Source organism: Pirellulales bacterium, assembly GCA_019636335.1.
Lineage (GTDB): Bacteria > Planctomycetota > Planctomycetia > Pirellulales > JAEUIK01 > JAHBXR01.
This window is the reverse complement of sequence record JAHBXR010000029.1, coordinates 1-57,671: the sequence shown is the minus strand read 5'-3', so window position 1 is coordinate 57,671 and position 57,671 is coordinate 1. Positions and strand designations below refer to the sequence as shown.

At 63.9% G+C, this 57,671-nt stretch carries 46 protein-coding genes, 1 tRNA gene and 1 other RNA gene; 24 read left to right on the top strand and 24 right to left on the bottom strand.

Annotated features, from left to right (window positions below):
• Nucleotides 1–258: 258 nt before the first annotated feature.
• From KF708_21860 to coxB, 10 genes are read right to left on the bottom strand one after another with little or no spacing between them, the layout of a single operon-like run.
• The gene (locus tag KF708_21860; GenBank protein MBX3415345.1) at nucleotides 259–504 is read right to left on the bottom strand and encodes a hypothetical protein; all 246 of its coding nucleotides are present in this window, start codon (nucleotides 502–504) and stop codon (nucleotides 259–261) included.
• A gap of 15 nt (nucleotides 505–519) precedes the next feature.
• Nucleotides 520–1,110: a hypothetical protein gene (locus tag KF708_21855; GenBank protein MBX3415344.1), complete on the bottom strand. Its 591-nt coding sequence runs from the start codon at nucleotides 1,108–1,110 to the stop codon at nucleotides 520–522.
• A 40-nt stretch (nucleotides 1,111–1,150) separates the two neighbouring features.
• A complete protein-coding gene (locus KF708_21850) occupies nucleotides 1,151–3,451 on the bottom strand; it encodes a cytochrome c oxidase assembly protein (GenBank protein ID MBX3415343.1) in 2,301 nt (766 codons plus the stop codon).
• A gap of 5 nt (nucleotides 3,452–3,456) precedes the next feature.
• Complete coding sequence (locus KF708_21845) at nucleotides 3,457–4,917, bottom strand: cytochrome b N-terminal domain-containing protein (protein ID MBX3415342.1); 1,461 nt, start codon at nucleotides 4,915–4,917, stop codon at nucleotides 3,457–3,459.
• A 24-nt stretch (nucleotides 4,918–4,941) separates the two neighbouring features.
• Nucleotides 4,942–5,499: a Rieske 2Fe-2S domain-containing protein gene (locus KF708_21840; GenBank protein MBX3415341.1), complete on the bottom strand. Its 558-nt coding sequence runs from the start codon at nucleotides 5,497–5,499 to the stop codon at nucleotides 4,942–4,944.
• Nucleotides 5,483–6,301 carry a c-type cytochrome gene (locus KF708_21835; protein MBX3415340.1) on the bottom strand — a complete coding sequence of 273 codons (819 nt, stop codon included), beginning with the start codon at nucleotides 6,299–6,301 and terminating at the stop codon, nucleotides 5,483–5,485. Before KF708_21835 ends, KF708_21840 begins: the two co-directional genes overlap by 17 nt.
• Before the next feature lie 8 nt (nucleotides 6,302–6,309).
• Nucleotides 6,310–7,161 carry a hypothetical protein gene (locus KF708_21830; protein MBX3415339.1) on the bottom strand — a complete coding sequence of 284 codons (852 nt, stop codon included), beginning with the start codon at nucleotides 7,159–7,161 and terminating at the stop codon, nucleotides 6,310–6,312.
• 9 nt (nucleotides 7,162–7,170) lie between these two features.
• On the bottom strand, nucleotides 7,171–7,782 hold the full coding sequence (locus KF708_21825; GenBank protein ID MBX3415338.1) for a heme-copper oxidase subunit III: 612 nt from the start codon (nucleotides 7,780–7,782) through the stop codon (nucleotides 7,171–7,173).
• Nucleotides 7,783–7,789: 7 nt separating this feature from the next.
• Entirely contained in the window at nucleotides 7,790–9,430 is a 1,641-nt protein-coding gene (gene ctaD, locus KF708_21820) for a cytochrome c oxidase subunit I (GenBank protein ID MBX3415337.1), read from the bottom strand.
• A gap of 21 nt (nucleotides 9,431–9,451) precedes the next feature.
• Nucleotides 9,452–10,534 (bottom strand): cytochrome c oxidase subunit II, encoded by a 1,083-nt coding sequence (coxB, locus tag KF708_21815; protein MBX3415336.1) that lies wholly within the window; start codon nucleotides 10,532–10,534, stop codon nucleotides 9,452–9,454.
• Between the two features lie 228 nt (nucleotides 10,535–10,762).
• Here coxB and KF708_21810 point away from each other — a divergent pair, with 228 nt between their 5' ends.
• Together KF708_21810 and KF708_21805 are read left to right on the top strand one after the other, a co-directional pair.
• Nucleotides 10,763–11,212, top strand: a complete 450-nt coding sequence (locus KF708_21810) for an arsenate reductase ArsC (protein ID MBX3415335.1) — start codon at nucleotides 10,763–10,765, stop codon at nucleotides 11,210–11,212.
• 81 nt (nucleotides 11,213–11,293) lie between these two features.
• A complete protein-coding gene (locus tag KF708_21805; protein MBX3415334.1) occupies nucleotides 11,294–11,614 on the top strand; it encodes a DMT family protein in 321 nt (106 codons plus the stop codon).
• Between the two features lie 115 nt (nucleotides 11,615–11,729).
• Here the strand turns inward: KF708_21805 and KF708_21800 are convergent, their stop codons facing one another.
• Both KF708_21800 and KF708_21795 read right to left on the bottom strand, forming a co-directional pair.
• On the bottom strand, nucleotides 11,730–12,359 hold the full coding sequence (locus tag KF708_21800) for a hypothetical protein (GenBank protein MBX3415333.1): 630 nt from the start codon (nucleotides 12,357–12,359) through the stop codon (nucleotides 11,730–11,732).
• Between the two features lie 27 nt (nucleotides 12,360–12,386).
• The gene (locus KF708_21795) at nucleotides 12,387–12,989 is read right to left on the bottom strand and encodes a sigma-70 family RNA polymerase sigma factor (protein ID MBX3415332.1); all 603 of its coding nucleotides are present in this window, start codon (nucleotides 12,987–12,989) and stop codon (nucleotides 12,387–12,389) included.
• Between the two features lie 347 nt (nucleotides 12,990–13,336).
• Between KF708_21795 and KF708_21790 the strand changes: the two genes are divergently transcribed.
• A complete protein-coding gene (locus KF708_21790; GenBank protein ID MBX3415331.1) occupies nucleotides 13,337–13,810 on the top strand; it encodes a HEAT repeat domain-containing protein in 474 nt (157 codons plus the stop codon).
• Between the two features lie 37 nt (nucleotides 13,811–13,847).
• Here KF708_21790 and ccsA read toward each other — a convergent pair whose 3' ends face one another.
• The 5 genes from ccsA to KF708_21765 all read right to left on the bottom strand — a co-directional run bounded on the left by ccsA (nucleotide 13,848) and on the right by KF708_21765 (nucleotide 21,911).
• The gene (ccsA, locus tag KF708_21785; GenBank protein MBX3415330.1) at nucleotides 13,848–16,754 is read right to left on the bottom strand and encodes a cytochrome c biogenesis protein CcsA; all 2,907 of its coding nucleotides are present in this window, start codon (nucleotides 16,752–16,754) and stop codon (nucleotides 13,848–13,850) included.
• Nucleotides 16,755–16,756: 2 nt separating this feature from the next.
• Nucleotides 16,757–19,006 carry a hypothetical protein gene (locus tag KF708_21780; GenBank protein ID MBX3415329.1) on the bottom strand — a complete coding sequence of 750 codons (2,250 nt, stop codon included), beginning with the start codon at nucleotides 19,004–19,006 and terminating at the stop codon, nucleotides 16,757–16,759.
• A gap of 300 nt (nucleotides 19,007–19,306) precedes the next feature.
• Nucleotides 19,307–20,119, bottom strand: coding sequence for an OmpA family protein (locus tag KF708_21775; GenBank protein ID MBX3415328.1), 813 nt, complete (start codon nucleotides 20,117–20,119; stop codon nucleotides 19,307–19,309).
• A 70-nt stretch (nucleotides 20,120–20,189) separates the two neighbouring features.
• Complete coding sequence (locus KF708_21770) at nucleotides 20,190–21,503, bottom strand: helix-turn-helix domain-containing protein (GenBank protein ID MBX3415327.1); 1,314 nt, start codon at nucleotides 21,501–21,503, stop codon at nucleotides 20,190–20,192.
• Between the two features lie 66 nt (nucleotides 21,504–21,569).
• Nucleotides 21,570–21,911 (bottom strand): hypothetical protein, encoded by a 342-nt coding sequence (locus tag KF708_21765; protein ID MBX3415326.1) that lies wholly within the window; start codon nucleotides 21,909–21,911, stop codon nucleotides 21,570–21,572.
• A 524-nt stretch (nucleotides 21,912–22,435) separates the two neighbouring features.
• Between KF708_21765 and KF708_21760 the strand changes: the two genes are divergently transcribed.
• The 6 genes from KF708_21760 to KF708_21735 all read left to right on the top strand — a co-directional run bounded on the left by KF708_21760 (nucleotide 22,436) and on the right by KF708_21735 (nucleotide 30,756).
• Entirely contained in the window at nucleotides 22,436–23,113 is a 678-nt protein-coding gene (locus tag KF708_21760) for a 7-cyano-7-deazaguanine synthase (protein ID MBX3415325.1), read from the top strand.
• Nucleotides 23,114–23,168: 55 nt separating this feature from the next.
• On the top strand, nucleotides 23,169–23,570 hold the full coding sequence (locus tag KF708_21755; protein MBX3415324.1) for a 6-carboxytetrahydropterin synthase: 402 nt from the start codon (nucleotides 23,169–23,171) through the stop codon (nucleotides 23,568–23,570).
• Nucleotides 23,571–24,140: 570 nt separating this feature from the next.
• Entirely contained in the window at nucleotides 24,141–24,428 is a 288-nt protein-coding gene (locus KF708_21750) for a hypothetical protein (protein ID MBX3415323.1), read from the top strand.
• Nucleotides 24,429–24,721: 293 nt separating this feature from the next.
• Nucleotides 24,722–26,863, top strand: coding sequence for an acetylxylan esterase (locus tag KF708_21745; GenBank protein MBX3415322.1), 2,142 nt, complete (start codon nucleotides 24,722–24,724; stop codon nucleotides 26,861–26,863).
• A gap of 612 nt (nucleotides 26,864–27,475) precedes the next feature.
• A complete protein-coding gene (locus KF708_21740; protein MBX3415321.1) occupies nucleotides 27,476–29,731 on the top strand; it encodes a hypothetical protein in 2,256 nt (751 codons plus the stop codon).
• A 41-nt stretch (nucleotides 29,732–29,772) separates the two neighbouring features.
• Nucleotides 29,773–30,756: a hypothetical protein gene (locus KF708_21735; GenBank protein MBX3415320.1), complete on the top strand. Its 984-nt coding sequence runs from the start codon at nucleotides 29,773–29,775 to the stop codon at nucleotides 30,754–30,756.
• 12 nt (nucleotides 30,757–30,768) lie between these two features.
• Here KF708_21735 and bioA read toward each other — a convergent pair whose 3' ends face one another.
• A complete protein-coding gene (gene bioA / locus KF708_21730) occupies nucleotides 30,769–32,124 on the bottom strand; it encodes an adenosylmethionine--8-amino-7-oxononanoate transaminase (protein MBX3415319.1) in 1,356 nt (451 codons plus the stop codon).
• A gap of 19 nt (nucleotides 32,125–32,143) precedes the next feature.
• Nucleotides 32,144–32,932: an SAM-dependent chlorinase/fluorinase gene (locus KF708_21725; GenBank protein MBX3415318.1), complete on the bottom strand. Its 789-nt coding sequence runs from the start codon at nucleotides 32,930–32,932 to the stop codon at nucleotides 32,144–32,146.
• Nucleotides 32,933–33,237: 305 nt separating this feature from the next.
• Between KF708_21725 and ffs the strand changes: the two genes are divergently transcribed.
• The 5 genes from ffs to rpoN all read left to right on the top strand — a co-directional run bounded on the left by ffs (nucleotide 33,238) and on the right by rpoN (nucleotide 38,465).
• Nucleotides 33,238–33,336, top strand: an RNA gene (gene ffs, locus KF708_21720) — signal recognition particle sRNA small type.
• Nucleotides 33,337–33,420: 84 nt separating this feature from the next.
• Nucleotides 33,421–35,367 carry a DNA polymerase III subunit gamma/tau gene (dnaX, locus tag KF708_21715; GenBank protein MBX3415317.1) on the top strand — a complete coding sequence of 649 codons (1,947 nt, stop codon included), beginning with the start codon at nucleotides 33,421–33,423 and terminating at the stop codon, nucleotides 35,365–35,367.
• Between the two features lie 52 nt (nucleotides 35,368–35,419).
• Nucleotides 35,420–35,791, top strand: coding sequence for a YbaB/EbfC family nucleoid-associated protein (locus KF708_21710; protein MBX3415316.1), 372 nt, complete (start codon nucleotides 35,420–35,422; stop codon nucleotides 35,789–35,791).
• Nucleotides 35,792–35,902: 111 nt separating this feature from the next.
• On the top strand, nucleotides 35,903–36,496 hold the full coding sequence (recR, locus tag KF708_21705) for a recombination mediator RecR (GenBank protein MBX3415315.1): 594 nt from the start codon (nucleotides 35,903–35,905) through the stop codon (nucleotides 36,494–36,496).
• A 181-nt stretch (nucleotides 36,497–36,677) separates the two neighbouring features.
• Nucleotides 36,678–38,465 (top strand): RNA polymerase factor sigma-54, encoded by a 1,788-nt coding sequence (gene rpoN, locus KF708_21700; GenBank protein ID MBX3415314.1) that lies wholly within the window; start codon nucleotides 36,678–36,680, stop codon nucleotides 38,463–38,465.
• A 75-nt stretch (nucleotides 38,466–38,540) separates the two neighbouring features.
• Here the strand turns inward: rpoN and KF708_21695 are convergent, their stop codons facing one another.
• Nucleotides 38,541–39,188, bottom strand: coding sequence for a PH domain-containing protein (locus tag KF708_21695; protein MBX3415313.1), 648 nt, complete (start codon nucleotides 39,186–39,188; stop codon nucleotides 38,541–38,543).
• Between the two features lie 234 nt (nucleotides 39,189–39,422).
• Here KF708_21695 and nrdR point away from each other — a divergent pair, with 234 nt between their 5' ends.
• Complete coding sequence (nrdR, locus tag KF708_21690; GenBank protein MBX3415312.1) at nucleotides 39,423–39,905, top strand: transcriptional regulator NrdR; 483 nt, start codon at nucleotides 39,423–39,425, stop codon at nucleotides 39,903–39,905.
• 73 nt (nucleotides 39,906–39,978) lie between these two features.
• Nucleotides 39,979–41,100, top strand: coding sequence for a glycoside hydrolase family 88 protein (locus KF708_21685; GenBank protein MBX3415311.1), 1,122 nt, complete (start codon nucleotides 39,979–39,981; stop codon nucleotides 41,098–41,100).
• Here KF708_21685 and KF708_21680 read toward each other — a convergent pair.
• Together KF708_21680 and topA are read right to left on the bottom strand one after the other, a co-directional pair.
• Nucleotides 41,097–42,371 carry a beta-propeller fold lactonase family protein gene (locus tag KF708_21680; protein MBX3415310.1) on the bottom strand — a complete coding sequence of 425 codons (1,275 nt, stop codon included), beginning with the start codon at nucleotides 42,369–42,371 and terminating at the stop codon, nucleotides 41,097–41,099. The two genes, KF708_21685 and KF708_21680, sit on opposite strands and share 4 nt — an antisense overlap.
• A gap of 371 nt (nucleotides 42,372–42,742) precedes the next feature.
• Complete coding sequence (topA, locus tag KF708_21675; GenBank protein MBX3415309.1) at nucleotides 42,743–45,433, bottom strand: type I DNA topoisomerase; 2,691 nt, start codon at nucleotides 45,431–45,433, stop codon at nucleotides 42,743–42,745.
• Nucleotides 45,434–45,835: 402 nt separating this feature from the next.
• Here topA and KF708_21670 point away from each other — a divergent pair, with 402 nt between their 5' ends.
• Nucleotides 45,836–48,097, top strand: a complete 2,262-nt coding sequence (locus tag KF708_21670; protein MBX3415308.1) for a hypothetical protein — start codon at nucleotides 45,836–45,838, stop codon at nucleotides 48,095–48,097.
• A 37-nt stretch (nucleotides 48,098–48,134) separates the two neighbouring features.
• Here the strand turns inward: KF708_21670 and KF708_21665 are convergent, their stop codons facing one another.
• Together KF708_21665 and KF708_21660 are read right to left on the bottom strand one after the other, a co-directional pair.
• Nucleotides 48,135–49,445: an ATP-dependent 6-phosphofructokinase gene (locus KF708_21665; GenBank protein ID MBX3415307.1), complete on the bottom strand. Its 1,311-nt coding sequence runs from the start codon at nucleotides 49,443–49,445 to the stop codon at nucleotides 48,135–48,137.
• Between the two features lie 31 nt (nucleotides 49,446–49,476).
• Nucleotides 49,477–50,424, bottom strand: a complete 948-nt coding sequence (locus KF708_21660; GenBank protein ID MBX3415306.1) for an L-lactate dehydrogenase — start codon at nucleotides 50,422–50,424, stop codon at nucleotides 49,477–49,479.
• A 217-nt stretch (nucleotides 50,425–50,641) separates the two neighbouring features.
• On the opposite strand from KF708_21660, the gene KF708_21655 reads away from it, so the two are divergent.
• From KF708_21655 to KF708_21625, 7 genes are all read left to right on the top strand, one after another.
• Entirely contained in the window at nucleotides 50,642–51,697 is a 1,056-nt protein-coding gene (locus KF708_21655) for a class I fructose-bisphosphate aldolase (protein ID MBX3415305.1), read from the top strand.
• 245 nt (nucleotides 51,698–51,942) lie between these two features.
• Nucleotides 51,943–52,278 carry an RNA-binding protein gene (locus KF708_21650; GenBank protein ID MBX3415304.1) on the top strand — a complete coding sequence of 112 codons (336 nt, stop codon included), beginning with the start codon at nucleotides 51,943–51,945 and terminating at the stop codon, nucleotides 52,276–52,278.
• Nucleotides 52,279–52,655: 377 nt separating this feature from the next.
• Nucleotides 52,656–53,831 (top strand): hypothetical protein, encoded by a 1,176-nt coding sequence (locus tag KF708_21645; GenBank protein MBX3415303.1) that lies wholly within the window; start codon nucleotides 52,656–52,658, stop codon nucleotides 53,829–53,831.
• Nucleotides 53,832–54,100: 269 nt separating this feature from the next.
• Nucleotides 54,101–54,174, top strand: a tRNA-Arg gene (locus KF708_21640).
• Between the two features lie 228 nt (nucleotides 54,175–54,402).
• A complete protein-coding gene (locus KF708_21635; GenBank protein ID MBX3415302.1) occupies nucleotides 54,403–55,371 on the top strand; it encodes a DUF481 domain-containing protein in 969 nt (322 codons plus the stop codon).
• A 1,234-nt stretch (nucleotides 55,372–56,605) separates the two neighbouring features.
• Nucleotides 56,606–56,926 carry a hypothetical protein gene (locus KF708_21630; GenBank protein ID MBX3415301.1) on the top strand — a complete coding sequence of 107 codons (321 nt, stop codon included), beginning with the start codon at nucleotides 56,606–56,608 and terminating at the stop codon, nucleotides 56,924–56,926.
• A gap of 326 nt (nucleotides 56,927–57,252) precedes the next feature.
• A partial coding sequence (locus KF708_21625) for a hypothetical protein (protein MBX3415300.1) occupies nucleotides 57,253–57,671 on the top strand: 419 nt, incomplete at its 3' end.

Genomic DNA, 57,671 nt, shown 5'->3' with positions numbered 1-57,671 from the left:
GCGCCGCCTCGCCACAATGTCGGCCTGGTTGAAACGAACCTCTTGTCGCTGCGCGACACCGACGAGCTTCCGACTTCCGCGAGAAAAGTTTCACGCCTGCTGCGGAAACTCGTCGGTGCTACCCCCCCCTCGTCCAGCGTCGAACCCTGTTTTTTGGGTTCCCAGGTTTCACGCGCTCACGATGCGAGGGCCAATTTAGCAAGGGCAACCCGAACTTTTGACTCTGACAAGGCACGAGAGTGTCGGCGTTTTTCTTCCTCAGGCGTCCTCGCCAGGCCGCTGCTTGGTCCAGAGCGCGAAGAGAAAGACCAGCAGTCCGACGTAGGCCAGCAGATCCGTGACGAAGTGCAATACGGTCTGTGCGAGGATCGAAAAGGGGAGATCCGTCATGCCTCTGCTGGGGCTGGCAAATTGCACGAGCGTCGTCAGCAGCAGCACGAAGCGCAGGCCCAGCGCCAGGCCAATGCCGAGCATGGCGATCATCGTCGCGGTTTTCAGGTTCATCGTGGTTGGCCATCCTCACGGAGAAGAGTGCGTGGTTTGCCGAGGTGATCTTCCGCGCGAGCGCGTGTACTCGCGTAAAGCAAACAGCAGGATGACCACCGGTGGCCAGGAAATCCAGGGCCAGAGCGTTTGCCACCGGGGGGGCGTGGAGGCCACGTTGCAGACAAAGGAGACAGTCTGCCGCTCCGTAGCGCCGGTGATCTCGACGTCGATTTGCCACTCGCCGGGTTCGATGAGGAAGGGGCGCGCCACATGGTGTGGTCCGGCGATGTCTTGATCGCGAGTGGCGCTTACGATCGTGGTGGGACCGGAGTTGGATTCATCGGTCTGCCGCCGGGCCGAGACTTCGACCGTCGCGTCGTCGATCGGTGTCAGCGTCGTGGCGTCCTGGACGAAGACGCTGATCACCGCCGTACCCTGGTAGAGTGGCGCCGGCGTCAGCACGGTGACGTGGTAGCTGCCGGCCGTTTGCGATAGTCGTACCTGGCCGAGATCGGCCCGAGCCACGTTCGTCGAGAGCAGCACGACGAGGACGGTAAAGATAAAGGTTGTCCGATTTATTCTTGACGGGCCATTCACTTTCGCCACTTCGTGGCTGCATGACACTCGCGTTTTGCGTCTGATCGGGAGAGGACTCATCATTTCGTTACCCCGTGGCCAGCATCGTGCCACGCATCTGCATTGGTTGAAAGATGATCCACAGGCCGAGCAGGTAAAATGCCACAACGAGCGTGCCCCACGGCAACATGGTCGCGATTCGTTGCCGAAGCGTCGTTCGGTTGCCCAGTCGATAGAGCGTGTGCAGCGACAAGAGCAGTCCCAGGCCGAGGACGAGCATCTCGGACTTCAAGAGCCAACCGGGCGGCGCCGCGCAGCAGCCACATTGCCAGTCGGGCGCAGCAAAGGTAGCGAGATGCAGATCCGTGAGAAATCGCTGCGTCACCGGAATCACCGTTCCCACGCTCGTGGCCAGGTGAAAGCCGAAATGGACGATCCACATCGCCACGCCGATCGGCACGAGGCACATCGCATCGCGGCAGAACACTTCGCGCGCGGAGCGATATGCGGCGCCGCCGAAACGCGTCAGAGTGGTCACGCCGGCAAAGAGCAGCAGCGGCAAGAAGATCACTTCGATGGCGAACACGATCGCCACGAAGATCGCCGCGGGAATGCCGAGCCGAGCCGCGACGCGATCTTGCCACTCGAGCACGGGACCTACCATTCCAGCGGCATTGGCGAACGCCCCGAATGCCAGCACGACCACCAGCGCGGCGATATCGGGCCGGAGACTCCAGCGACCGACGCCCGAGCGCGGCTCGTCGCGCGTGAGATCGCTGGCGGGCAAGATCGGCAGCAAGCCGATATTGTTCGCCGGGCACGCGCGCACGCAATCGAGACAAAGCGTGCAATCGAGATTGCCCTGCTTCTGCGGCAGGAAGAGATTCATCTGGCAGCCCGACTGCTGCGAAGTGCCTTGCAGACAGGCGTGCGATGCACAGGATTGGCAGGTGGCCATCTCGCGCGGACGCAGTTCGAAGGGCGAAACGAGCGACTGCACAAAATGAAACTGCCCGATCGGGCAGACGTATTTGCAGAACGAGCCGCGACGAAACGCGGTCTCGACCGTGAGCGCCGCCCCGAAGTAACCAACCACCAGCCAGGCGGTCCAGAAGGGACTCGACCAAAGTCCAAAGACCTCGTAGCAGCCGAGGTAGATTATCACCAGCGCGACGGCGATCCATTTCGATCGCAAGGGACGCGGCAAGTTACGTCCCGCGGGCAGCCACCGGCCGAGCAGTTGTCGCGGCAGCGTGAAAGGACAGGCAAAGCAGAAGAGATTTCCCACCGCGAGCAACGCGAGCACGGTGAAGCCGCGCCAGTGCGTCCATGGCAGCACGCCCGCCAGGTTCGTCGGCGCCAGGGACGGACCGGTGAAACCGTCGAAGACCACGGCCGCGGCCAGCAGCAACATCGCCACTTGCACGAGGGTTCTCGTGTGCCGCCATCTTGCTACCCGGTTGAGGAACCTGGGCCGCAGCAAGTCGAGGGGGGCACGGCGCCAGGTTTTTTTTGGCGAGCTGTTAAGATCGCTCACTGTGGCGCCCACTGTCAGAACGGTGGCGCGAGCGTGCGAAGCGCCGCGCAGCAACGACATCAACAGCCAGGCGACCGGAAGTAGAAACAGCACGGAGCCGGGAATCCACATGATCGCGCCGGCGATCGCCTGATCGGTCAAAGGATTGCTGCCTGCGTCGTGCGGCAACTGCGCGTAGTGCGCGTAGATCACGGTGGGCGAAAAGCAGAAGATTGCCGAGAAGATCGTATTCTGTACGTCGGCCAGCAGCAGGTAGGGGATCATCGCCCAGCGCGACCAGCGGGCCACGCTGGGGTAGGGCTGCACGACCGGCCACCAGAAGAGCAGGCCGGCCATCAGAAACGAGGCGTGCTCCGCCTCGTGCCAGGCCGCTTGCGCCAGCGCTTTTTCGTAGAGCGCCGGCACGTGCCACAACCAGATGGTCAACACCGGCACGCCCCAGCAGATCACCGGATGCGCGAACAGGTGCAGCACGGTTTGCACGGGACCGGGTCGCAGAAACGGGCCGATCCACTCTCGCTGCATGTACCCCGGCAGCCCGCGCAACAGCGGGAGCGCCGGCGCACCCAGCCAGATCAGCGGCGGCGCCACCATCATCAGCAAGAGATGCTGCAGCATGTGCAGCGACAGACGCCACTCGCCCAGCGCGTCGAGGGGCGAGACCAGCGCCAACAGAATCGCCGCGAGACCGCTGCAAAAACAAGTCAGCCGCAGCCCAGTGAACTCGCCGGGATTCGTCCGCCGCAGCAACCGCCAGCCGCGAAGGTAAAGGAGCGCCGTCGTACCCAGCGAGAAAAAGAGCCACGGTTCCCAATTCCAGGTGCGCAGCGGGGCGTCGAGGAGCGGGGACATGGCGCTTACTCGCCGCCGGAGCCGGCCGACGTCTCGGGGATGGCCGCGTCGCGCGCGGCGGCTTCACGATCGGGCCGCAAACGCTCGAGAAACGCGACCAGCGTCGTAATCTCGGCCGACGAGAGCTGCCGACCGTAGGCGGGCATGTCCCCTCCGCCTTGCACGACTTGCCGCACGAGCTCGTCATGATCCAACCGCACGGCCACGCCGTCGAGGTCGGGTCCGCGATGACCTCCCAGGCCGCCAATGGCGTGGCAATTGCGACAATTCTTGTTCTGCATCACGAGCGCGCCCTGCAACTCGACCGGCGAGAGGGTTTTCACCAGTGACACGGGCGTGGGATCGGCGCTCCAGCCCGTCATGTCGGGAGACCAAGGGGCCGTCGCGCCGAGATAACTCAGCACGCCAAGCGTCGTAAAGACCAACAGCACGACCGCCACGGCCAGTGGTCGCCGCCGCGGACTGCGTTCTCCCCGACCGCCGATGATCGGCACGAGCACCAGCAGGGTGATTCCCAGCGGCACGATACCCAGGAGCATCGGTCCTTCGAGACTCGGGGGACAAAGGGCCGCCAGGGCAAAGACCCACAAGAAGGGCCAGTCGGGGCGCGGATCGGCCTCGATCAACGTGGGATCGGGGGGACCGTTCGGTCCATACGGTCCGACCCAGGCGGAAAGCACCACGACCACAATCACCGCCAGCGCGCAGGTGACCATGTCGCGGAAAACGCCGTCGGGATAGAACGGCTCGCCACGTTTGATCTCTTCGTGGTACTCGGCGTCGTACTGTTCGGCCGACTTGCCGGGCACGGGAGGTGTCGACACTCCCTGCCGCACGACGAGGTAGAGATGGACCGCCAGAAACGTCAGCAGCAGACCCGGCAGCACGAAAACGTGCATCGCGAAGAAACGGCTCAGCGTTTCCGCGGCGATCGTGGGCCCGCCCAGCATCAATTGCACAACTTGCGGCCCAATGCCGGGAGTACGGCCGGCGATGGCCGCTCCCACGCCGACGCCCCAATAGGCATCTTGATCCCAGCGCAGTACCTGCCCGGTAAAGGCCATGCCGAGCGTGAAGACGAGCAGTCCGACGCCGACGATCCAGGTGGCCTCGCGCGGATACTTGTAGGCCCCCATCAGAAAGACCTGCGTCATGTGGACCAGCAGCATGATGACCATGCCGCTCGAGCCGTAGAAGTGCATCGCGCGCAGGAACCAGCCCAGCGGCTGCTCGTAATTGAGATACTCGAGGCTCGTGTAGGCCTCGTTCGCCGACGGGACGTAGGTCATCGCCAGCAGGATGCCGGTGAGGATCTGCAGGAGGAGCAGCGTCATCGTGGCGCTGCCGAACGAATAGAGCCACGTCGCGCCGCGCGGGATCGGATGCTGCGCCAGCGGCACGATCGATTCGCGGATGCCGAACCGCAGGTCGAGCCACTCGTACAGTTTCACGATGAGCGAACGCATGATGGCGGTAGTTCTTTCTCGCGCTTAGATCGGGTCTTGCAGGGTGGGCAGGTGGCCGCCGAGCACCTCGAGCCGGCCGTTACGAATGCGGTACTTGTATTCGTACAAGCCGCGTGGCGGGGGCCCCGATGCTCGTGCGCCGTCGGAGTAATAAACGCCGCCGTGACAAGGGCAGAGAAACAAACCCGATTCGGGAAACCAGTTCACCGGGCAGCCCAGGTGAGTGCAGTTCACCGCCAGCACGCGGAACGTCTCGTCGCTCAAACGCTGCACGTAGGCAGCCACCTTGTCGACGTTGCCATCCCAGGGCACGCCTCCCGCGTTGCGGTAGGTGGCCAGCCGCGTTTGATTCAGCGGAAAGTCATCGACCGCACCCAGGTCGAGCCAGGTGTCCTTGCGCGGACGCAACACGGGCGAAAGCAAGTAGCCCAAGACCGGTGTCGCGACCAGCACGGCCGCGAGGCCGTTCAGCACCAACGCCACCAGCGTCAAACGCCGCGAGGCCGGGAAAAGTCCGCCGCAGCAGGATGTGCAGTCCGCCGGCTGGGCGGAATCGGGAGTGGTTTCAGTCGATTCGTGCATGACGACTCCCCGGGAGGTCGCTGGCTTCGGGCTGGCCGGCGATCGAACGATCGGCCTCGCGCCGCTCGCTGGCAGCCAGGCTCAGTGCTTGCTTGCGCCAGGCGAGCAGTAGGGCCACCACATCATCGATATCTTGCGGCGACAAGGTCGAATCGGGGGGGCCCTGCAAGCGGCGATAGTCGGGCATCCCCAGTTCCGGGCGGCCCGTGATTACGATGCGCCGTAAAAACTGCTGGCTCGTCAGCGCGAGAAAGGCACTCGCGCGAATATCGCCCGCGTTCTCGCCTCCGCGCCCATCCTCGCCGTGACAGTTTGCGCACGCGCGGCTGAAAACCTGCTCTCCGCGCAAGGCGTCGCCCGCGGGGCCGTCTACCGCCGCGGCGTACGCGGGCAGGTCGGGCGGAAGGGAGTGGTCCGGCGCGGCGCTCCAGTGCTGCTTGATCCCGTCGATGAGCACGTTGATCTGTTCGGGGGTGAGCGTCCCCCCTTGTTCGATCGCGAAGGCCGGCATCAGCGTGCCGGAGCGACCTTGCGAGATGGTGTCGTGGAGCGACTCTTTCGATGCGATCGCCAGGAACAAGGGATCGGCCAGCGGCGGCGCTGCCCCCAGAGTGCCACCGGCGCCGTGGCAACCGGCGCAATTCATGGCGAAGAGCTTGTCGAACTCGAGCACGTCGCGCGGCCGCACGGGACGATCGGCAGGATTCGGACGTCCGCAGCCGGCGAAGCCCACGAAGAACCCCAGCGCCACGATTGCGGCGAGCTGGCGGATCGATCGTCGATAGCGGGTGGCGCGCTGCACGTGCTTCTCTAGTGGGGCTTGTGCGGATGAAGGGGATCGACGGGAGCGTCGGCAGACCAAAGCTTGCTCGTGTAGACCTTCTCGGAGCGCACGACGACCAGACCCGCGACGATGCCAAAGGCGAACTGCGAACCGATGAACCAGGGCCAGCTCACGAGCTCTTCCATCGCGGGATTTAACACGCCGAGCGCCGCGTGCAACGCGCCGGTCCAGATCAGCGGGGCGATCAAGCCCCCCCAGAGCACGGGCCGGCTGGGGAGCATCGGCAGGAGCATGCCGTAGATCAGGCCCACGAATAGCGACAACATCAGGTGAATGAACGTGGCCAGCAAGAGCCGCGTCTGGCTGAACTGTTCGAGTTCGGCGAGCGTGCCCAGGTCGAAGCCGGGAATCGCCATCGCCGCGGCCAGGTTGATCGGATACCAGATGCCACGTCCGGAGATCGCCCCGTAGGCCAGGGCGATCACGGCCATCGCCACGCCGCCGGCCAGGCCTCCCAGGACACCGGCCCGATAGGGGTGAACTTTCTCGGGCAGTTGCATGCGATGGCCCGACATGCCGGGACGCAAATATTCGATTTTGTGGGGGGTGGCGACGATGGGCGAGGCGCGTCGGGCCGGCTCGACGAGCGGTTCTTCGACGTGCGCCCGGCCGGGAGAAAGATCGAGCACCCAACCGCGCACGCCGGCGATGGCGAGCATCAGCCCCAGCAGCGAGAACGCCAGGTTCGTCACCACGCCGGCAGCCAGCAGGCAGATGCCCAGGGCCAGCACGATGGGCCAGGCCGTGGGAGCCGGTAGTTCGAACGAAGCGGCCGGCTCGCCCGAGGGATTCGTGTTGGCATGGTGCTCGTTCGACATCGGTGCGACCTACTTGAGCGCCAGGAAATAGACGACAAACAACAGCACGATCCACACGCCATCGACGAAGTGCCAGTACCAGCCAACCAACTCGACGGAACCGAAGCCCGCCGGCCCGAGCGTGCCGCGGCGGATCAGCTCGATCACGACGAGCATCGTCATGGCCCCCATCGTCACGTGTCCGGCGTGAAAGCCGATCAACGTGAAATAGGTCGAGCCGAAGAGATTCGTGGTGATGGTGACGTGGTGATCGTAGATCAAGCCCTTCCACTCGATTCCCGTCACGATGAGGAACCCGATGGCCAGCGTCACCGTGACCAGTAGCCAGCGGGTGACGCCATCGCGCTGTCCCCGTGAGGCGGCACGCGCGGCGAGCGCAATCGTGAGGCTGCTCGTTACCAGACAGACGGTGCCGATGGCCGGCAGCTTGAAGTCGAGCACCTCGGCGGCGGTCGGCCCAGGGCCGGGGTTTCGATAGTAGAAGAGATACGACACGATCAACGTGCTGAAGAACGCCGCTTCGGTCGTCAGGAAGCAGACCATCGCCACCTTGCCGCGCGCGCTGGGACCCAACTCGGCGTGCGACGTCGACGCGGCGGTCGTGGCGGTGGCTGCATTCATGCGGCAGTTACTCGTAGCGCCAGTCGGGATCGTCGGGATGTTTCAGATCCCATAGAGGGCGGCGGCTGCGCACCTCGGGCACGACCTCGAAGTTGTACGGGGCCGGGGGCGAGGCCGTGGCCCATTCCAGCGTCCACGCATCCCAGGGATCATCGCCAGCCGGCTTGCCGCTGCGCAGCGAGCGGCCGATGTTCACGAACAGCACGAGGAACGCGGCCCCCTGCACGATCACGCCCAGCGTGCTCAGTTGATTCCAGACTTCCCAGCCGTTCCCCTCGGCATAGGTATAGATGCGGCGGGGCATGCCCAGCAGGCCGGCAAAGTGCATCGGCCCGAACGTCAGATTGAAGCCGGCCAGCAGCAGCCAGAAGTTCCACCGCGCGAGCCGCTCGTCGAGCAGTCGGCCGCTCATCTTGGGAAACCAGTAGTAGAGCCCCGCCATGACGGCGAAGATCGTGCCGCCGAACAGCACGTAGTGGAAGTGGGCCACGACAAAGTAGGTGTCGGTCACCTGCCAGTCGATCGGCACGGTGGCGAGCATGATGCCCGTCAGCCCGCCGAGGAGGAACATCGAAAGAAAGCCGAGCGAGAAGAGCATGGGCGAATCGAGTCGCAACTTGCCGCCATAGAGGGTGGCGACCCAGTTGAACACCTTGATCCCCGTCGGCACGGCGATGAGAAACGTCGCTCCGGCAAAAATGGCGTCGAGCGTGGAGCTCATCCCCACGGCAAACATGTGATGCGCCCAGACGCCCAGGCTGATAAAGCCGATGCCCACGGTGGCGGCGGCGACCGACTCGTATCCGAAGATCACCTTGCGCGAGAAGACCGGCACGATCTCCGAGATCATGCCGAAGGCCGGCAGCACGAGGATATAGACCTCCGGATGGCCGAAGAACCAGAACAGGTGCTGCCACAGCAGGGCCGAGCCCCCTTCTTGGGTATCGAAGAAGTGGGCCCCCAGCGAGCGGTCCAACAGCAGCATGATCTGCGCTGCCGTCAGTGGCGGAAAAGCCACGATGATGAGCACCGCGTCAACCAGCATCATCCAGACGAATAAGGGGAGCTTGCCGAGCGTCATGCCCGGCGCGCGCATGGTGACAATTGTCGTCACGAAATTGATGCCCGCCGCCACGGTGCCGATGCCGCTCACCAGCAGGCCGAGAATCCAGTAGTCGGTGCTCGTATCGCGCGAAAAGGCGTAGGCCGTCAGTGGTGCGTAGCCGAACCAGCCGATGTCGGGCGCTCCGCCGGCGAAAAAGCTGTAATAGGTCAGCAGCCCGCCGAAGAAAAACAGCCAGAATCCCAGCGCATTCAAACGCGGGAAGGCCATGTCGCGGGCGCCGATCATCAGCGGCACGAGGTAGTTGCCGAAGCCGACGAGCACCGGCATGCCGACGAAGAAGACCATCGTCGTGCCATGCATGGTGAATAGTTCGTTGAACGTATCGGGATCGAGCTTGCCCGCGTGCGGCTGCATCAACTGCCAGCGCATCAGGGCCGCTTCGAGACCGGCCGCGAGAAAGAACAGACCGCTCGCCAGCAGGTAGAGGATGCCCAGCACCTTGTGGTCGACCGTCGTCACGCACTGCTCGAAGAGCGACGGGCGCGCGGCCGGGACGACGTTGGTGGATTCGAGCGTGGACATGCGGGAAGGCGGCGGGCGCCCTTATTGGAGGGTCAGCAGGTAATCGGCGATCGTCGTGGCCTCTGCGCGCGAGATCTTCATGCCCGGCATCTCGCAGCCCGGCTTGAGCGTTTGCGCGTCGTAGACCCATTCGATCAGGTTGTCGCGGTCGTTGGGTACGCTGCCCGAGGCGATCGTGGCGCGGCTCATCAGGTGCGTGAGATCGGGCCCCACGGTGCCGCGCGCCACCGTGCCGCGAATCGTGTGGCAGTTGAGACAGGCCAGATCGCGAAACAATTGCCAACCAGCCTGCGCCGATTCGGGCGTAGCCGCGGGACGGCGCTGCTCCTCGACCCAGGCATCGAAATCGGCGGGCGATTCGGCCACCACGCGAAAGAGCATGTTCGCGTGCTGCGTGCCGCAGTACTCGGCGCACTGCCCGAGATACACCTCGGGCGTGCGGGCCTCGAACCACATCATGTTCACGTGGTTCGGAATGACGTCGGTCTTGCCCGCCAGACGAGGCAGCCAGAAGCTGTGGATCACGTCGGCCGATTCGAGCTCGAGCACGATCGGACGCGGGGTTTCGTCGTCTCCCACCGGCACGTGCAATTCGTTCGCCGTGGTGACGCCGTGATCGGGATAGCGGAATTCCCACCACCATTGGTGCCCCACCACGGTGACGCGCAGCGCGTTTTCGGACGGCGGCGCGGCGCGGATCTCGCTCACCGTGCGCACCACCACGAGGAATAACACGAACACGGTCAAGAGGGGCGCCACGGTCCAGGCCAGCTCGATGGGCCGGCTGCCATAGAGCTGCGGCGGTTCGGTCTTGTCGTCCGGATCGCGACGCCGGAAGCGATAGACGAAGTAGAGCAAGGCCCCCTGCACCAGGATGAAGATCACCCCCGTGATGCCGATCACGAGGAGAAAGATCGAATGTATAGATTCGGCCGTGGGAGAGGCGGGGTTCCAGATCGAGCGATCGCCGGCGTGGACCACCGGCAGTGCCAGGAGCAGCCCGGCACAGAAGCAGGCCGCCCCCAGGGCGAGACGAACCCGGCGCGCACGCTGCTTGCGCGTGGCCGACTTCGTGTGCGAGCCCGCTCTCGACCTTCCTGGCACGATGCGACTCCGTCGCGCGGTGTTCCTCGATTCCCCTTGGCTCACTCGCCGTGATCCAACCGGCGGCGATTATCGCCCCTCAAATGTCGATCCGTCAACCGCCGGGCATACGTTTCGTGGTGCGGAGTCGATCTGGCGTGGCACCAAGGCGAGCTGAGATAGGCCACGACGACGAGTTGTAGTACAACAGCGGCGCGGGCGAGTTTCTGTTTCACAATGCGTGCGCGCATGTCGAGCAAGCGGCGAGTTTTGATCGTATGCACCGGCAATGCGTGCCGCTCGCAGATGGCCGAGGCCCTGTGGCGGCTCGCGGCGGGCGATCGTTGGGAATGCTATTCGGCCGGGGCGCATCCCGCCGGTTTCGTACATCCGCTGGCGGTGCGGGCCGTGGAAGAAGTCGGGGGCGATCTCTCGCAAGCCCGCAGCAAACACGTCTCGGAGTTTCGCGACGTGCCGCTCGATCTCGTCGTGACCCTTTGTGACGACGCGCGTGCCGCCTGCCCCAGCTATCCGCACGCGCGGCGGCACCTGCACTGGCCGTTCGACGATCCTTATTTCGCCACGGGGGGCGAGGCGGAACGCTGGGCCGCCTTCTGCCGCGTACGGGACGAGATCGACGCGGCCATCCGCGATTATCTGCAACACAACGAGCCCGCCCCAGCGCCATCCGACGCCTGACGAGGCACGCGCCGCGTGGGCTCATCAGACAAGGAGACCTGTGTGAAGACGGTCCTGCTCCTCATCGCCTCGAACACGTTCATGACGATCGCCTGGTATGGCCATCTCAAGTTCAAGGCGGCGCCACTCCTGGTGGTGATTCTGGTGAGCTGGCTCATCGCCCTGCCCGAGTACGCTCTGCAGGTGCCGGCCAATCGCTGGGGGCACAACGGGGGCTTTTCTGCCCCGCAACTCAAGATCTTGCAGGAAGTGATCTCGATCTCGGTCTTCGTCGTCTTCAGCGCGTGGTATCTGCGCGAATTGCCACGTTGGAACGATTGGCTGGCCTTCGGGCTCGTCTTGGGGGCCGTGGTGGTGATGATGCTGCCCAGCCTGACGGGCAGCGCTTCGCCAGATCATTGACGACACGCCAAGTTCGCGGCAAAGCTGCTCGCGGCGCGCAAAAACACGACGGACGTCGCGATTTTGGGATCGCATCCTGCGATCCGCGCCAGCCGAGAAATGCTTCCCCGGCCTGCTAGACGGCTTCAAGCCAGCCGTCGTGCGAAAAGACCGCTTCGTGGATTCCGTCGGAGCTCGCGGGAGAAAACGCCGTGGCAAAGCCACCCAGCACAAGCTGTGTGTCGATTTCGAGCGTGTCCTGCCATTCGACGGTGTGCGCCGCGATGCCCGTATCGGCCGAGGCCTCGTGCTGCGGCGTCCAGTCGTGCGTGCCCTGCCAGGAAGCTCGTTCGACCAGATGCCGTTCAAATGGCCAGGATGCTTCCGCAGCAGCAGCGCCGGCCGCGGGCGTGAACTGCGTGCTCATCTCGGTCACCTCGGCCGGCCAGGCGAACATGGTCAACGAGGTCGGCATCTCGCGACGGTCAAGTCGCTCGTGCAGCAGCCCGTGATGCGGCCCCGAGCGATGGGAGCCACTCGTTGCGTTTGGGTTCGCCTCGCGCTCGAGGCTCTCGCCATAGATCGCCACTCCAGCGTGGCAGATGGCCTCGAGCTCGCTGTCGTCGAGCTCGCTCGGCGAGGCCGCGTCGAAAGCGGCCTGCGCATCGGCGAGCGACAGGGGCCCGCGTGCCAGCGCCCGACCGGCTCGGGCCGACCAGGCCTCCCAGGTACCGTGGGGTCCGTTGGATTCGCGTCGTGGTTTCATGGTCGGATAAGACCTCGTCGAAGTTACCTACGGCCTCTCGAAGTGTTTTTTCAGCACGGGCGATTGCAGCAGCTTGGCCCGGGCACGTCCGCGTGCGGCATAGATCGATTGCTCGCTCGTTTCCAAGGCCTCGGCCAATTGCGTGGCGCTGGCCGTGTCCGCGGCGTCGAGATCGGCCTCGATCACGCGGCGTTCGAGCTCGGTCAACAGCCGGGTCATGGCGTCACGCAGGACGTCGGCCAGTTCGGCGTCGGCCACCAGTTGCTCGGGCGAAGGTTGCCCATCGGCCGGCTCCAACTCGTTCCATTCGACCCGACGTTCGCGATGTCGGCGTTCGCCGCGCAAGAGGTTCACCGCCTCGCGATCGGCCAGGAACAGCAGCCAGGGGCCGAGCTGCGAGCGTCGCGGGTCGAAGCGTTCCAGGGCGCGCCCCGCGGCCGCATACAAGGCGGCATCGGTGAGTTGCGTGTCGAGCGTAGGCCGGTAACGGCGCCGGAGGATTGTCCGCACCCGACCGCCATGTCGCGCCAGCAGACCGCGGATCCCGTCGTTGCGGTCGGACCGAAACCTGCGCAGCAGTTCGGCATCGCCCGATTCGGTAGCGACCGTTGCGGTCATGGGATGAGACATGCGGCTTTGGTACGGCTGGATGGGCTCCGCCGGGGACCTTCGCGACGAGCGCACGGAGCCTCGTCTATTGCTGATACGGCCCAGGGACGAAGATTTCAACTAGAAATCGGGTCCGCCGCCGGAAATGACGCCAGCAGCGAGGAGGCCGTCAGGCCACTCATGCGGCCCAGCGGCCCTACTTCTCTTGACTTAAGCGAGCCGACGATTTAATGATATCGGCGCGTTGGCTGGCCCCCGATTGCGGTCGTGGGGCCGGCGATTTGCCCCTTTGGCTTACCAGCTCGGTCACAGGCGGCCGCTGGTTTTTTGCGATTGATTTTGCAATGTCTGGAGCGGTCGATCAGTTGATGTCAGCCTTGGCCTCGGCGGACGCCGCCGAGCGCCGTCGCGCCGCGGAAGAACTGGCTCGCTTGGGCCCGACCGCCAAAGTGGCGGCACTGGATCTCGCCCGGGCCTGCGCCGACGAAGATCGCGAGGTTCGCGAATGGGCCACGGCGGCGCTGGAAGAAATTGGTCCCCCGCCGGCGGCCGACCTGAATGACCTGGTCGAGTTGCTCCCCGCGGGTTCCCCCGACGTCAGTTACTGGGCGGCCACGCTGCTCGGTCGCCTGGGGGCCGAAGGGGCTCGCGCCGTGCCGCCGCTGATCGCCACCCTCGAAGGCAATGGCGATATCATTGTCCGCCAGCGGGCGGCCTGGGCCTTGGGAAAAATCGGCCGCTCGGCCGCAGCGGGGCTGCCCGCGCTCAAGGCGGCCATGGCGAGCGGTCAGCCGCGTCTGGTGAAGCTCGCCGAAGAAGCGATCAAAAAAATCGGCGGCTGACGCCGATCGCTGCGGCTCGGCATCTTGCGCTACGTTCTTAGTCGCGCGTCGACGAGACCAGTTCCGCTTCGTTCCGCGCGGCTCCGGCGTTCGTGGGGGGCGGGAACCGACCGTGCTCGCTCGTTTTCAGGCGATAGCGAACGGCCGCGGGGAGCACGAGCGCCAGCCAGTAGGCCATCATCGCGCCGAAGACTTCGAGCTGTCCGCCGCTGCCGAAGCCATACGAGTGCAGGCCCACGCCCAGCACGAAGTTCACGCCGTACCACGACATGACGATGGCCGAGGCTCCAAGCGCCGAGCCGACGACGAGCCCGAAGTTGCCGAACATGCCGGCATAGCGGCCGTGCAAGATGGCCAGGTAGACGAGGAAGGAGATCAGGGCCCAGACCTCCTTGGGATCCCAGCCCCAGAAGCGCCCCCAGGCCACGTCGGCCCATAGCGCCCCCAGAATCGTGCCGGCCGCGAGCAGCACGACCGCGACCTGAATCGATTTATAGACGTAGCCGGCCAGGGCGTCGCACTCGGCGGGTGCGCGATAACGGACGGCGCGTGCGACTGTTTCGCCGCCGGCCGGACGATGCGTGGCCGAAAGAGCGGTCGAGGTCGGCTCGCGATACTTGCCGAACAAGTAGTAGAACAGCGCAATCGTGCCGAGGCCCCAGGCCAGCGCACCGGCCGCGTAGCTGGCCACGATCGTCAACACGTGGATCAACAGCCAGAAGTTGTCGCGCAGCACCGGCTGCAGCGGTTCGATATCCTCGCCCGGAATGTCGGCGAACGAGGCCGTGCAGGCGCCGAGGAACGCCACCGCCGTCGCCGCCAGACCGAAGGGCCAGCGGGCATAGACCTGATCCATCGCTTGCTGGGCGCCAGCCTGCTTGAGCGTGAGTGGGATCATGACCACGCTGACCAGCGCCGCCAGAATCACGCGCGGCACGTACCACACGGTCGGCGCAAGAACGCACCAGCCGACAAACCAGGTAAGCAGGTCGTTGCCGTCGGGGAAGGTTGCGCCCGCATCGACGTTGGGTAGCAGGTTGATGACCGTGCGGCCTCCGGCGGCGTAGGGCAACACCGCGAGCATGGCAAAGACGACCACCGACAAGGCGATGCGCGGCAGCAACAAGACGAGCGACGCCCACTGCCAAGTGCTGGGCGCGAAGAGCTCTGCCTGCTCTTTTTCCAAAGGAGTCGCCTCCCAGGTACCCGGCACGGCGGTCATGCGCCAGGCATCTTGCAGGCCGCGCCAGTTCATCGGCAGCAGCAGGAACCAGACGCCCAGGAGCGAGACGACGAACGGCACGTAGATCACCGTTTCGTACATGTTCGTGACCGGCGCCCAACCGGTGATCATCACCCGCATGGCAAAGCCGTAACTGGCCCAGCCCAGCCCGGCGGCCAGAATGGCCACTCCCGTCCAGAAGAGCCATTTCCAGCGCAGGCCGATCAGGTAGACCACAAAGCAGCAGGTCGCCAGCAGGCTGACGATCCAGGAATACTGGAACGGATTCTGCTTCGCGTAGCGGACTTCGGTCGCGGTGTAGCCTTCCGCCGGATAGGCGGTGTAGCGGATCATGTCCTCGTCGCGTCCCTTGATGGGCAGCTTGTCGCGCAGCGGCTCGATGGCGTAGCCGAGCCTGGCCAGCGAGTCGGCGAAACCGTTGAGTGCGACGTTGAAATCGTTGGGGCGGCCGACGCGCTCGGGAAACACGCTGGCCAGCTTCGTGAAGGCGCTGCGTACCGCTTGCACCTCCCCCTGCGGATAGGCCGTCAGGGCCGTGGACGAACCGAAGACCAGTGTCTTCAGATCGAGCCAGGGCTGCGATTGGTCCTCGGTGTCGCGGTCTTTTTCGAGCGCCTGGGCGTTGAGCGCCGGCACGACGCGCAGCGACTGATCGTTCTTGTGGAGCGACTCGGCGACCAGCGCGGCCTGTTGCGCCAGGCGACGTGTGTCGCGCGCCAGCCCCCCCATGGCGTCTTCGAGCTGCTTGCGGCGATCTTCTTCCCAATCGGGCGGAGGGCTGCTAGTAATGCGCTGCTGTAGCGCGGCCGTGCCGCGACTGATCGACTCGGCCGCCGCGCGGAAGGCGACGACTTGTGCCTCGAATTCAGCCAGCGAGGGGGTCGGCTGCTCGTAGACCTCGCCCATTTTCAATAAGGCTTCGTTGGCCTGGGTGACCGCCTTGCCGAGGCCGGTATCCTTGCCCATCTCGAGGAAGAGACCCAAGCTGGGCTCGATCTTCTGCCAACTGGCGATCATCTCCTTCAAGGGAGTGGCGAGTTGTCGCCGCACGCCGTCGTTCAACGAGCCACCCTGCCCCAGATCTTGAAACTGGCGGAACAGGGCGTAGGCGCGGAACAACTCATCGGCCTTGGCGTCGACGCCCGTGAAAGCGAAACGTTCTCCCTTCGAACGGGCTTCGATCTGCTTGTTGCGCATCTCGTCCAGCCGCTCGGCGAATCCGGCCGAGGCCGCCACCTGCGCCGGCGAGACGAATTTCAAATGCTCGCCCGCCTCGTTCGTGACGGGGACGTCCAGGATCTCGGACCGCAGCTCGTCGTGCTCGGCGATAAGGAAGGGGACGTTCTCCCACTTGGCCGGCTCGAGAATCCAGCTCAGCACCAGTTCCGAGTCGCGGAACTTGCGCGGCTGGTCCTCGGGAAACAAGGTCTTGGCGGAGGCGAGCTCGGGCGAGTTGAATTCGGTCTCGCTGACGGCCCCCTTCAGACGCAACGTGGGCGAGGTACGGCCGCAGACGACCCCCACCGCCTCGTCGGCGTAGGTGTTGATCGGCATGATGCGGCCGTTGTGGTAGACCGGCAGGTGTTCCCACTTGCTCCAATCAAACGCCTCGGCGGCTCGCGCGGCGGGTGCCGGCGATGCCAACACGACAACGAGCGCTGTCAGAATCGGGAACGCGGCGGGGCGTAGCAACGTCCGCATGGTCAATTCCTTACAGGGACAGGGCGTGGTTCTGCGGCCGGCGGCGCTTCGTTCGTGTGCGCCTGCGGTTTAAAGAAGTACGCACGCATGTAGAACATCGTGACGATGCCCGCCACGACCAGCATGCTGCCCAGGTACTTCACCCCGCGGCCGGGATCGTAATTCACCGTCAGAATCGAAAGATACAAATGCTCGCGGTCGCTCGAGCGCGCCACGTTCGATTCGTACGTCGGGTCGCCCGGATGGAACGGCCCGCGAAAGGCCTCTTGGAACAGGCGATATGACTTGCCCGTCTCAGGGTCGGAAAAGTCGACCGGCGCGTTCATCGTGATCAACACGTCGTTCGGCATCGTCGTCCGGCGCACGGACTCGGGAGCGCCGGGCAGGGGGAGAAAATCGACGATGCTCGAAAAATGCGACGCCTGGCTCGTGCCCGGATCGAGCTTGCGCTCGAAATCGACGAGGCGCACGTTGAAGCCGATGTCAATCTCGTCGAGCGGCGCACGGATGGTGACCGAGCGTTTGGGGCTGGTCACGGTGTGCTTCTGCAGCACGAGCGAATTCATGGCGAAGATGCCCGGCGGTCCGCCGTCGAGCCAGAATTCCTCGCTGACGTCGTCGACCGTCAGTCGCAGCTTCATGGCACGCAGGGCATTGGCCGCGATCATTTCCTTCTCGAACAGGACCGGCAGCACCTTGGTCTCGGGCTTAGGCGATGCGATCTGGCGCTCGACGTACATCTCGAGCTGTGCGATCGGCATCTTGAAGGCGTTGACCCGGGTGCCATCCACAGGCAACTCGGCGACGGTCACCAACTCGCGACCATTCCAGTAGCGGTAGAAGAGCTCGCCCCCAGGGGCCTGGATGATATCGATGCGCGAGCCACCTTCGCCGCGAAGGCGCTCTTCGGTGCTCTTCTCCCCCTTATCGAACCAGAACGTGCCGAAGACCTCGTGGGCGTAGTCTTGCAGGCTCAACTCGGGGAGATCGGCGAACAGCACGACGCGGCCCACCGTCTCTTCGCCCTGGTGCAGTTTGATCTCGACCGTGGGCTGGTCGGGTTTCTCTTCCGGCGCGGCGTCGATGAAGGCGAGCTCGTCGGGGGGCGTGCCGGGTTTCGGCATGGGGGAGCCAAAGAAGCCGACGATCTCGGCCTCGACGCCTGAGTCTCCCAGGGCGAAACGCTCGCCCGGCGGGTGCGCGGCGACGTCGATCGTGTGCATCGCCCCCTTGGCGAAGAGGCGGACCTGTCCTTTCTCGCCGATCGTGCCCTCGGGCTTGCTTTCGACGAACGAGCGGCGCTCGGCATCGCTGCCCGTGAGCCAATAAACGAACGAGCCCCCGCCCATCGCCTTGCGCTGGCCGAGGCCGAAAGGACGCGAGCCGGCCAAGGGGCCTTTGCCCCGTCCGACCGCCAGTCGCACGGGTACCCAGTTCTCGGGCGAGAGCTTTTCGCGGCCTTCGTCGTCGAAACCGGCAGGCATGCGCGGCGTGCTGACCCGGAGATCGACGAGCGGCGCATCGGCTTCCGTCGCGTTGCTGTAGTAGTCGAGCACCTCGAGGCGGATGCCATCCTGGTCGTAGAGCACGCCTTTGTCGCGGACCGCCATCAGCCAGACAGGCGCCATCACGGCGCGGCCCAGCCAGGAGGAAGTTCCGGCATTCATGCCAAGCTTCTCGGTCGATTCTCGCCAGTCGGCCAGCGTGGGAAACCGCCTCAACTTGTCGAGCTCGTCCCAGTTGAAGGGACCGCCGCGGAAGCCCTCGGCCTTGGGGGCATATACCGTTTTGACGGCGGACGGGTCAGCATGCGAGGCCTCACCCGGCCCGTCGTGAATCGTCATTTCGAAGTGGCTCGAATCCTCGAAGGCCAGGTGATTCGTCTGATCCTCGAAGATCGGCATCTGGGCGTCGATGCCGCCGACGCGCGACAGCAGGCAGCCGAACAGCAGCGTCAACAGGCCGATGTGGGTGATGACGAAGCCGGTCTGGTAACGCTTCCAGGGGTAGCGAATGGCCGCCGCGGCAAAGATGTTCACCGCCAGGAGCAGGCCGAGCAGGGTGAACCACCAAGACCCGTAGACGGCAAAGTGGACCGCCCGCAGGCCGTAGGCACTCTCGACGAACGTGGCGATCGCCAGTACGAGCGCCAGGGCGAAGATCAGGGTGACGGCCAGCTTGAGCGACGCGCAGAAGCGAAACACCCCCCAGGCGAGCCGCACGTACAAAGGCGATTTGGCAGGACGTAGCATGTGGCCATATAGGGAGTTACGAAGGGCGAAAACGACGCCGAGCGGGCACCATCAGGCAGGATACGAAGGTGCCCGGTCTAGGATGCTAGCGCTCCCCACAACTCGATTATAGCGCGGCTGCGCGGCGGAAGTATAGATACCGGACGCCCTCGAGCCCTCTTTCTTCGCAGAGGGGGGCAGAAGCGTTCGACCTTCCGGCCAGAATGCCCAAAGATGCCCTGTTTCGAACACCGGGCGGGTGGCGCCGCTGGCTTGTCCCAGCCGTGGTTTTCGGGGGCGTTCTCCGCCCGCTTGGCCCGCTTAGTAGACCGAGGGAATCGTCTCGGTCCAGCCGACGACCGGGGTCTCGGGCCCGACGACGAAGATTTCCACCCGGCGATTCTTGCGACGGCTGTCGGCGGTCGTGTTGGGGGCGATCGGCTGATGCTCGCCGAAGCCGGCGATCCCTAACTGTTCGTCGGGGACCCCCAACTGCTTCATGTGCTCGGCCACGGCCAGGGCACGACCAGTGCTGAGATGCCAGTTCGAGGGGTAATTCTCGCGCGTGTTCTTCTTGCCGACACGGCGATCGTCGGTGTGCCCCACGACCATGACGCGAAGCTGGGCCGCCTCGGGCGAAGCCAGCACCTCGGCCAAATCGTCGAGCAAGTGGGTAGCCTCGGGCTTGAGCGCGGCATCGCCCGTGTCGAAGAGTACATCGGTGTCGAGCTTGCTGATGCCGGTCCGCGGATCGAACTGCAGGCTCGGGTAACGGTCGGACAGGGCGGTCAGGCGGCGTGCCAGCGCCTCGGGCATGGCGTTGCGGCCCCGCAACTGCCTGGAGAGGTCGCCTCGCTCGCGCTCGAGGCTCGACCAGTGTTTGCCCTCGTTGCGCATTTGCTCGTCGAGCAGGGCGAGCTCTTCCTCGGCCATGGCGAGCTGATCTTCGACTTGCCGCGAACGCGCCTTGAGATTGGCGATCTCGGCCAGTTGAGCGCGGGTCTGTTCAGACAGCGCGCGGTTCTGGCTTTCCGACGCGGCGTACTGCGCGCGGGGAACAAATCCACAACCCGGCGCGAGCAGCAAGAGGACGGGCACTGCGAAGAGGGCCATCCGATGCGCGGGCAGTACCATGGATTCGACTCCTTTCGAATCTTCGACTACGGCGAAATAAGTTGTCGTCTCGGTTACTGGTTCGCGGCGGTTAGCCTTCGAACAGGCCGAGAATGGTATCCATCATGCCGCTGTTGACGGTGTAGGGGGTATCCCAACTCCACATGTTCCGCAGCAAGTCGGCCATCATCATCCCGGTGAGCGTGAGGAACAGCACGCAGACCCCCAGGCTGATGACGTTCAAAGTCGTGTAGGGGGCTTCGCGCGAGGACGCCGCCGCGACCGGCGCTCCGGCCGTCAAGGGAGCACCCGTCAGGCCGGCGCCTACCAGCGTGCCCCCCCCAAGATCAGGTCCGAAGTCTTCTTCGAGCAATCCGGCCTGGCCGGCGTCTTCGAGCAACGAGGCCTCGCCAAAGTCGCTCTCGGAATCGAGCGCGATGACTTGCGATCCGCTCGAGCTGTCTTCGCTCGCTTCTTCCAGCGGGGTGAGCAGAAAGTCGTCGTCGACGGCCAACTCTTTCACCGCGGCCGAATCGCTGTCGTCGGAGAGCGAAAGGATGTCGTCCCCCCCCAACTCGAGCGATTCTTCATTACTGGCGGCCAGATCGAGCGGCTCTTCCAGCGATAATCCCGTGTCCGAAAGGCTGGCCAGCGAGATACCGCTGTCGGCCGGGCTGAGCGTGATGTCGCTGCCACCGGTGGGGCCGAGCACCACTTCGTCGCGATCGCTTTCGCCCGACAGATCAATGTCCGATTCGCTCGACGACAGGTCGAAGTCGGCCGCCATATCGGCGTCGGCCGAGACATCGACCGAGAGGTCGGAGAGTTCGAAGTCGTCGTCCAGATTGAGCGAGACGTCGACGGCGTCGTCCGAGAGAATGATGTCGCTTTCGGAACCGGCCAGCGTGGGGCCAGGGCGGTCGTCGAGCGACAAGTCGACCGAGGAGTCTTCGGCCACCAGGCGGACGTCGCTTCCCGGCGTGGCGGGATCGCTCGCGGCGACGAGCTTCACGCCGCTGCTGCCGGCCGAACGGCGATCGTCGTCGGTGACGAGCCGGATGTCGCTCTCTTCGGCGCCTTGGGCGCCGGGGCGACCGATAATCGTGCTCGAGGTGTGCGGATCCGACTCGCCCAACTCGCGCTCGCTGGCGAGCACGACGTCGGCGTCATCGTCGGAAAAATCCAGCGGCAGATCGGCGATCTCGCCCGAGTCGGACAGGGCGGGGTTCTCGGCCTGCTCGCGCAGCTCTTCGGCCAGGCGGGCGACGTCTTGCTCCTTGTACTTCCAATTGGCGCCGTCGCGCACGCCGAAGATTTCCTGCCGCTGGCGCATATCGGTCAACTGTTCGACCGTGACGCCAAGCTGCCGGGCCGCTTCTTCAGAGCTAAGGAGCTTCGGGGGCATAGGAACTCCGGGACCTGCCGCGCTGGGCGGCTCACTGGCGAACGCGTCGCCGGTGCTTCTCTGTTGCTATCGCGGTTCGACCATGGTGCGAACCTCTTCAGGCAACGGGCTGGTGCCGTTGAACTGCAGCAGGTTCAGATCCCAGGTCAAGTTCCGCACGCTCTTCAACTTGATCGTGCCCGACGAGGCGTCGACGTGGTAGACGCCCATCGCGCGGGTCTGTGGATCGATCACGACGAACTGCTGGCCGTTGTCGCTGGCCGTGGCGCTCAGGGCGATCAATTCTCGCTCGCTGGCGTGCAGGCCCGAGGGATCGCGCTGCGCCCAGGCGGCATTGCCACCCGGAGCCCCCAGCGCGGTCCACACCGCCGCCGCACCGACGAACAGACCGAGTGCCGTACCTCGCATAAGTCACCTCTGGACGAATGGGTTGAGGGAAAACGGCATTCAGTCCCCATTCTAAAAGCACCGTTTTCCAGTTCAAGAAAATTGCGACGCCGAAGATCAAGCCCCGAAGGTCGTTGTGCCGATTATGCGGCCATTGTGTTTGTCCAATGCCGGACCTGCCGCACGAGTCGAGTTCTACCGATGACCTTGGTGCGAAGTCGACAACTGCTGGCCACAACACTCCATGCGAACGCGGTCGGCCCAAGACGGGTACGCGCCGGCGCCCCACTGGGGATGCCGTACGCGCGGAATGGGCCGATTCCAAATGAAATGGCGGCGGAGTCTAGCGGCGCAAAAACGGGGACGCAAGGCCAAACTGCCAGTCCAGCAGGGCCGGTGCTCACGCCGTATCTCTCGCCGCGGCAAGGACCTAGCCCCGAGCGGAACCCGGCGCCCCGCACCGGGAGACGCCTCGCCAGCAGCGTTTGAGGACCTACAATAGCCCAACGCCCCGATTTCCCCCGCCACGCTCCGAGGAGTCCGGCATGACGCAACCAGCCCGCCCGGCCGACGTCGGCTTGTTGCTCAGCGGCGGTCTCGATAGCGCCATCTTGCTAGGACATCTGCTGGCCGGGGGGGAGCGGGTCCAGCCGTTCTACGTGCGGGCTCATCTCCATTGGGAGGCGGCCGAAGAGCGCGCGGCACGACGATTCTGCGCGGCCCTGGCCTCCCCCGCCCTGGCCGAGCTTGTCACGCTCGAGATGCCGGTGGCCGACCTGTATCGCAATCACTGGAGCGTCACGGGAGAGCAGGTTCCCGACGCTTCGACCCCGGACGAGGCCGTTTACCTACCGGGGCGCAATGCGCTGCTCGTGATCAAGGCGGCGCTCTGGTGCCAGTTGCAGGGCATTCCCGAGCTGGCGCTCGCCCCGCTCTCGTCGAACCCCTTTGCCGACGCGAGCGATCGCTTTTTCTCGACGTTCGAGGCGGCGCTGAATCTTGCCGGCGAAGGGACGTTGCGGGTGATCCGCCCCTTCGGGCATCTGCACAAACGCGACGTGATGTTGCTGGGGCGGGGGATGCCCCTCGAATTGACCCTGTCTTGCATCGCGCCGGTGGGAGACGACCACTGCGGCGAGTGCAACAAGTGCGCGGAACGCCAGGAGGCGTTTCGCGCCGCGGGCATGTCCGATCCGACCCGTTATGCCACCCAGGTGAAGTAACCAACTACCCCGCGAGCCCCGCCGGGCGCCGCCGAGCCACAGGGATCACCACGCCATGTTCCGCGTTACCCGCGAGATCGACTTCTGCTACGGCCACCGCTTGCTGAACTACGACGGCAAATGCAAGCACCTGCACGGGCACAATGGCCGCGCCGTCATCGCGCTCGAGTCGGCCGAGCTCGACGAACGGGGCATGGTGCTCGACTTCTCCGACATCAAGCGGGTAGTGGCGGGGTGGATCGATCAGAATCTCGACCACCGGATGATCCTGCGCCGCGACGATCCGATCGTGCCCCTGTTCGAGCAGCAGGGGGAGCCGGTGTTTCTGATGGACGCGAATCCCACGGCGGAGAATATCGCCAAGTTGATCTTCGACTTCACGGCCGAGCATGGCTTTCCCATCGTCGAATGCCGGCTGTGGGAGACGCCCCACTGCTTCGCCACCTATGCACGCTAGCACCGCGCCGTTCCGAACTCGCGCGGTGGCCCGCCGCTCGGAGTAGAGGCGATGGCGGAAGATCGCGGACTTCTCCAAGCCGGCGATTTTTTTTGGTAACGGCGGGCCTGCTTCTCCGCTCCGCTTCCTAGAGACACGCGCCTGGCGCGACGATGGGAACGAAATCATCGGCAACATCGTCTCTATCGGAACGTGCTGAACCCCAGCCGTAAGCGTTCGACTCGCGCGCCTGATGTCATCCAAGCGATGACAAGCGTCGCGAGCGTGCGGCGCTGCGCGCTAGGCACCAGGTTTGCGCGCAAAATCGCGCGCTTGTCGCAAAATACATTGCAGCTTCATCTTCCGCGCGCACGCTCGCGCGCCCGGTGCGATTGGCACGTGACGTGCCATTCTCTTCCCGCACGGAGTTGCTCGGCGAAGCGAACCGTCGGCAGACGCGCACAACGTCGTCGGCAGTCATTCGCACGCACTCTATGAACGTAGGGAGTCGGACGGTACACGACTGCGGCCACCATCTGTATCACCCCCCGCCGCCGCAGCCGACCGTCCTCGTGCATAGGAGACGAGAGAATGCGCAAGTTCGTGAAATGGCTCGTTCTGCCGGCGATCGTCTTGGCGGCGCTGGTCTTCGCGGGTGGCCGTACGGCCCTGGCCGACGGTTGGCACCACCACCATCATCACCGCAGCTACTACGGCCCGCCGGCGTATGGTCGGGGATGCGCGCCGCCGCGCCCGCCGGTGTATGGCTATCGCGCCTATCGCCCGGTGCCGTACCCCGCGTATCCCACGTACGGAGGCCAGGCCAATTTCTACAACCGTGGCCCGAGCTATTCGTTCGGCTTCAGCTACGGCTGGTAGTTGAGCAAAGGCCAGATCGTTCGATGATCGTGCAGGTCATCACTCGCACGGCGGCGCCGTCCGGCTGAAAAGTCCGGGCGGCGTCGCTCGTTTCATGAGGCCGCCATCCTCGAAGATCGCTCGCGCGAGTAGCGGCTTTTTTCTCTCTCGGCAAGCTGCGCCGAGTGACGTTCACGCGGTGTGCGCCGATTCGGTGCTTGCATCGTGCCCGCGGTGCGTACACGATTGGAGCTTTGTGGGTTCCTGAGCGGAACGCCCGATTGTTACATCTCCGTGCCAGCCGAGCCGATTCAATGAGTTCTCGCCATTTCGTGGGAAGATTCCGCGTCGTCGTTTGCCTGCTTGTCGCGTTGGCGATCGCCCCTTGGGCTACGGCCGATGATGCGCCGCGCGATACGTCGCGCGTCGATGCAGCGCTGGCCGACTACTTTCGCGCCGAGACGGAAAAGCTGTCCGCGAATTGCCTGGCGGGCGTCGATACGCTCGACGAGTGGCACTCGCGCCGCGAGCGATTGCGTCAAGAATTGTTCGAGATGCTCTCGCTCGATCCGCTGCCGGAACGCACTTCCCTCCAGGCGGCGACCACGGGCACGGTCGAGCGAGACGATTTCATCGTCGAGAAGGTCCATTTTCAGTCGCTGCCCGGTTTGTATGTGACGGGCAATCTTTACCTCCCCAAGCAGCGCGCCGGCAAGTTGCCGGCGATCCTTTACCTGTGCGGTCATGGCCGCGTGAAGAAGAACGGCGTCAGCTATGGCAACAAAGTGCATTATCAGCACCACGGGGCCTGGTTCGCCCGGCATGGCTACGTCTGCCTGACGATCGACACGCTGCAACTGGGCGAGCTCGAGGGCGAACATCACGGCACCTACCGGCACGGACGCTGGTGGTGGAACGCGCGCGGCTACACGCCGGCGGGGGTCGAGGCCTGGAACTCGATTCGCGCGCTCGATTACCTGCAAGCGCGCGAGGAGGTCGACGGCGCACGTATCGGCGCCACGGGACGCTCCGGCGGAGGAGCCTATAGCTGGTGGATCGCCGCGCTCGACGATCGCATCAAGGTGGCGGCGCCGGTGGCCGGCATCACCGATCTCGAAAACCACGTCGTCGACGGCGCCATCGAAGGGCACTGCGACTGCATGTTCGTGGTGAATACCTACCGTTGGGACTATGCGCAGGTGGCGGCGCTCGTGGCCCCTCGTCCGCTTCTGATCGAAAACAGCGACTCGGACAGCATCTTTCCGCTCGACGGCGTCATGCGCATCTACAACCAGGTGCGGCGGATCTACTCGCTCTACAAGGCCAGCGACAAGTTGGGGCTCGTGATTACGCCTGGCCCTCATTCGGACACGCAGGACCTGCAAGTGCCGGCCTTCCGCTGGTTCAACCACTGGCTCAAGCAAGACGACACGCTGATCACCGACGCGGCGGTGAAGTTCTTCGAGCCCGAGGAATTGAAGGTCTTTGCCGAGCTGCCGGCCGACGAACGAAACACGAAGCTCGACGAGAGCTTCGTGCCGGTGGCCGCCGAGATCACCATGCCCGCGGACCAGGCCACGTGGGAACAATCGCGCGATGCGTGGCGCGAAACGCTGCTGGCGAAGTCGTTCGCCGGCTGGCCGAGCGAGGCGGGAGATCTCCAACTTGAAAAAGCGTTCGACGTCGAGCGCGAAGGGGTGCGCTTCGCCGCGTACGACTTCACGAGTCAGGAGCACGTGCGCTTGCGGCTTTACGTCGCCCATCGTGCCGGCTTGGAAAAGGCCGATCTGATGGTGCTCAATGTCCTCGATGAGGAGGCCTGGCAGACGTGGCTGCAAACGATGCGCGTGACCTTCGCCGAGCAGCTCGAGGATGAAGTGCCAACGGGACAGGCCCCCGCCGAATTTGCCAACGTGGGGCAGATGTTCGCGAATTCTCCCTGGGTGATGGCCTACGTCGCGCCGCGCGGAATCGGCCCCACGGCATGGAGCCAGGAGCCGAAGAAGCAGACGCACAACCCGCGGCGATTTATGCTGCTGGGGCAGACGCTCGACGGCATGCGGGTCTGGGACGTGCGCCGGGCGATACATGCCTTGCGATCGGTCGAACCCTTTCAGGCCACTCCGCTCTGGCTGCAGAGCGAGCGCGCCATGGCGGGCGTCGCGCTCTATGCGTCCCTCTTTGAACCGGACATCGTGCGTCTCGATCTGTGGATGTTGCCGCGGAGCCACCAGCAAGGAACCAACCTGCTGAACGTGCTCAAGTACTTCGACATGCCGCAAGCCGTGGCGATGGCGGCGGAGCGCTCGCGCGTGATGATCTATCAAGACGACACGAGCGGCTGGGATTTTCCGCGCGGCGTGGTCGAGGCGTTGAAATTGCCCGCCGACCAGTTGCAGATTCGTGCGGTGCCGCCGCGACGTGGAGTGAAAAAGGAAGAGGCCGCCGGCAAGTGATGCCGGGCGGCCTCTATCAATGCAAAGACGGGGCACGGCCAGTTGTTACCCGGCGTGAATCTTGGACCGTGGGGGAAGTCCGCACACCACGCAAGTAACTCGCCCGAACCCCGTCTCGCGTTGGTCGGAAAAGAGCTGATTCGTCAGCGGGGCAAGCTGCTTTCCAGGGGGGAAAGCCCAAATCGCTCCGTGGCTCCGACCGGCGTGAAGCGATGGATGTGGTCGCCTCACACCCTTACTACTGATGCCACCCCCGGGCGGTTGCAGAAAAAAATGAAGCTAGCGTGAATTTTGCCAGCTTTCGATTGCCCGCGAGGCAACCTGCTGGCAGCAAAGCACTTGCTGCGAACGGCCCGCAATCGATTTCGTCACCGCACGGTGAATCGCGTTCCGCGGACCTAGCGGTTTGGTTAATCTCTTGCCCCCGCGCAGCCCCCACTTGGGGAGTGTCGCACCCCCGCGCGATTTCCGCCGGGCAGGGGGATTCCGCCTTTTGATTCAATCAACTTTGTCGATTACGCCGATTTTGCTGGTAACAGCGGGGCCGGTATGCGCCGACCGCGCTGGAGGTTCCGTGCATCCACCGTCGCGTTGCGAAGAGAGCCTGGCCGCATGAGACGTTCCGCCGTACCACGGCAAGCCGCCGGCTTCTCGCTCTTTTCGTTCCTCGATGCGCTGCTCTGCACGATGGGGGCGCTGATCCTCGTGCTGGTGGTCATCGTCCGCCAGCTCGAGACCCACTACGACGACGTCGCCGCCGAGAAGACAGCCAGTGTCGCCGATCGGCTCGCCGAACGCGAGTTGCTCGAGCTGCGCATCGATCACTTGCAGGTGCAACGCGACAAAACGGAAGAAGACCTGCGCAAGAGGCGACTCGAACTGGGGCACGTCGAAGAACATAGTCGCACGCTGGTCGATCGCATCGCCGAGATCGACGCCACGCTGGCCGAGCTCGCCCAGGGAGGCGCCCGCGATCGGGCAAGCGGTGAAGCTCAAGCGAAGATCGAGCAATTGCGGCGTCACGCTCGCGACCTGCAAGATCGCCTCGCCGACGCGCGGGCAGCCGCGGCGGTCAACCAACAGGCCTACGCGATCATTCCCTACGAAGGGCCCAATCAAACGCACCGGCGTCCGATCTACATCGAGTGCCGCTCCGACGCCATCATTCTGCAGCCCGAGGGGGTGCGTTTGTCGGAGGCCGATTTTCAGGGCCCGCTCGGCCCCGGCAACCCGCTGGCTGCGGCGTTGCGGGCGGCGCGCGAGCATCTCGCGACGACGACCCCCGCCGACATGAAAGAACGCGAGCCCTATCCACTGCTCCTGGTGCGGCCGAGCGGCATCGTGGCGTACTACGTGGCGCTGCAGTCGCTCAAGTCGTGGCAGTCGGAGTTCGGTTACGAACTGGTCGAGGAAGATTGGGAACTGGCGTTCCCCACGCCCGACGTGCAGCTTGCTCAGATCGAGCAGCGTGCCGTGGATAGTGCCCGTCAGCAGTTGGCGCAGCTTGCCGTCGCCGTGCCGCGCACGTACGGCCGCGATACCCGGCCGAGCTTTGCTCCCCCGACGGGCGTGGAACAAGGCCTTCTCAACGGACTGGGCTCGCGAGGTCCCGGCGGTCGTGGTTTGGCCCGCAGTTATCCCTACGGGGGCCAACGCGGCGGTGGAGAGGGTTCAGAAGAGTTCGCCGACAATGGTCGCGCCACTGGCGGCGCCGGAGACGGTACGTTCGGCGGGCGAGGTTCCGGGGGGGGCGGTTATGGTGGAACCGGCGGAGAGGGGGGCTATCCCGACGAGTTGTCGCTGCCCGCCGAGGCTCGCGGTGGCGGTCCGGGGGGAATCGCCACCGCAGCCGATCTCAATGAGATCTATGGCTCGGCGATGGTGCCAGGCACCGGGGGCGGTCCCGGCGGCATGGCAGGTAGTAGGGCGCCCGGCGGCGGAGAGGGGGATCGTGTCTTCGGCGAGCAATTCGCTCGTGGCGGCAACGGTCAAGGCGTCGGCGGCGGCAATGGCCGTCCTGGATCGAACGATGGGATGAGCGGTGTCCCCAGCGGGCAACCTGGTATGCAAGGGCAACTGGCTGAGAGTGCGAGTGACGAGGGGGGCGTGCCGGGCACGAGCTCGAGCAACTCGCTCGCCAACCGCGGCAGCGCGAGTGGCGGCAGCGGCGCTACCGGCTCGAACTATCCCGGCGTGAATGCCAAGGGGAATCGCGGCGAGCGCGAGAGCCCTTTCGCGCCGCGCCAGTCGTATGGCGGCGGTACTCCCACGCAAACCGCTTCGGCCGGCGGAGCGAGCTCGCCAGGGGGATCGGCCAGCGGCAGCGGCGCGAGCATGAGTGGCGGCGCCGCGGGACAGCCCGGTCAGATGAGCGCGGGTGCTCCCGGCGGGGGTGGCGCCAGCGGCGAGCCTTCGATGAGTGAAGAGCAGGGCATGCCCACCGCGACCGCGCACGTGGGGGCCAAGCGGAGCATGGCGGACAAGCGCGGTCAGAACTGGGGCGTGCCGACGAAGAAGCCCGAAACGGTCGCCATCACACGACCGATTCGCGTGCGTTGCTCGGCCAACCAACTCGAGGTCCTTTCCGAGAACAATCGTTCGATCGATGGCCGTCCGATTCCCTTGGGAACCTTCACCGAGGACTCGGTCGATCAGCTCGTCAGTCATATCTGGCGCCGCATGGAAAGTTGGGGCATAGCCGGCAAGAACCTGCACTGGCATCCCGTGCTGCAGCTCGAAGTGATGCCCGATGGACAGCGGCGCGCCGAGGATCTGAAGATCCTCCTTTCCGGCAGCGGGCTCGACATCAGCGAGAAGGCGATCCCCGCCCCGGTCGCCTTGAACCCGAACCCCAGCCCGCCGCGCTAACGGCGCATCGCGGACGACCCCTACGAGAGACAAATCGAGCCATGGCAAAGCGGGCCAAGAAGCAGGCCGAGCAGGAACACTTCGGCACCGACTCGTTTCTCGACGTCGTGGCGAACATGGTGGGCATTGTCATCATTCTGGTGATGGTGGTGGCGATGCGCGTGCGGCATCCGCGCGACGACCAGGTCGAGGTGCCGGACGTCGATCTCGAAACGCCTGCCGCCGTCGCCGCTCAGCTCGAAGGAGACGTGCTGCGTCTGGCGGCCGAGACGGAGCAGTTGACCGCCACGATGGCGATGCGCTTCGCCGAACGATCGCGTCTGGCCCTGCTGGAGTCCGCCCGCGAACAGGCCCTGGCCGAAGCCAAAGCGAAGCTCGATAGCCAGGCGCAGGCCGATCTGGCGTTGAACCGAGAACTAGCAGGCCTGCAGGCGAATGTCGATCAGCTCGAGCGGCAACTCGATCAGGTCGACGCCCAGGCGATCAAGCAGACGAAGACGATCGAATCGTATCCGACGCCAATCAGCAAGACGGTGCATGGTCAGGAGTTGCACGTGCAGTTGCGGGGGGGACGGATCACGCATATCCCGGTCGATCGACTCGTGGCGGAAGTGAAGGCCGACTTCCAATCGAAGGCAGGCAGGCTGGCCAACAGCGATTCTTATGTCGGCACGGTGGGCCCCCGTGGCGGCTTCGCCATGCGCTACACGATCGAACGCGTCGGCAGCACGGGACAGGCGACGCTCGTCGGCGTCACGCAGTGGCAGTTGATTCCCAACGCACCGCGAATGGGCGAAACGCTCGACGAGGCGCTGGCCGGGCAGAGTGAATTCCGCCTGGGACTGGCGGGCTTCGGACCCCGCGACACGACCATCACCCTGTGGGTCTATCCCGACAGCTTCGCTGCCTATCGCACGCTGAAGAAAGAGCTGTACCGCGCCGGTTACGCGACCGCGGGGCGCCCCCTCCCCGACGGCGTGCTGATCGGGGCCTCGCCGATGGGCACGAAGTCGGCCGCGCAATAATGGCCGACGCTGCTACCGAGCGAATTGCTCGGCGATTGCCCGTTCGAGGGCGAGCATGATGCGATCGAGCTCGTCGAGCGAGATTGAGAGCGGGGGCATGACCACGAGCACGTCTCCCAGGGGACGCAGATAAACGCCCTGCTTCTTGGCAGCGGCACAAACTTGCGCTCCACGCCGCTCGGCAAAAGGAAACGGCTCCTTCGTCGCGCGATCTTTCACCAGCTCGATGCCGGCGATCAGGCCTCGCTGACGTGCATCGCCTACGTTTGGGTGTAGGGCGAGGCTTGCCAAGTGCTCGCCGAGTCGCGCAATCTTCGGCTGGATCTGTTCGAGCGTGCGCTCTTCCTCGAAGATGTCCAGATTCGCCAGGGCCACGGCCGCGCCCAGCGGATTGCCGCCGTACGTATGACCGTGGAAGAAGGTTTTCGACTCGGCGTACGTGCCGAGAAACGCCCGCCAGATCTCGTCGCTCGTCAGCGTGGCGGCCAACGGCAGATAGCCCCCCGTGATACCTTTGGCCAGGCAGAGGAAGTCGGGCACGACCGCTTCCTGTTCGCAGGCAAACATGGTGCCGGTGCGGCCGAAACCGACGGCGACTTCGTCGGCGATGAGCAACACGTCGTAGCGGCGCGTCAGCTCGCGCAACCGCTGCAAGAGCCCGGCTGGGTGCATAATCATGCCCGCTGCGGCCTGCACGAGCGGCTCGACGATCACGGCCGCGATGCGCGCGTGATGCTCGGCCAGCACGCGTTCGATCTGCTGGGCGAAGTGATCGGTGGCCGTCTCGGGCGTGACGCCAGCCGGCAGGCGATAGCTATCGGGCACGGGCAGGCGAATCGTCTCGAACAACAGCGGCTCGAACATGTGATGAAACCGCTCGACGCCCCCCACGCTCACGCTGCCCAGCGTATCGCCATGATAGCCTTCGGCCAGGGCGACGAAGATCGATTTGTCGGGACGCGGATCGGGACGCTGCCGCCAGTATTGAAAGGCCATCTTCAGCGCGACTTCGACTGCCGTCGCGCCATCGTCCGAAAAGAAGACGTGCGACAGCCCCGCCGGAGCGATCTCCGTCAAACGCCGCGCCAGCTTGATTGTCGTGGGGTTCGAAGCCCCGAGCAAGGTGGTGTGGGCCACGCGATCGAGCTGCTCGCGCAGGGCGGCATCGAGTCGCGGATGGCGATGCCCGTGCAGGTTGCACCACAAGCTGCTGACGGCGTCGAGGTATTCGCAGCCGTCGAGATCGACCAGGAACGAGCCGTGGCCGTGCGTGAAGATGCAGGGCTCGTACTCGGCCATCTGCGTGAAGGCGTGCCAGACGTGCTCGCGATCCCAGGCTTCTAGCTCGCGGCGAGTCGGTTCGCGCATAGGGGCTGCCCGTGGCGTGTCACCACTTGAGCGTGACGGCAGAGCCGACGCCCTCGCCCAGCATGGCGGCGGCATTCTCGCCGACAATGGCGAGCTCGAGCTTGCCGCTCGACCCGACCAGGGCGATGAGGGTCATCTCGGGCTGGTCGCCATAGGTGCGAAAGAGTCCGGCGGTTTCATGCTCGCCACAGCGGACGCTCAATTCCTCGCCCATCGGCACCCCCTGCAACTGCTCGGCGGTGATATTCGTGATGAGATTGCCGAACGAGTCGACCGAGGTCACCTCGCCGCTGATCTTTTGGGGCATAACTTCACACTCCGGCCAGTCGATCGCGACGAGCCCTGCTTGCGGTTCGCCGAGCCGCTCGGGCGGCAGTCCCTTACTCAGGTGTGCTGCGACCGGCGCGAAGATATCTCGGCCGTGAAACGTGGACGAGACCTGCTCGCGCCAGAAGCTGGTATCGGTCAGGGCCACTATTCTAGAGGGATGGGCCGCAAGGGCCAAGCGGCTCAGCAATCCGTTGTCGGGCGCGAGATACCGCCGGCCGGCAATCTCCGCGTAGACGATCGTCCGCCGCGTGCCGACGCCGGGATCGACGACCGCCACGTGAATCGCGTCGGCGGGAAAGTAGGGGCAGACTTCCTCGAGCGCCAGCGCCCCCCGTCGAATATCCTGGGGGGGAATCGCGTGGGTGAGATCGACGATCTCGGCCTCGGGATTGATCGACAGAATCACCCCTTTCATCGCCGCGACATAGGGGCTCGAGCTGCCAAAGTCGGTCGTGAGCGTGATGATGCGTCGTGCCATAACGACCGCGCAGGTGGAGAAATTGCTACGCTGCACACGATAAATGCCAACGTCCCGTTCGCCAACGTTTTGCTTTTCGATGCCCCCCTGCACGGTGAGCAAGCTGGTGGCAGTTGGGCACGAGGTGTCGCCTCGCATCCGCCGATTCGGGTTCCCCGGATACCACGAGCAAAACCAACCCAATTTTAGAATCCCTAAGTCGAGCTGCGGTCGGTTGTTTTTCCCATTTCACGGGGGAGGGGGCTTTTGACTCCGACGCGGCCAGACCGTAGAACTACTGGTTCGCCGATCGGTCGACGGCCCCAGGCGAGAGACCCCTGCGAAGGAGCCCTGTGAACCTGGTCAGGGACGAAAGTCAGCAGCCATAAGCGGTCAGCTTTTTGTGCGGTGGGTCTCTCGCCTAGGGCCGTTGCGGTTTCTTCGTGAACCGCCGGACGTCGGTGTCACGTCTCACGGGGAACGGATCTCGAACAAAGACTGGCATCGGCATGGATGACCCGCGCAGCGCCGATTTTCTGGGAAGCGATGGAGGCCACGAGACGGGACGCCAGGGCGAATATCTCGTCGTCGCTCGCCGCTATCGCCCCCAATCGTTCGACGAACTGATCGGCCAGGAACACGTCGGCCGGGCCCTCTCGAACGCCATCACCACGGGGCGCGTCGGGCACGCCTATCTTTTCACGGGGGCGCGCGGCGTCGGCAAGACTTCATCCGCCCGCATCTTTGCCAAGGCCCTCAACTGCGAGCAGGGGCCCACCCCCACCCCCTGCAACGAGTGCGACGCCTGCCTGCGCATCAGCACGGGGGATGACGTCGACGTGCTCGAGATCGACGGGGCGAGCAATCGCGGCATCGACGAGATGCGCGAGCTGCGGCAGAACGTGAACGTGCGTCCCAGCCGCTCGCGCTTCAAGATCTATATCATCGACGAAGTTCACATGCTCACGCGCGAGGCGTTCAATGCCTTGCTCAAGACGCTCGAAGAGCCCCCCGAGCACGTGAAGTTCATCTTCTGCACGACCGAAGCCGAAAAGATTCCGATCACGATCCTCTCGCGCTGCCAGCGCTTCGACTTCGCGGGGATTCAGACGCCGTCGATCGTGGCCCGGCTGCGGCAGATCGTCGACGCTGAAGGGGTGGTGGCCGAGGATGCGGCGCTCGAGAGTCTCGCCCGGCGGGCTGCCGGTTCGATGCGCGATAGCCAATCGCTGCTCGAACAACTCCTGTCATTCTGTGGCGAACGCATCACCGTGGCCGATGTGCATCGCATGTTGGGCACCGCCGCCGATCAGCGGCTCGGAACCCTGGCGTCGCACCTGGTGACGCGCCACGCCGCGGAAGCTTTGGCCGAGTTGGACCGCGCCCTGGCCGAAGGGGTCGACGTGGGGCAATTCGTGGGCCAACTGCTGGGCTACTTCCGCGATGTGATGGTTGTGGCCGCCGGCGGTGCGCCCGAGATGCTGCTCTATACGTCGTCGCAAGACCCCCAGCCCGTGCAAGAGGCCGCACGTTCGCTGGGGGTGCATACCGTGCTGGCCGTGATGCAAATACTCGACGAGACGCTGGGCAGGCTCCGTTACAGCACGCAGGGGAGGACGCTGGCCGAATTGGCGCTGGTGCGTATCACGACACTGGGCGATTTGGAACGCATCGCCGATTTGCTCGCCGAGGCGAATGGCCAGCCCGCGGATGCGGTTTCACCCCCCGCTCGGCCGGCTCCGGGTGGAGCGAGTGCGCCAGGTGGAGCGAAGTTGCCGAGTGCGCCCGCCGCGCCGTCCCGCGGAGAGCGTGCGCACGATCGGAGCCCCAGGGCCGAGACGCAGGCCCAAATCGGTCCCCGTCCGGCATCTGCGGCTGCGGTAGCGGACGAACCGCGTCGCCGTGAGGAGCCGCGCCAGGCAATGTCCGAGCGATCTTCGATCGGCGAACGTGTCGAGGCGGACTTTAACGAGGTTGCGGCCATGGCCACCGCGGCGCTGGTCGACGACGATCTCGAGCCTCCCCTCGACGAAGCGCCGCTGAGCGGTCGACCGTTGCCGGAGGCTGGTGTTTTATGGCAACAGACGCTGGCGAAACTGCCCGACCAACTGGCGAGGTTTGCCGCGACGGCTGAGTCTGTAGCAATTTCTGCGCCAAATCGGCTGGTCGTTGGGTTTGGCACGCAGTATACTTTCGGTAAGTCGATGTGCGAGAAGCCCGACCGGCTGGAGAAGCTGGAGAAGGCCCTCTCGGAAGTGGCCGGCCGGCTGATGCGGATTGCCTTCGAGGTGCTCGAGAACAGCGAGTCGGCCAGGCCCGTACCGGAGGTCCGGGCATCTCGTCCGGCGAGCTCGCGAGAGCGGCTCCAAGAGGCCAGCCAGCACCCCCTGGTGCGCCGCGCGGCCGAGCTCTTCGGGGCCCGCCCCGTCGCAGTCGAAGGGCCGGAGTCGAGCTGAGCTCACATTACGATTCAACCCACTTGCCTGCGGAAGAGACGAGGTTGCAAACGTGTTTGGTGGACTTGGAAACTTCGCTCAGTTGCTGAAGCAGGCCCAGCAAATCGGTGGCCGGCTGCAAGACGTCAGCGAAGAATTGCGCGGACGGCGGGTCACGGGGGGGGCCGGGGCGGGCATGGTCGAGGTTGACATGAACGGCCTGCAGGAAGTGCTTGCCGTGCGGATCGAGCCGAAGCTCGTCTCGGACGGCGATCGCGAGCTGATCGAAGATCTGGTCAAGTCCGCCGTGAACGACGCGGTGGTCAAGGCGCGCCAGCTTCACGCCGAGGCGATGAAGTCGCTCGCCGGCGGCATGGACCTGCCCGGCTTCGACGCGGCGATTTCGCAGTTGACCGGAGGAGTGCCCCCGCAGACGACGCCTTAAGGAGTGGAACAGAATCAGACGCTTCACGGTTGGGCAAGCCAGCAGTGCCACACGGCGAGTCACTGTCGGAAAGTCAAAAAGTCTGGATCGCGGTGAAGGAACGACGCGGCGGTGTCCAACGATACGGTAAACAAGCTGATCGAGGAGTTCGCGAAGCTGCCGGGCATCGGCAAGAAGTCGGCCGAGCGGCTGACCTATCACATCCTGCGAGTCCATCAGGCCGAGGCCCTGGCGCTGGCCGATGCGATTCGCAACGTCCGGGAGAATGTGCGGTATTGTAAGCAGTGCTACTTCCTGGCCGAGGAAGAGGAGTGCGCCATCTGTCGCGACCCGCGGCGCGATCACAGTCTGTTGTGCGTCGTGGAGCAACCGCGCGATCTGATGGCCCTGGAGCAAAGCGGAACGTATCGGGGCCTGTATCACGTCTTGTTGGGCAGGATCGCGCCGCTCGAAGGTCTTGGCCCCGAGCAGTTGACGATCGAGAGGCTGGTCGAACGCGTGCGAAGCGGTTCGTTTCGAGAGGTCATCATGGCGACGAATCCGACGCTCGAAGGCGACGGAACGGCGCTGTATCTGTCGAACGTGCTGGCAGATTTTCCGGTCGAGATCACGCGCCTGGCGCGCGGGATCACGACCGGCAGTGTGCTAGAATTTGCGAATAAGGAGATTCTCGCGGACGCACTCGCCGGCCGCCAGAAATTCTAGTGCCCCCTCGGGCAGCCGGCGACGAAAAACCCTTCGACGTCGCGGCGGATAGCAAGCAGAATAAAGGCGGTGTGGGGGAACGGCGTGCCGGTCCGCGGGATCGCGCGCGTCCGTGCGTGTGTCGGTAGCAGACAACGTATCGCGGCGGGGCAACGCCGCGATGCTCGAGGAACCAGGCTGCATGCGACTTTCATTCGGACAGGAATTGCGGCTCGTCCAGAAGCAAATTCTGGCGCCGCGCATGATCCAGTCGATGGAGATTCTCCAGTTGCCGATCATGGCCCTGGAAGAACGCATCGATCAAGAACTGCAAGAGAATCCGCTGCTCGAGCTGCGCGAGGAAGATCCCGACCTGCCCGACGAAGGAGGGGACTTCGAGAATCCCGATGCGCCCACCACCGAAGAGCGCGAGTTGGTGGTCGACGAGACCAAGAACAACGAGGCCGATTTCGAGCGTCTGCTCGAAATGGACCGCGAGTTCCCCGATCACTTCGAGGACCGCCCGCGCGTCAGCTCGGGCCGCATGGAAGAAGAAGGGGATCGCAAGCACGACGCCATGGCCAACATGGCTTCCCGTCCGCAGTCGCTGCAGGATTATCTCTGCGACCAGTTGGCCTGGTTCAATCTCGACGCACATACCCGCGACCTGGCCGAACGCATCATCTATGCGCTCGACGGCAACGGCTACCTGCACACCCGGCTCGAGGAGCTGCTCGACCCGACGGCCGACGAGTCGGAAGTCGCCCTGGCGCAGCAGGCACTGGCCGTGGTGCAAAAGCTCGATCCGCCCGGTGTCGGCGCCCGCGATTTGCGCGAGTGCCTGCTGTTGCAGGTGCAGCCCGGCATGCCCTTTGCCGAGCAGTTGCGCACGCTCATCAGCAGCCATCTCGAGGATCTCGAGCACAACCGTCTGCCGGTGATCGAGCGCAAGACGGGCTATTCGCTCGACATGATCCGCCGCACGGTCGAGCAATTGCGCACGCTGAACCCCAAGCCGGGGGCGTCGTTCGAAAGCGCCCACGTGCCGACGGTCACGCCCGATGTGTTCATCGACCAGGTCGAAGGGGGCCGCTACCAGGTGCGTCTCGAGGAAGGAAACACCCCGAACCTGTTCATCGCGCCCTACTACCGGCAGATGCTCATGTCGGGCGATCCCGAGGCTCGCGAGTACATCAAGCGCAAGATCAACTCCGCGCAGTGGCTGATCGATTCGATCGAGCAACGCCGCAACACGCTGACCAAGGTGGCGCAGGCGATCGTCGATCATCAGACCGAATTCCTCAACAAGGGCCCCGAGTTCATCGAGCCCTTGAAGATGCAGCAGATCGCCGACAAGGTCGGCGTCCACGTCACCACGGTCAGCCGAGCGGTCGACGACAAGTGGGTGCAGACGCCGCGCGGCATCTTCCCGCTGAAACGCTTCTTCGGCGGCGGCACGACAAGCGCCTCGGGCGAAGAGGTGGCCTGGGACACCGTGCGTCTCAAGCTGCAAGAGATCATCGACCACGAGGACAAGCAGAACCCACTCTCCGACGACGATCTCGTGGGCGAGTTGGCCAAGCATGGTCTGACGGTGGCCCGCCGCACGGTGACCAAGTATCGCAAGGCGATGAAGATTCCCAGTTCGCGGCAACGCAAGGACTGGACGCTGGTGAACTCGGCGAAGAAGGACAAGCCCGCTGCCGCGGTGGCCCCGGTCGAGCTCGATGACGAGCAGGACGAAGCGGTCGCCGACCATCCGGACGTCGAAGGTCCGATCGAGGCCACCGAGGCGCCCGCACCCCTGCGGCGCGTGTTCCAGGATGGTGACGCGCCGTTGCCCGACGCATCAAATGGCGTGTATGAGGGGACCGACAACGCGCCAGAGGAGTCGGCCACTCCCTCCTCGCTGGGCCCTGGCGAGTACTTGAACGGACGCTACAACCATCCATCCGCCAATCCGCCCGGCTCAACGTACCAATCGCACTAACGCTGCTTTCGTAGGGCGTCTCGCCGGCCCGTTCGCTGGGAAGCGGCGGGCGGATGCCTTGCGTGAGCGTGCGGTTTAGACCGTCTCGATGTGCAGGCCGCGGCGCAGGCGTTCGGCTCGCCGGCCGTTGTCGATCTTGGCGGCCACGTCGCGCACGCCTTCGATGCCCTGCAACACGAGCACGGGATGCGTGCGATCGGACGAGGTGATGCGGATGCTTCCCACCCCCATCATCCGCTCGAACGGCCCCTGATCGGTGGCCACGTCGTCGACGTCGATCAGCTCGATGCGATCGGTACGGCGGCGCAAGATGCCACTCTCGTGAAAGAGCCGCTGATTGGTCACGCGGTAGCTGATGCTCATCCGGCGAAACAGCAGCACGAGAGCCGGCACGATCCACGCCACGGCGATGATGCCGAAGCTGGCCAGGTACCAGCCACTACCGCTGGCGATCAGAAAGGGGGCGATCAAGCAGGCGATCGAGATGAGCGCGCTGACGACCCAGGCCCCCAGCATCGCCTTGGGCGAGTAGCCCCCGTGCCAGAGATCCTGCTCGGGCGAATCGGGGAGACCGCGGGGCGTCAGACGCGAGCGGAGGCTCGTCTCGACGGCTGCCTGCGCCGGTTCTGGTTTGGCCGTCGCGTCGGCGGCGATTTTCGCCCCGCAGGCAGGGCAGAAGGCAGCCGTGGCTGGTACGTCGGCGCGGCAGGCGGTGCATTTCATGGTGGATCGATCCGTGACACGTGGCGAAAGCGGGGATACCAGGCGGCCGCATTATAGTGGGGGCCGCGCACAGGGTCACTACGAGCTGCTTCGCCACGTGCCGCAAGATCTTGGCCCGAAACCAGTACCGTCCGACGTCTCGCTATGGGCAGGGGACGACCTCTTGCGGTATAACCGGGCGGGGCTGCCGTGCCCGCTCGATAGAACACCTTTGGCCGCGCCGAGTCCCTGGATATGAAGTGTCCTTTCTGCCGCGTCGATAACGATCGCGTCGTCGATTCTCGCACGAACGAGGATGGCACGACGATTCGCCGCCGCCGCGAGTGTCTCGCCTGCCGTCGCCGCTACACTACCTACGAACGTGTGGAAGAGGCGGTCATCAAGGTCATCAAAAAGGATGGCGGCCGAGTCCCCTTCGAACGGGAAAGAATTCGCCAGGGGCTCGAGAAGGCCTGCTGGAAAAGGCCCGTCAGCCTGGCGCAGATCGAGCAGGTGGTGAGCGAGATCGAGCGCGACGTCTACGAGACGTGCGAGTCGGAGATCGAAAGCCGGCAACTGGGCGAGATGGTGATGCGCCACCTGCGGCAGCTCGACCAGGTGGCCTTCGTGCGCTTCGCCAGCGTCTATCGCGAATTCAAGGACGTCCGCGACTTCGTCGACGAGCTCGAGCCGATGCTGGCCGAACGCGAACGCCAGCCACGCCCCGACGTCGAATAACAGCGCCCGCGGTGCTGCCGGTGCGCTCCTGCTTCTGTCGAAACTTTCCGCTAGAAATCTCTTTCGATTTGCCATGCTCGACGCCCAGCGACGCCACGAATACACTCGCGCCTTCGAGTTCGCCGAACGGCAGGTGGCCGACACGATCGAGCGCACGCCCGACTATTTTCCGATCTACACGACCGGCGGACGCTGGCATCACGACGGCGAGCTGTGGACCGATTGGACGGGCGGCTTCTTCGCCGGCATGATGTGGAAGTTCTACCAGCGGACGGGGCGTGGCCAGTGGCGAACCCGGGCCGAGCACTATTCGAAGCTGCTCAAGCATCGCCAGCACGACCGCCACGTCCACGACCTGGGTTTCATTTTCCTGAACACGTACCTGCCCTGGTACCAGGAGTTCGGCGAGCCGCACTTGAACGACGTGATCGTGCAGGCCGGGCGCACGCTCGCCCTGCGCTTCATGGAACGTGGACAGTATCTGCGTTCGTTCGTCGCGCCCGAGTCGTTGTTCATCGACATCATGATGAACGTGCCGATCATCTTTTACGCGGCGCGGGAGACGGGGGACAAGGAACTTGAGCGTGTCGCCCTCGCGCACTGCCGCACGACGCGCGACAAGATCGTGCGGCCGGACGGCTCGACCGCGCACGAAGGAATCTTCAATACCGAGACGGGCGAGTTCCTGCGGCAGTCGACCCACCAGGGGTTGCGCGACGACAGTGCCTGGGCACGCGGGCTGGCCTGGTCGCTGTACGGTTACACCACGGTGTACGGCTACACGGGACTCGACGAGTTTATCGAGGTCGCCGAGCGGAACGCCGGCTACTGGCTCAAGAGCCTGCCCGTGGATCGCATTCCGTATTGGGACTTCGATGCCGACCTGTCGCAGCCGTTGCCCTGGGGACCGCAGAAGGACAGCTCGGCCGCGGCCATTGCCGCCAGCGGGTTGCTCGATCTGGCGGGACGCACGAAGTCGGCCGAGCGGGCCGCGCAATATCGCGACACGGCGCTCGCCATGCTCGACGAGCTTTGTACGCCGCACTACCTGGCGGCCAATACGCCCGGCTGGGAGGGCGTGCTCCAGCACGGCGTCTACCACACGAAGAAGAACCTGGGCGTGGACGAATCGGTGATGTGGGGCGATTTCTTCTTCGTCGAGGCGCTGTCGAAGGCGCTGGGACCGAACGGCTAACCGTGCGGCGCAGATACCAGCCGGTGCTGCTGCTTGCGACGTTTACAGGCGATGCCACCTGCGACGGCCAGACCGAGAGCAGCGATGCCGAATGTCGAAGGCTCGGGAACGGTGAAGATCGCGATGGCGTTTTCCTCCGCTCCCATCACGTACAGGAATTTCTGGTCGGGAGAGAGGTAAATCTCTCTCGCGCCGTTCAATCCTTCGATTCCGGCCACGGTGTTGACGAACTGTTGATGTTCGGTCAACTCGCCTGTTATGGGATCGCGCAAATAGATATTCAGAGCATCGTCACGGACAACGGAGACGAGGACGAACTTGCCATCTGCCGTGACAGTAACGTCTTCGGGTAGATCCAGGTAATCGAATCCACCGAAGGTGTCGACATACCTCGACTTAAACGTCAGGTTTCCCGACAGGCTATCAACGTCGAACAGCGAGATGGCATCGCCAAACTGTTCGGTGACATAGGCGTGCTGGCCGGTGGGACTGAAGGCAATGTGCGTCGGACCGAAGAAATCGGGGCTGTCGATCAGCGCTTGGACCACGCTTAGTTTTCCTGTGATCGGATCACGGGAGAATTGCGTCAGATCATTGTCATCGCGTGCCGGAACGTAGAGAAATCGGTCATCGTCGGTGATCGTGAAACTGCGAATCGTGTTGAGCGTGGTGGTCGGGCCGATGCCGTCTTTGAGCGTTTCAACGAACGTCAGTGCTCCGGTGGATTGATCGCGTGCGAAAGTACTCAGCGAATGGTTTTGCTCGCTGGAAGCATATAGGAACTTGCCGTCGTTCGAAATGTTCATCGCATTAACGGCCGTCAGGCCGTTCAATACTCCGCCATTCGAGTAGGAAGAAAGATACGTCAACTGACCATTCAAAGAATTGCGATCGAAAATAGCGATCGAGTTGTCGTTCTGACCTGCGGCGTAGAGGAATTTGCCATCGGGGCTAATACGCAAGGCACGCGTGGCACCGATGCCCGCTACGCCGCCGACATCATCCTGCAAGACCTGCTGCTGCGTGAGCATGCCTGTTGCAGGGTCTCGAGCAAATACCGAGATCGCACTAGACGTGTAGGCCGCCGAGTAGGCATAGAGCCCATCGGAACTGGTAACCAAGTCATAAACGCCTTGCAAACCTGTCACGCCATTAACGCCGTCGCGCACCACGCCGACTTGGCGCCAGAGTGGCGTCGCATAGGCGGTCGAGGAGGGAAACAATCCCACGGAAATACAGACGATGGCGAACCGAGCGGCAAGCGTTTTCATGTGTGGCAATATCTAAGGCTGGCAAAGAAGAAAGGGCTGGCACGTCGACGTACACGAGCATCGATCTAACAGGTGCGGAATCGACCGCTGCAAAAATGTCGGCGAGGTTTGCCCAACGGAAGGACGTCCAAGCAGAAACTTAGGACGGGCAAAAGGCTACCAAGCCACCCGAGCAGCGAGCAATTTGTGCGCTGCGACAAACGGTCAGGTCAAATTCAGTAGCGTTCCAGGTAAGAGGTCGGGTGACCGGCACTTGTGCGTCGTTGGGACGCGCGTTGTGCCTGCCGATTCACTCTAGGCGCAGTCTACGCCAGGAGCAAAGAATCAGCGTGAAATCCCCCAGAGGTGGCTCGTCGCCTGGCAGATTCAACCTAGCTAGAGGCCGCCTTCTTGGTGCCCTTGGCGGCTTTCTTGGGCGATGCCGCCTTCTTGGCGGCGGGGGCCTTTTTCGCTCCGCGGCCCCCCTTCTTCTTGCTGGGGCCGGCGGCGGCGCGTTCGGCCAGTAGTTCCAAGGCCCGTTCCTTGGTCAGCTCTTCGGCCGTGAGCCCCTTGGGCAACGAGGCATTGGTCTCGCCGTCGGTGACATAGAGGCCATAGCGGCCTTCGAACAGTTGCACCGGCTTCGTCGTGACGGGCGAAGGCTCGAATTCTTTGAGGGGCGTGCGCGCCGCGCCGAAGCCTCGCCGCTGCTGCTTGGGTTGCGCGAGTAGCGCCAAGGCGTCCTCACGCGTGACGTCGAGGGGCGACATGCCCGCCGGCAGCGAGCGCGTCTCGTCGCCACACTTGATGTACGGTCCGAAGCGGCCGTTGTAGGCCACGATCGCCTCGTTGTTGTCGGGATGGTTGCCGAGATTGCGCGGCAGCGAGAGGAGCTTGAGCGCCACTTCCAGCGTCACGTCGCTCGGGGTCATGCCCTTCAAGAGCGAGGCGTTCTGCGGCTTCTCTTCGTCCTCGGGCGTGCCCCGCTGGACGTACGGTCCAAAGCGGCCCGTCTTCAGGTAGACCGGTTTGCCGGTGTCGGGGCAGTGGCCGATCGGCTCCTCGCCCTGGCCGGCCTGCTCGAGCATCTCGAGCGCCTTCGAGAGGGACATCTCGTCGGGGGCGACTTCGTCCGGAATGCTCGCGCGGCGCTCTCCATGCTCGAGGAACGGTCCATAGCGTCCCACGCGGACAAAGACCGGCTCGTCGAAGCCCCCCGGCGTGGGAGCGAGTCCCAACTGCACGCGGCTAACATCGCGGGCATCGATCTGATCGACCTTTTCGGCCAACAGCGGCTTCAGGCCCGATCGACCGTTGCCGTAGTAGAACGATTGCAGGTAATCGACGTGTCCCGCTTCGCCGCGGCTGATGGCGTCGAGATCGTCTTCCATCTTGGCGGTAAAGCTGTAGTCGACGAGCTGTGGCAGGTGGTCTTCGAGCAACTTCGAGACAGCGAAGGCGACCCAGGTGGGCACCAAGGCGTTGCCGCGCTTGAGCGCGTATTCGCGATTGAGAATCGTCTCGATAATCGCCGCATAGGTGCTGGGACGGCCGATACCGAGTTCTTCGAGGGCCCGCGTGAGCGTGGCTTCCGTATAGCGGGCCGGGGGCTGCGTGGTGTGGCTCTTGGAGTCGAGCTGGCGGCAATCGAGCGTCTCGCCCACGGCCAACTGCGGCAGCACGGTTTCCTGATCGGCCAGATCGGCCGCGGGATCGTCCGAGCCTTCGACATAGGCCCGCAGGTATCCGGCGAAATCGATGGTCTTTCCGCCGACTTGGAAGGCAGCGCCCCCTCCTTCGATGCTGACCGAGATACGGTGACCGCGCGCATCGGCCATCTGGCTGGCAACGGTACGTTTCCAGATCATGTCGTAGAGCTTGAACTCTTCGTCGCTCAATTGGCTGCGCAGGTCTTCAGGCCGCTCGAAGGTGTGCCCTGCCGGGCGAATGGCTTCGTGCGCCTCTTGCGCATTCTTGACTTTGGTCTGGTAGGTACGGGGTTGATCGGGAAGGTACTCGCGACCGTACTGGGAGGTAACGAGATCGCGCGCCGCCTTGACCGCCTCGGTCGAAAGGTTTGTCGAGTCGGTACGCATGTAGGTGATGTGCCCCGTCTCGTACAGGCTCTGCGCGATCTGCATCGTGCGCCGTGCGGTGAAGCGGAACTTGCGGTTCGCTTCCTGCTGCAGCGTGCTCGTCGTGAAGGGGGCGTACGGCTTCGACGTGTAGGGCTTGTCTTCGATCGAGGCGACGCGGAACTCGGCCGTCTGAAGGCGTTCGGCCAGGTCCTTGACCTGCGCTTCATCGAGCACCATCAAAGCCGTGTCGCGAATCTTGCCGGTAGCGGGGTCGAAGTCCTTGCCAGCGGGCAACTTGCGGCCATCGACCGACACGAGCGTCGCCTGAAATTGTTCGCCGGCCTGCTTGGCGAAGATGGCCAGCAGGTCCCAATAGGTGGCGGAGACGAAGGCCATGCGATCGCGCTCGCGGTCGACGATCAACCGCATGGCGACGCTTTGCACGCGACCGGCCGAGAGCTTCGGACGCACCTTGCGCCACAGCAGCGGCGACACCTCGTAGCCATAGAGACGATCGACGATGCGCCGCGTCTCTTGGGCGCGGACGAGATCGTTATCGATGTCGCGCGGATGCTCGAGCGCCTCGAGAATGGCGTCTTTGGTGATTTCGTGAAAGACGAGGCGGTGGACGGGAACCTTCGGCTTGAGCAATTCGCGCAGGTGCCAACTGATGGCTTCTCCTTCGCGGTCTTCGTCCGTCGCCAGGTAGAGCTCGTTCGCCTCTTTCAGCAGCCCCTTCAGCTTGCGGACCTGCTCGCTCTTGCCCCGCGAGACGATGTAGATGGGCTCGAACCGATCCTTGACGTTCACGCCCAGATAGGCCCAATCCTCCTGCTTGAACTCGGCGGGCACTTCCTTGGCCCCCTCGGGCAGATCGCGAACGTGGCCGATACTGGCCTCGATCACGTAGTCGTTGCCGAGGAATTTGCTGATCGTGCGTGCCTTGGCGGGGGACTCGACGATCACGAGTGCCTTGCCTTCGCGCTTGCTTGCTTTTTTCGCCATGGGTGCATCCAGTCGAGATCGGCCCTAACTGCCTGGCGGGCGTCGCTGCCCATTCAACAAGGCTTTTAGCACACGTCGGGGACGGACGTGGCAGAGAGCCGCCGCGTCACCTTCCCTTTTGATCCTACAAGTCTCGCAACACGTAAAGAAATCGTCTGATTAGGCCGGTGAAACGGCCCATCCGGGGGACCAATTCTACGTCGCTGTGGCAAACGTCAAGCACGATTTTGCCCCGGCTCGCCGCACCACACTCCTTTTTAGCATTGCGTTTACGTCGTCTAACCCTACAATGCAAGGCCCTGGTCGGGCAGAATTGTAATCGTCACCCATAAGTCCCTCCTCCCCCGGCTGTCAAGTGTGCCGACTTTGCCGGCTGGGAGTGTATTCGAGGCCTATCCCGATATGTCGCAGCTATTTCGTTCGTTCCGCAAGCGTCAAAAAATCTGGCTCGCCGTGCTAGGGGTGATGCTCATGATCGCCTTCGCCTTCGGCAGTGTTGCCACCCTGGGGCCAAGTAGCTCCACTCCCACCGACGATCCTGTCGTGGTCACGACCAAATTCGGCAAGGTGACCGAGACCGAGATTCAGCGGATGCTGCAGGCGCGGAACATCATCAACCAGTTTCTGCTCCGCTTGATGCAAGAAACCGCCGTCGCGGTCCGCCAGGAAAAAGCGCTGCCGAACCTGAACGACCAGCAGTTGTTCAACCTGCTTCAGTCGCAGATGCAGCGTTTCGGCATGTTGAATCCGGCCACCGAGGCATCGGTCATCCAGCAGTACGTGCTGCAGCGGAAGGCGACCGAACTGGGAGTGGTGGTCAGCGATTCGAGCGTCAACGAATTCCTGCGCTACGTCACGCTCAACATGCTGACGTCCGATCAGATTCGCAACCTGCTGACTTCGATGAACCTGACGCAGGGCAAGTTGTTCGACGGGTTGCGCGGAATCTTGATGGTCTCGTACATGGAGAACATCACCTCCGATCCGCTGCGCAGCTTGCCCCCCGCCGCGCGCTGGGAGCTGTTTCGTCGCACCAACGAAACCGCGACGGCTCAGGTTCTGCCGGTCAAGGTCGAGGATTTTGTCGGCCAGGTGTCCGAGCCGACCGACGCCGAATTGCGGGCCTACTTCGAGGAGTTCAAGGGTCAGCCGGCGGTACCGGGCGACCCAGAGCCAGGCTTCTATCAGCCGGCGAAGGCGCAGTTCCAATACGCCAAGGCCGATCTCGAAGCACTGATGAAGGTGGCCGAGGAGAAGGTGACCGACGAGGAAGTGAAGGAGTTCTACGAAAAGAACAAGGATCGCTTCCCGTATTCCGATTTCGATCCGCCGGCCGAAGAAGAGCCGAAAGCGGACGAGGAGGCCGCGGAAGAGCCCGCCAGCGACAAGCCGGCCGAAGACGCTCCCCAGGAAGAGACGCCCGCCGACGCTCCGGCGACGGAAGCATCGCCTGCCGACGAGAAGCCCGCCTCGGAGGAAACGCCCGCGGCGGATCAACAGTCGTCGCACGGCGGCAGCGAGGCGGCCCTTTCCGGTCAGGCGGGAGACGACTTGCTGCTGGCTCAGGCCGATACGTCGGCCGTCACGTTTCCCCCGACGGATGGCGGACAGGAACTCGAATCGACCGCGCCGCTCAGCTTCGAGGATCAACTGAATCGGCTTTCGGAGCAGTGGAGCCTGCCTTCCGACCTGCGCGACGGTCCGCGTCCCGAGTTCGAGCCGCTGTGGAAGGTTGAGAAGCGCATCCGCCAGCAACTGGCGTTCGAGCGCATCTACAAGGACATCGAGGCGGACTTCGCCAAGCTGCGCGAAAAGATGACCGCCTTCTACGACGAGCATTACGACGAGTTCCAGAAGTTCAACGTCGCGCTCCGCGACCATCAGGAACCGCCGGTTCCGCCGAAGTTCGATCTGGCCGAGGCGATCAAGGAGTTCCCCGGTCTCAGCGCCGATGAAACGCCGCTGCTGAGCGCCGTCGAGATGCAGGTCGAGACCGACATCGGCAAGTCGGTCGTCGATCGGCAGCCGTTCGGGATCGTGGCGTTCCAGTCGTTGCGTCCGTTCTTCATTCGCGAATCGCAAGATTTCCTCGGCAATCGCTACCTCTTCTGGAAGACGAACGAGGTCAAGGAGTTCGTGCCGACCTTCGAGCAGGTGCGCGAGCAAGTCGTGCGCGAGTGGAAGCTGCGCGAGGCGCGCAAGTTGGCGCTGGCCCATGCCGAAGAGCTGGCCGCTCGTGCCCGCGAGGCGAAGAAGCCGCTCCAGGAAGTCTTTGCCGGTGACGCCGGGCTGGAAGTCGCCAGCACCGGGCCGTTCAGTTGGCTCACGCACGGTAGCGTGCCCGTCGGTTTGACGCCGAATCAGCCGCCGCGTCTCAGCACCGTCCAGGGAGTGAGCGACGCAGGGCAATCGTTCATGCGAACCGTGTTCCATCTCGCCCCGGGCGAGGTCGGCGTGGCCATGAATCAGCCGGAAGACGTGGCCTACGTGGTCCAACTCGAGTCGACCACCCCCTCGGAGACGGTGCTGCGCGAGACGTTCATGGCCTCGAACTTCAATCGCTACGCCTCGTCGTCGCAGATCGACCGGCAAGAGTTGTCGGCCGCCTGGTCGAAGCAGATCAAGAACGATTCTGGTCTGGATTGGGAACGCATGGCCAAGTAGCGCGGCCATCGACCGCGACTTGCCTGCCGTCGGGGCCTCAGCGCCAGCGCGGCTGGCCGGTACATGCCTCGACCGCCATCCAGAGCTCGCTCTCGGGCGCCACACGCTTTTTGGTGGCGACGGCGGTTGGAATGGGCACGTGAATGTAGGCATCGTGCCAATAGCCGATCATGACGCCCGTCTTGCCGGCCATGGCCGCATGCGCGGCATTCCGCGCCAGGGCGTTGCAGAGCAGGCTGTCTTCAACATTGGCCGGCACGCTGCGAATGGTATAGCTGGGATCGATGTACTTGAGGTTCACCGGCTTGTCGATCGACTCGAAGTAGCGCACGATGCGCGCTGCCAGGGGTGGTCCGATATCGGCCTGTTTGCGATTGCCTGACGCGTCGCGGGTCGTTTCTTCCTCGAGCAGGTCTTGTCCTGCTCCCTCGGCGACGACGATGACGGCGTGGTCGCGTTCGTCGAGTCGCTTGGCCAGCGCGGCAAGCAGGCCCCCTTCCCCGTCGAGCGAGAACTTCGCCTCGGGGATCAGCGCGAAGTTGACCTCCTGGCTGGCGATCGTGGCTCCGGCGGCGATGAATCCGGCATCGCGCCCCATGACTTTGACCAGGCCGATGCCGCGCGGGGCCCCTTTCGACTCGGCGTGCGCGCCGTCGATCACTTCTTTGGCCTTTTCCAGCGCGGTCGAAAAGCCGAACGTCTGCGTGACGTAGGGGATGTCGTTGTCGATGGTCTTGGGAATGCCAATCACCGCGATCGGCAACTTGCGTCGTGCCACCTCCTGATGGATGGCCTCGGCGCCCCGTTGCGTGCCATCGCCCCCCAGGCAAAAGAGTGCGCTGATCTGATGCTCGACGAGAAAATCGACCGTGACCGCGGGATCCTGCGGCCCGCGCGACGAGCCGAGCACCGTGCCACCCTGCCGGTGGATGTTCTCGACGAACTGCGGCGTGAGCAAGATCGGCGGGTCCCCCTCGCGCGGGTTCAGACCACGATAGCCGTAGCGAATGCCCCACACGTTGGCCACGCCGTAGTTGTGGTGCAATTCGAGAAACAACGAACGGATGACATTGTTCAGACCCGGGCAGAGTCCTCCACAGGTCACGATGGCGACGTTCGTCTGCGGCGGATCGAAAAAGATCTGCTCGCGCGGGCCGGCTTTTTCGAACAGCAGGTCCTGCGTGGCGTCGGGGGAACGGCCGTCTGGCAACTCGATGACGTAACGCACGCGTGCTTCGTCCAGCACGAAATCGCCAATGCCGTCACCTGGCGTTGTCGACAGGCAGAGAGGTGAACGGTGGCGGCGCTCACCCAGGTTGGTCACGACCAGATTTGCTTGCGCGAGCATGGGCCCTTCGATCGTCGAGGGAGGAAACGCGTCAGAACGCACCCGACAGCGAATCGGTAGCGTCGCGAATGGTTCTCGCGCTGTGTTGCAGCGCTCGTTCTTCGTCGGCGTTGAGCGGCGGCGGAAATTCGGTCAGCACGCCCGCCCCCCCCACGAGTCGTGGTAGCGAGAGGGTGACTTGCTCGACACCGGCGATGGCATCGGTCTGGCTCGAGACGGTGAGCATGGCGCGCTGATCGCCGAGCACGGCGCTGGCGATGCGGGCCAGCGCGCTGGCGACGCCATAGTAGGTGGCTCCCTTGCCGGCGATAATCATTTGCGCCGCGTCGCGCACCTCGTGATCGATGCGTTGTCGCACCTCTTCGGACAGGCAGATGCCCGTCGTCGCCGCGAAATGATCGAGCGGCAAGCCCCCCACGTTCACCAGCGACCAGGTGAGCACTTCGGTATCGCCGTGCTCGCCCAGGACATAAGCATGCACGTGGTGTGCGTCGATCCCCAGGTGCTGTCCCAACATGGCCCGAAAACGGGCGGTATCGAGGGTGGTGCCCGAGCCGAGCACGCGCGAGCGGGGCAAGCCGAGGCGTTCAGCCAGCGTGGCGGCGACGTGCGTCATCACGTCGACTGGATTCGTCGCGACGACCAGCACGGCCTCGGGGGCGTAGCGCAAGATCTTAGGCACGATATCGCTGAAGACCGCCGCGTTACGCGCGAGGAGCGCCAGTCGCGATTCGCCCGGCTGTTGGCCGACCCCCGCCGCCAGGATGACCAGTTGGGACCCTTTCAGGTCGGGAAAGTCGCCGGCCCGTACCTCGAGTGGATGGGCGAAGGGGACCGCGTGCAGGATGTCGTCCGCTTCGGCTTCTGCCCGCGGCAGGGCCTTGTCGACGAGCACGATCTCGCGGCCGACGCCGCGCATGACCAGGGCATAGGCCGCCGTCGCTCCGACGAATCCGCTGCCGACGATGCCGATCTTCATGGTGGCTTCACTCTCGGCGAGAGACGTTTTTTTCGCGGGCGGCGCCAGCATAGCGCCCTCATCCTGCTGCTGTTGTTACGGCGGTGGAGAGGGGGTGTCAAGCGTTGGCGCGGTTCTCCGTAGTCCTAGTCGACCGCCGAGAGAAGCGTTATGATTGCCCGCGTTGACGCGATTTTGACAAATCAGGCATGTCCCCCCGCAGGCGGTGGAGTTGAAGATGATCGAAAAAGTAATTGAACTGCTGGGTGAAGACGGCAAGGCCCTGCTGGCCCACAAGTCGACCACGATTCCGCGCGAATCGCTGCACCTGCCCTGTCCTGATTCGGTCGATCGTTACTTCGTGCCGAGCGATCGCAATCTCCGCGTTCTGGCCAATCTCGAGCGTCTCAATCAGGCGGGCCGTCTGGCCAACACCGGCTACATCTCGATCCTGCCGGTCGATCAAGGCATCGAGCACTCGGCCGGCGCCTCGTTCGCGCCGAACCCCGCCTACTTCGATCCCGAGAACATCGTGCGACTGGCGATCGAAGGGGGCTGCAGCGGCGTCGCGTCGACGTTCGGCGTGCTGGGCCTCGTGGCCCGCAAATATGCCCACAAGATTCCCTTCATCGTCAAGGTGAATCACAACGAACTGCTGAGCCTGCCGGCGCGTCACGATCAGATCATGTATGGTCTGGTCGAAGAGGCCTACCACATGGGGGCGGCGGCCATTGGCGCCACGATCTACTTCGGCTCGCCGGAATCGGCGCGGCAGATCATCGAGGTCTCGCAGGCCTTCTACAAGGCGCACGAGTTGGGCATGGCCACGATTCTGTGGTGCTACTTGCGGAACCCGGCCTTCACCACGCCCGACAAGGACTACCACGTGGCCGCCGACCTGACCGGTCAGGCGAACCACCTGGGGGTCACGATTCAAGCGGATATCATCAAGCAGAAGCTGCCCGAGAACAACGGCGGTTACAAGGCGATCAAGTTCGGCAAGACGTCGCCCCTGGTGTATGAGAAGCTGACCTCGGACAACCCGATCGACCTGTGCCGTTACCAGGTGGCGAATTGCTACATGGGACGCGTCGGTTTGATCAACTCGGGTGGCGCCTCGGCGGGCGATTCCGACCTGGCCGAAGCGGTCCGCACGGCCGTCATCAACAAGCGTGCCGGCGGCATGGGGCTCATCAGCGGTCGCAAGGCGTTCCAACGTCCGATGGCCGAGGGCGCCAAGTTGCTCCACGCGATCCAAGACGTCTATCTCGATCCGCAGATCACCGTGGCTTAAGCGGCGGCGCGGTTCAGGCCGGCAGGCATGCCTGGCCAGCTCGACTCGGGTGATTACCCCGACTGCCCGGGTCAGCAACCTCCGCCAAACCGTCCGGGTTGTGCAATCTTGCCTTGCAGCCACGGTGGAAGCCGCTAGACTTATGCCCATTCATGACGGCTGCCTTGTCGGGACTGCCCTTCGCACCCGGGCGCGCATGACGATTGCGGGCGAGTAATCGCCCAGGTAGAGGAGTTGTTCCGTATATGGGGAAAAGGTTGTACGTCGGAAACCTGGTGTACGCGGTGACCAGCGCTGACTTGAACTCGCTCTTCGCGCAGTACGGCACCGTCAACAGTGCCCAAGTGATCGAAGACCGCGAGACCGGTCGCAGCAAGGGGTTCGCGTTTGTGGAAATGGGATCGGACGCCGAGGCGCAAGCCGCGATCGATGGCTTGCACGGCTATGATCTCAAGGGCCGCCCGTTGACCGTCAATGAAGCTAAGCCCCGCGAAGATCGTGGCGGCGGCGGCGGTGGTGGCGGACGTGGTGGATACGGTGGCGGCGGCGGCGGTCGTGGTTACGGCGGTGGTCGTCGCTAGTGGGTGAGCGCGCCGCGTCCCATGGACGTCGGCGCGCAACCACATCGTTTCCTCTCCGCGCGCGGTCTCGAAAGGCCGTTCTCTGGCAGTGTTCCACTGCGGCGCTCTTTTTGCGCGCCTTTTGGTCCGGCCATGATGTTTGTGCCGGATCGTCCGAACCGGCCGTTTGCGCCGGCGGTCTGCGCGCCGTTATCTGCTTTGCATGCGTCGCGACGCGACAAGAGCATTGCCTAGTCGCGGCCTGGTGGCTTCCGGGCGGCGGAAGTGAGTCCATGTTCTCCCCCCCGTAGCTCGCTGCGAGCTAGGGTTGGATCGAAAGTTCCCCACCACTCGAGTGGGGTAGTTCCAACCTTCACCAGCGTGCCGTGGGACAGAACATGTCGTCGATCGCGAGCTCGTCAACTTCGGACCAATACGATCCCACGACCTTGGCCGGCTACGAGACACCGGTATCGGTTGGTCCGGCGACCGCTGACGAGCCGCAAGTTGTTGCGAACGCTCCGGCGCCAGCGAGCAACGCGCCTGCTGCAGAACCTTGTGCGAAATGCCAGGCTCGCACGTTCACGCGCGGCGCCGAGTGGTGCTCGGCCTGTGGTTGGTATCCGCGTTTGGGTTTCTATGTCGAACCGGATCCCGTCGCCGATCCGAATGCCTCGTCGAAGCCCAAGCCCTGGTACCAGGAGATTCCGCTCTGGGCCTGGAAGCTGGGGGCGGGCGTGGCGGCCCTGGGCCTGATTGCCATCATCGGACGCGTGCTGACCACCGACGGCGGCCTCGCACGCATGGTCTGGGCGCTGGCGATGTTCTGCGGCGGCCTGCTCGCCGTGTCCATCGCACACGTGCTGGCCTATGCCAACGCGGTATTCCACGACGCTCAGCTAGGACCACTCGATTTCGTGCTCAAGCCGCTGGCGGTGTGGGGTACCACCTTCCGTGCTTTTCCCGAGACCTTTCGTCGCGTGGCTTCGGCCGCTTGGGGCTTCTCGTCCGCCTTCTTCGCCATGGCGGTCGTAGGGGGCCTGCCGTATTACCTGCTCTGGAGTTGGACGGGTGATAAGGCTGCCCCCAAGACGAATCTGGTTCATGCGGTCGTTTCGCAAGGCATCGATGATCGCGGCACCGGCAATGAAGATCTTGCCGGCTCGATCAAGGACTTTGCCGGCGAAAAGGGGGACGAGAAAGACAAAGACCAGGAGAAACAGCCCGAGGATGAAGCGGCGCGCGAGTTGGCCAAGCGACCGCGCTCGGTCGACTGCGTCGTGCTGGGCTACCTGCCGCAAGGCAAGACGAGCTTCGAATCGCTCGTGCTGGGCGCCGATGTCGACGGCAAGCTCAAGGTCGTGGGGCTGGTCTCAGACGGCATCTCGCCGGAATTGAAGACCGAGTTGATGGAACGTATGAAAGATCTGCAGCGCGACAAGCCCCTCGTGCCGAGCCAGATCGAAGCCATCTGGCTCGATCCGAAGTTGACCTGTCGCATTCGTTTCAAGAACTGGACCGATAAGAAGCGTCTCTCCAGCCCGCGCTTGCAGGAGATGCTGACCGATCTCTAATCGCCGGCAACGATCGATCTTGGTTCGGCGCTGAAGCGGGGATTTTTGCCGGCGCCGGTCGTGGCGACATGTGCGGCACGGCGCGAGACGGTCGGGGGCGAAGCCGATTTCGGCCGCTTTGCCCCGAACCACCGAGACGGTAGAATCTCTTTCCACATGCTGGCCGTGGTGGGAGGCATGCCGAGGAGGATCGAGGGAAGCCCCTTCGTCCGCCGGAAATCGCCTTCGCTCGCTGGTCAGCAGTCGCAGCTCCCACTGGTTGGGACGATGCGCCCGTGGCGCAACTGGATAGCGCATCGGTCTTCGGAACCGAGGGTTGCAGGTTCGAATCCTGCCGGGCGTGCTTTTTTCTCCGGCGATGCGAGATTGGTGGTCAGACCACCGCTCGCGATCGATTCTGGGCCAGCCCGTACGCACGCCCGACGGTGCAGTTTCATAGAATGCCTGATAAGGGGCCCCCTGCTGCACGCTCGTGCGACTGGGCTTCCCCACTTTCACTTGTTTGGCCTGCGCCGGACCGCTAATCTGCCGCACTTTTCCTGGCAGAAGGTTCCTTTCGGTGCGAGGCCTCATGTCTACGGCAATTCGCTGTATCTTGCTGAGCTGTTTGGTTTTGTGGTGTGGCGCGGCAGGGGCCCAAGAGATCGAAGGCCCGCAGTTGCTCCGCTTGCCCCCCACGGCGCCGGCGGCCATTCCCACGCCCCAAGCTGCGGCTAGCACTGCCAGCGGCGCTAGCGCCGAGGCCGCCCCTGTGTCCGCCACGGAGCAGGCCGCGGCCGAGGATGCCGCCGAATCGGGCGAAGAGAACCTCGTGGCCGAGGAGGTCGCCGCGCCCGAGGAAGAGCGCGTTTACTCGTGGTACGACGTGCGCCAATGGATGCCGCGCGAGGGCTTCGAAGCGAGCGCCGAAATGGGGCTCAATGGCACGGCAGGCAATACCGAGACCCTTTCCGAACGCATCGGCAGCAATATCAAGTGGACGCGCGGCCAGAACACCTGGGATTTCAACGGCATTTACAACATGTCGTCGGAGAATGGGCAGCAGACGGCGAACAATGCCCTGGGGCAGGCCCGCTTCGAGCACGCCATCGGCGACTCGCGCTGGTCGCTCTACAGCTTGAGCCTGATCGAATACGACGAGTTCCGCACCTTCGATGTGCGGCTGGCCACGAATCTCGGTTTCGGTTACCTCATCATCAAGAACGACCGCACGAAGTTGAACTTCCGCCTGGGTTCGGGCGTGTCGAAGGAGCTGGACGGACCGGATCAAGATCCCGTGCCCGAGGCCGACATCGGCGTCGACTTCGAGCATCAACTCACCAGGCGGCAGAAGATCAACTGCATCACCGATTACTATCCCGACTGGACCAATTGGGCCACCAGCTATCGCATCATCACGACCGCCGGCTGGGAATTTTTGATCGACGAGGAGATGCACCTCAGTCTCAAGGCGGCGATTCTGAATCGCTACGACAGCACCGGCGACGGGGCAAGGCCGAACGACTTGAACTACTCGCTGCTGCTCATGTGGAAGACCTGACGCGCCGCGGCGCGCAGGAACGCTCACTCGGCCAGTTGCGGAAGCAACAGAAGAGGTTCCTATTCGGAGCGCTTGCTTGCAGTTGAATCATACTGGTCAGCGAGGAGCCGCCTCGCTCACGCTTCGCGCTTGAGATGCGCGTTCGGCAGTTTCCCCATCTGCGTCTATCTGCGTCCATCTGTGGATCAAGTCGTTCGGCCTCTCGACTCAGTCCAGGGGGTGATCCGCAGATTTTCGCAGAGACACGCAGATAACGGGCAGGATTGAGCTGGAGCCGCCTCGCTCACGCTTTTTGAAGTTGCGCTTTTCGAGGCTCCTTGTCTGTATTCTCCGCAAATCGGCAGGATTTTGGTGTGTCGTCGAACGCTGTTCTTCGTTTGCTCCGGCACCTCATCTTAAGCGCGAAGAACAAGTGTCAGGTACGGAGTACCTGACACTTGTTCGGACGAGCGCAGCTCGGCTCTGGGTGCCACCGGCTCTGCCAGTGTCTGGTGAATTGAAGTGAAGAGGTTCTTTGATCGTTCGAGTCGAGCCTGGCGCGCGGCTGCCGTTTTAGACTTGGAATACGGTTGCTCGACTCGGCAGAGCCAGTGCCACCCAGTGTTGGCCGCATCCCACCGAAGGGGCCGAGCTTACCGCTTCGCTCTGGTCAGGTAGAGGGCTACTTGACCTACTACTACAAAATCGTTGTTGCATCGCCCTTGTGTTTTCCCTCGCTGACGCCTCGCGCTTGGGATGCGTATTCCGCAGTCCCCATCTGCGTCTATCTGCGTCCCTCTGTGGATCAAGTCGTTCGGCCTCTCGACTCAGTCCAGGGGGTGATCCGCAGATTTTCGCAGAGACACGCAGATGCAGATAACGGGCAGGATTGAGCTGGAGCCGCCTCACTCCCCCTCGGGGCATCGGTGGCGTGGGGATCGATCATGGAACTGGGTTGCCCAGTGCGGGTTGGGGGCGTTCCGCGGGGGGGCGGTTTTTCTGACTGCCGCCGCGACCAGACTCGGCATAAAATGGGCGGGCCGGCATCGCCACGCGCGACGTCGGAGACAATTTGAAATGACGCGCGAGCGTCAAGACGCTGCTTCCGCGAAAACCGGCAAGTTGGAAGTAAAGAAGCAGTGCCTTGCAGCCGCGCCCCGAAAGGGGCGTCGGCCAGGGCACGTTCTTTACACCCCTTGGCGGGGGTTCCCGGAGCGGCTTTGGTTCGACGCCCTGTTTTATTGGGGACGCGGCAATGCAAGCTTCGGCGGACGACTTCTTGGCGGGCGATGACGAGGGGCAGGCCCCCTTTCCCCTCGCGCCCGACGTCTGGAAGCGCATCGCCGAGCAAATGAGGCTCTCCGACCAGCAGCGCGCGATTGTCGAGCTGCTCTTGCAACGCAAAAAGTGCAAGCAGATCGGGCCAGCGTCGGGCATCGCTCAGCCGACGGTGGAAACCTACCTCAAGCGCGTCTACCAGCGGCACGGCGTCCGCGATCACACGGAGCTACTGCTCCACATCATGGCGCTCAGCCAGCAGGTGCCCCGCAACGGTGCGTGTCGTGGCGAGTCATGACATGGCGCCCCATGACATGGCAGATCGCGGCTTTTCGTGGTGGCCGTGCCGAATACTTTGAGCGTTGCATTGCAATTGCTTTGAGGTCCCCATTCGGACAAGTTTCAAATTGCTATCTCAATTCGGAAAGGATCGCTACTGGCACCAGAATCATCTGCCCGAAGAAAAGGCACTGGTTGCCTCATAACATTCGCGATCCTTGAATCCGGGCATTTTCTCTGTCTCATGCGGCCTTCGGCCCGCTATGCGTCAAGTCTCGCACGGCGACAAGGACAAATCGTTCCTGACGCCTGCCGCGCCAGTCACTTGCTCAGACGGATTCTTTCTTGCAGGATGCGGCAACACATACGCTACAAAATTCTATTGGGGTCAAAATGCAAAAAGTCACAATGCCGTGTTTTCTGTTGATCGTTCTTGCCATCGCTTCACCATCCGTAAGGGGAGCGAGTCTCTATTGGACGCAGAACGGCGACATTTACCACGCGAACATGGACGGCTCCAACGTCGCTCCAATCTACACGCGTGGCCCCTCAGACTTCCTCACGGCACATCTCGACGTTGATTTGCAGAATCGACACATCTATTGGCTCGGCGTTTATCCATCCGGACCATATGCAATCCGTCGGAGCGATCTGGATGGGCAGAATATCCAGGATGTGATTACATCCGGACTGGGACCTGCCGCCGTGTACGGCCTAGCGGTCGATGCCGTAAATCAGAAGCTGTATACAGGCTCGCACGTCTC

Excerpts from the sequence above, each read along its gene's own strand:
- KF708_21630 (MBX3415301.1), top strand. The coding sequence starts at position 56,606 with ATGCAAGCTTCGGCGGACGACTTCTTGGCGGGCGATGACGAGGGGCAG.
- KF708_21860 (MBX3415345.1), bottom strand. The coding sequence starts at position 504 with ATGAACCTGAAAACCGCGACGATGATCGCCATGCTCGGCATTGGCCTG.
- KF708_21740 (MBX3415321.1), top strand. The coding sequence starts at position 27,476 with ATGAGACGTTCCGCCGTACCACGGCAAGCCGCCGGCTTCTCGCTCTTT.
- KF708_21780 (MBX3415329.1), bottom strand. The coding sequence starts at position 19,006 with ATGCTACGTCCTGCCAAATCGCCTTTGTACGTGCGGCTCGCCTGGGGG.
- KF708_21845 (MBX3415342.1), bottom strand. The coding sequence starts at position 4,917 with ATGCGTTCGCTCATCGTGAAACTGTACGAGTGGCTCGACCTGCGGTTC.
- KF708_21660 (MBX3415306.1), bottom strand. The coding sequence starts at position 50,424 with ATGAAGATCGGCATCGTCGGCAGCGGATTCGTCGGAGCGACGGCGGCC.
- dnaX (MBX3415317.1), top strand. The coding sequence starts at position 33,421 with ATGGATGACCCGCGCAGCGCCGATTTTCTGGGAAGCGATGGAGGCCAC.
- KF708_21655 (MBX3415305.1), top strand. The coding sequence starts at position 50,642 with ATGATCGAAAAAGTAATTGAACTGCTGGGTGAAGACGGCAAGGCCCTG.
- KF708_21670 (MBX3415308.1), top strand. The coding sequence starts at position 45,836 with ATGTCGCAGCTATTTCGTTCGTTCCGCAAGCGTCAAAAAATCTGGCTC.
- KF708_21810 (MBX3415335.1), top strand. The coding sequence starts at position 10,763 with ATGTCGAGCAAGCGGCGAGTTTTGATCGTATGCACCGGCAATGCGTGC.
- KF708_21735 (MBX3415320.1), top strand. The coding sequence starts at position 29,773 with ATGGCAAAGCGGGCCAAGAAGCAGGCCGAGCAGGAACACTTCGGCACC.
- KF708_21665 (MBX3415307.1), bottom strand. The coding sequence starts at position 49,445 with ATGCTCGCGCAAGCAAATCTGGTCGTGACCAACCTGGGTGAGCGCCGC.
- KF708_21790 (MBX3415331.1), top strand. The coding sequence starts at position 13,337 with ATGTCAGCCTTGGCCTCGGCGGACGCCGCCGAGCGCCGTCGCGCCGCG.
- KF708_21680 (MBX3415310.1), bottom strand. The coding sequence starts at position 42,371 with ATGAAAACGCTTGCCGCTCGGTTCGCCATCGTCTGTATTTCCGTGGGA.
- KF708_21840 (MBX3415341.1), bottom strand. The coding sequence starts at position 5,499 with ATGCACGAATCGACTGAAACCACTCCCGATTCCGCCCAGCCGGCGGAC.
- topA (MBX3415309.1), bottom strand. The coding sequence starts at position 45,433 with ATGGCGAAAAAAGCAAGCAAGCGCGAAGGCAAGGCACTCGTGATCGTC.
- KF708_21750 (MBX3415323.1), top strand. The coding sequence starts at position 24,141 with ATGCGCAAGTTCGTGAAATGGCTCGTTCTGCCGGCGATCGTCTTGGCG.
- KF708_21850 (MBX3415343.1), bottom strand. The coding sequence starts at position 3,451 with ATGTCCCCGCTCCTCGACGCCCCGCTGCGCACCTGGAATTGGGAACCG.
- KF708_21775 (MBX3415328.1), bottom strand. The coding sequence starts at position 20,119 with ATGGTACTGCCCGCGCATCGGATGGCCCTCTTCGCAGTGCCCGTCCTC.
- KF708_21695 (MBX3415313.1), bottom strand. The coding sequence starts at position 39,188 with ATGAAATGCACCGCCTGCCGCGCCGACGTACCAGCCACGGCTGCCTTC.
- KF708_21760 (MBX3415325.1), top strand. The coding sequence starts at position 22,436 with ATGACGCAACCAGCCCGCCCGGCCGACGTCGGCTTGTTGCTCAGCGGC.
- bioA (MBX3415319.1), bottom strand. The coding sequence starts at position 32,124 with ATGCGCGAACCGACTCGCCGCGAGCTAGAAGCCTGGGATCGCGAGCAC.
- rpoN (MBX3415314.1), top strand. The coding sequence starts at position 36,678 with ATGCGACTTTCATTCGGACAGGAATTGCGGCTCGTCCAGAAGCAAATT.
- KF708_21645 (MBX3415303.1), top strand. The coding sequence starts at position 52,656 with ATGTCGTCGATCGCGAGCTCGTCAACTTCGGACCAATACGATCCCACG.
- KF708_21800 (MBX3415333.1), bottom strand. The coding sequence starts at position 12,359 with ATGAAACCACGACGCGAATCCAACGGACCCCACGGTACCTGGGAGGCC.
- KF708_21745 (MBX3415322.1), top strand. The coding sequence starts at position 24,722 with ATGAGTTCTCGCCATTTCGTGGGAAGATTCCGCGTCGTCGTTTGCCTG.
- KF708_21765 (MBX3415326.1), bottom strand. The coding sequence starts at position 21,911 with ATGCGAGGTACGGCACTCGGTCTGTTCGTCGGTGCGGCGGCGGTGTGG.
- ccsA (MBX3415330.1), bottom strand. The coding sequence starts at position 16,754 with ATGCGGACGTTGCTACGCCCCGCCGCGTTCCCGATTCTGACAGCGCTC.
- nrdR (MBX3415312.1), top strand. The coding sequence starts at position 39,423 with ATGAAGTGTCCTTTCTGCCGCGTCGATAACGATCGCGTCGTCGATTCT.
- KF708_21795 (MBX3415332.1), bottom strand. The coding sequence starts at position 12,989 with ATGTCTCATCCCATGACCGCAACGGTCGCTACCGAATCGGGCGATGCC.
- ctaD (MBX3415337.1), bottom strand. The coding sequence starts at position 9,430 with ATGTCCACGCTCGAATCCACCAACGTCGTCCCGGCCGCGCGCCCGTCG.
- KF708_21725 (MBX3415318.1), bottom strand. The coding sequence starts at position 32,932 with ATGGCACGACGCATCATCACGCTCACGACCGACTTTGGCAGCTCGAGC.
- KF708_21755 (MBX3415324.1), top strand. The coding sequence starts at position 23,169 with ATGTTCCGCGTTACCCGCGAGATCGACTTCTGCTACGGCCACCGCTTG.
- KF708_21650 (MBX3415304.1), top strand. The coding sequence starts at position 51,943 with ATGGGGAAAAGGTTGTACGTCGGAAACCTGGTGTACGCGGTGACCAGC.
- KF708_21805 (MBX3415334.1), top strand. The coding sequence starts at position 11,294 with ATGACGATCGCCTGGTATGGCCATCTCAAGTTCAAGGCGGCGCCACTC.
- KF708_21770 (MBX3415327.1), bottom strand. The coding sequence starts at position 21,503 with ATGCCCCCGAAGCTCCTTAGCTCTGAAGAAGCGGCCCGGCAGCTTGGC.
- KF708_21685 (MBX3415311.1), top strand. The coding sequence starts at position 39,979 with ATGCTCGACGCCCAGCGACGCCACGAATACACTCGCGCCTTCGAGTTC.
- KF708_21825 (MBX3415338.1), bottom strand. The coding sequence starts at position 7,782 with ATGAATGCAGCCACCGCCACGACCGCCGCGTCGACGTCGCACGCCGAG.
- KF708_21635 (MBX3415302.1), top strand. The coding sequence starts at position 54,403 with ATGTCTACGGCAATTCGCTGTATCTTGCTGAGCTGTTTGGTTTTGTGG.
- KF708_21830 (MBX3415339.1), bottom strand. The coding sequence starts at position 7,161 with ATGTCGAACGAGCACCATGCCAACACGAATCCCTCGGGCGAGCCGGCC.